At 51.5% G+C, this 57,671-nt stretch carries 51 protein-coding genes and 1 tRNA gene (1 of these 52 only partly in view); 36 read left to right on the top strand and 16 right to left on the bottom strand.

The features are described from left to right. From PsW74_RS03510 to PsW74_RS03470, 9 genes are all read left to right on the top strand, one after another. Positions 1-419 carry the 3' portion of a sugar ABC transporter ATP-binding protein gene (locus tag PsW74_RS03510; RefSeq protein WP_063286314.1) on the top strand. The gene continues 1,102 nt to the left of window position 1, outside the view, so 419 of the gene's 1,521 nt are visible here — the last part of the coding sequence; its start codon lies beyond the left edge, outside the window; the stop codon is at positions 417-419. A gap of 111 nt (positions 420-530) precedes the next feature. Next, positions 531-1,454, top strand: coding sequence for an ABC transporter permease (locus PsW74_RS03505; protein WP_208987823.1), 924 nt, complete (start codon positions 531-533; stop codon positions 1,452-1,454). A 7-nt stretch (positions 1,455-1,461) separates the two neighbouring features. Next, a complete protein-coding gene (locus PsW74_RS03500) occupies positions 1,462-2,442 on the top strand; it encodes a sugar-binding transcriptional regulator (RefSeq protein WP_063286316.1) in 981 nt (326 codons plus the stop codon). Beyond that, positions 2,439-3,452: an aldo/keto reductase gene (locus PsW74_RS03495; protein WP_063286317.1), complete on the top strand. Its 1,014-nt coding sequence runs from the start codon at positions 2,439-2,441 to the stop codon at positions 3,450-3,452. Before PsW74_RS03500 ends, PsW74_RS03495 begins: the two co-directional genes overlap by 4 nt. A gap of 96 nt (positions 3,453-3,548) precedes the next feature. Further along, positions 3,549-5,315 carry a glycerol-3-phosphate dehydrogenase/oxidase gene (locus tag PsW74_RS03490; protein WP_063286318.1) on the top strand — a complete coding sequence of 589 codons (1,767 nt, stop codon included), beginning with the start codon at positions 3,549-3,551 and terminating at the stop codon, positions 5,313-5,315. Next, positions 5,305-6,159, top strand: coding sequence for an aldolase (locus PsW74_RS03485; protein WP_153041641.1), 855 nt, complete (start codon positions 5,305-5,307; stop codon positions 6,157-6,159). The genes PsW74_RS03490 and PsW74_RS03485 overlap by 11 nt, the downstream gene beginning before the upstream one ends. Positions 6,160-6,178: 19 nt before the next feature. After that, on the top strand, positions 6,179-7,687 hold the full coding sequence (locus PsW74_RS03480; RefSeq protein WP_082830465.1) for an FGGY-family carbohydrate kinase: 1,509 nt from the start codon (positions 6,179-6,181) through the stop codon (positions 7,685-7,687). Continuing rightward, on the top strand, positions 7,687-9,294 hold the full coding sequence (locus PsW74_RS03475) for a GMC family oxidoreductase N-terminal domain-containing protein (protein WP_063286319.1): 1,608 nt from the start codon (positions 7,687-7,689) through the stop codon (positions 9,292-9,294). The genes PsW74_RS03480 and PsW74_RS03475 overlap by 1 nt, the downstream gene beginning before the upstream one ends. A gap of 236 nt (positions 9,295-9,530) precedes the next feature. Then, positions 9,531-12,317 carry a bifunctional aconitate hydratase 2/2-methylisocitrate dehydratase gene (locus PsW74_RS03470; protein WP_063286320.1) on the top strand — a complete coding sequence of 929 codons (2,787 nt, stop codon included), beginning with the start codon at positions 9,531-9,533 and terminating at the stop codon, positions 12,315-12,317. Positions 12,318-12,518: 201 nt separating this feature from the next. On the opposite strand, the gene PsW74_RS03465 is transcribed toward PsW74_RS03470, so the two are convergent. The 5 genes from PsW74_RS03465 to PsW74_RS03445 all read right to left on the bottom strand — a co-directional run bounded on the left by PsW74_RS03465 (position 12,519) and on the right by PsW74_RS03445 (position 17,901). Beyond that, a tRNA-Arg gene (locus tag PsW74_RS03465) sits at positions 12,519-12,595 on the bottom strand. Between the two features lie 113 nt (positions 12,596-12,708). Beyond that, positions 12,709-13,872 carry a DUF1513 domain-containing protein gene (locus tag PsW74_RS03460; RefSeq protein ID WP_063286485.1) on the bottom strand — a complete coding sequence of 388 codons (1,164 nt, stop codon included), beginning with the start codon at positions 13,870-13,872 and terminating at the stop codon, positions 12,709-12,711. Further along, positions 13,862-14,959: an imelysin family protein gene (locus PsW74_RS03455; protein WP_063286321.1), complete on the bottom strand. Its 1,098-nt coding sequence runs from the start codon at positions 14,957-14,959 to the stop codon at positions 13,862-13,864. Before PsW74_RS03455 ends, PsW74_RS03460 begins: the two co-directional genes overlap by 11 nt. Beyond that, positions 14,959-16,503, bottom strand: a complete 1,545-nt coding sequence (locus PsW74_RS03450) for a di-heme oxidoredictase family protein (RefSeq protein ID WP_082830464.1) — start codon at positions 16,501-16,503, stop codon at positions 14,959-14,961. The genes PsW74_RS03455 and PsW74_RS03450 overlap by 1 nt, the downstream gene beginning before the upstream one ends. Before the next feature lie 129 nt (positions 16,504-16,632). Continuing rightward, positions 16,633-17,901 carry an imelysin family protein gene (locus tag PsW74_RS03445; protein WP_063286322.1) on the bottom strand — a complete coding sequence of 423 codons (1,269 nt, stop codon included), beginning with the start codon at positions 17,899-17,901 and terminating at the stop codon, positions 16,633-16,635. Positions 17,902-18,336: 435 nt separating this feature from the next. Between PsW74_RS03445 and PsW74_RS03440 the strand changes: the two genes are divergently transcribed. Further along, positions 18,337-20,187: a glycerophosphodiester phosphodiesterase gene (locus tag PsW74_RS03440; protein ID WP_063286323.1), complete on the top strand. Its 1,851-nt coding sequence runs from the start codon at positions 18,337-18,339 to the stop codon at positions 20,185-20,187. A 25-nt stretch (positions 20,188-20,212) separates the two neighbouring features. Then, on the top strand, positions 20,213-20,611 hold the full coding sequence (locus PsW74_RS03435; protein WP_063286324.1) for a hypothetical protein: 399 nt from the start codon (positions 20,213-20,215) through the stop codon (positions 20,609-20,611). A gap of 39 nt (positions 20,612-20,650) precedes the next feature. Here the strand turns inward: PsW74_RS03435 and PsW74_RS03430 are convergent, their stop codons facing one another. The 10 genes from PsW74_RS03430 to mutM all read right to left on the bottom strand — a co-directional run bounded on the left by PsW74_RS03430 (position 20,651) and on the right by mutM (position 30,569). Then, positions 20,651-20,845 (bottom strand): hypothetical protein, encoded by a 195-nt coding sequence (locus tag PsW74_RS03430; RefSeq protein ID WP_063286325.1) that lies wholly within the window; start codon positions 20,843-20,845, stop codon positions 20,651-20,653. An 83-nt stretch (positions 20,846-20,928) separates the two neighbouring features. Next, positions 20,929-21,786 carry a carbohydrate ABC transporter permease gene (locus PsW74_RS03425; protein WP_063286326.1) on the bottom strand — a complete coding sequence of 286 codons (858 nt, stop codon included), beginning with the start codon at positions 21,784-21,786 and terminating at the stop codon, positions 20,929-20,931. Further along, the gene (locus tag PsW74_RS03420) at positions 21,783-22,661 is read right to left on the bottom strand and encodes a sugar ABC transporter permease (protein ID WP_057463099.1); all 879 of its coding nucleotides are present in this window, start codon (positions 22,659-22,661) and stop codon (positions 21,783-21,785) included. The genes PsW74_RS03425 and PsW74_RS03420 overlap by 4 nt, the downstream gene beginning before the upstream one ends. Positions 22,662-22,738: 77 nt before the next feature. Continuing rightward, on the bottom strand, positions 22,739-24,028 hold the full coding sequence (locus PsW74_RS03415; RefSeq protein ID WP_063286327.1) for an ABC transporter substrate-binding protein: 1,290 nt from the start codon (positions 24,026-24,028) through the stop codon (positions 22,739-22,741). A gap of 61 nt (positions 24,029-24,089) precedes the next feature. Then, positions 24,090-25,181, bottom strand: coding sequence for an ABC transporter ATP-binding protein (locus PsW74_RS03410; protein ID WP_063286328.1), 1,092 nt, complete (start codon positions 25,179-25,181; stop codon positions 24,090-24,092). Further along, positions 25,178-25,960 carry a DeoR/GlpR family DNA-binding transcription regulator gene (locus PsW74_RS03405; RefSeq protein ID WP_063286329.1) on the bottom strand — a complete coding sequence of 261 codons (783 nt, stop codon included), beginning with the start codon at positions 25,958-25,960 and terminating at the stop codon, positions 25,178-25,180. Before PsW74_RS03405 ends, PsW74_RS03410 begins: the two co-directional genes overlap by 4 nt. A gap of 201 nt (positions 25,961-26,161) precedes the next feature. Further along, positions 26,162-26,806 (bottom strand): GntR family transcriptional regulator, encoded by a 645-nt coding sequence (locus PsW74_RS03400; RefSeq protein ID WP_057463095.1) that lies wholly within the window; start codon positions 26,804-26,806, stop codon positions 26,162-26,164. 163 nt (positions 26,807-26,969) lie between these two features. Continuing rightward, positions 26,970-28,397 (bottom strand): NADP-dependent phosphogluconate dehydrogenase, encoded by a 1,428-nt coding sequence (gene gndA, locus PsW74_RS03395; protein ID WP_063286330.1) that lies wholly within the window; start codon positions 28,395-28,397, stop codon positions 26,970-26,972. Positions 28,398-28,598: 201 nt separating this feature from the next. Then, on the bottom strand, positions 28,599-29,543 hold the full coding sequence (locus PsW74_RS03390; RefSeq protein ID WP_063286331.1) for an L-lactate dehydrogenase: 945 nt from the start codon (positions 29,541-29,543) through the stop codon (positions 28,599-28,601). A 123-nt stretch (positions 29,544-29,666) separates the two neighbouring features. Then, positions 29,667-30,569, bottom strand: coding sequence for a bifunctional DNA-formamidopyrimidine glycosylase/DNA-(apurinic or apyrimidinic site) lyase (gene mutM, locus PsW74_RS03385; protein ID WP_063286332.1), 903 nt, complete (start codon positions 30,567-30,569; stop codon positions 29,667-29,669). A gap of 108 nt (positions 30,570-30,677) precedes the next feature. Here mutM and ubiE point away from each other — a divergent pair, with 108 nt between their 5' ends. From ubiE to PsW74_RS03370, 3 genes are all read left to right on the top strand, one after another. Further along, complete coding sequence (gene ubiE / locus PsW74_RS03380) at positions 30,678-31,481, top strand: bifunctional demethylmenaquinone methyltransferase/2-methoxy-6-polyprenyl-1,4-benzoquinol methylase UbiE (protein WP_057463091.1); 804 nt, start codon at positions 30,678-30,680, stop codon at positions 31,479-31,481. 6 nt (positions 31,482-31,487) lie between these two features. Beyond that, the gene (ubiB, locus tag PsW74_RS03375; protein WP_063286333.1) at positions 31,488-33,071 is read left to right on the top strand and encodes a 2-polyprenylphenol 6-hydroxylase; all 1,584 of its coding nucleotides are present in this window, start codon (positions 31,488-31,490) and stop codon (positions 33,069-33,071) included. Positions 33,072-33,371: 300 nt separating this feature from the next. Next, positions 33,372-34,034 carry a helix-turn-helix domain-containing protein gene (locus PsW74_RS03370; protein WP_057463089.1) on the top strand — a complete coding sequence of 221 codons (663 nt, stop codon included), beginning with the start codon at positions 33,372-33,374 and terminating at the stop codon, positions 34,032-34,034. Between the two features lie 8 nt (positions 34,035-34,042). On the opposite strand, the gene PsW74_RS03365 is transcribed toward PsW74_RS03370, so the two are convergent. Then, a complete protein-coding gene (locus PsW74_RS03365) occupies positions 34,043-34,663 on the bottom strand; it encodes an alpha-ketoglutarate-dependent dioxygenase AlkB (protein WP_063286334.1) in 621 nt (206 codons plus the stop codon). A 136-nt stretch (positions 34,664-34,799) separates the two neighbouring features. On the opposite strand from PsW74_RS03365, the gene PsW74_RS03360 reads away from it, so the two are divergent. From PsW74_RS03360 to trmB, 22 genes are all read left to right on the top strand, one after another. Next, entirely contained in the window at positions 34,800-36,293 is a 1,494-nt protein-coding gene (locus PsW74_RS03360) for an FMN-binding glutamate synthase family protein (RefSeq protein WP_063286335.1), read from the top strand. 292 nt (positions 36,294-36,585) lie between these two features. Beyond that, positions 36,586-38,502 carry a molecular chaperone DnaK gene (gene dnaK, locus PsW74_RS03355; protein ID WP_063286336.1) on the top strand — a complete coding sequence of 639 codons (1,917 nt, stop codon included), beginning with the start codon at positions 36,586-36,588 and terminating at the stop codon, positions 38,500-38,502. A gap of 353 nt (positions 38,503-38,855) precedes the next feature. Then, positions 38,856-39,983 carry a molecular chaperone DnaJ gene (gene dnaJ, locus PsW74_RS03350; RefSeq protein WP_057463086.1) on the top strand — a complete coding sequence of 376 codons (1,128 nt, stop codon included), beginning with the start codon at positions 38,856-38,858 and terminating at the stop codon, positions 39,981-39,983. 66 nt (positions 39,984-40,049) lie between these two features. Further along, positions 40,050-40,655 (top strand): rRNA adenine N-6-methyltransferase family protein, encoded by a 606-nt coding sequence (locus PsW74_RS03345; protein WP_208987813.1) that lies wholly within the window; start codon positions 40,050-40,052, stop codon positions 40,653-40,655. A gap of 159 nt (positions 40,656-40,814) precedes the next feature. Further along, entirely contained in the window at positions 40,815-41,405 is a 591-nt protein-coding gene (locus tag PsW74_RS03340) for an NAD(P)H-dependent oxidoreductase (RefSeq protein ID WP_057463085.1), read from the top strand. 124 nt (positions 41,406-41,529) lie between these two features. Further along, complete coding sequence (gene hslV / locus PsW74_RS03335; RefSeq protein WP_057463084.1) at positions 41,530-42,078, top strand: ATP-dependent protease subunit HslV; 549 nt, start codon at positions 41,530-41,532, stop codon at positions 42,076-42,078. A gap of 140 nt (positions 42,079-42,218) precedes the next feature. Continuing rightward, positions 42,219-43,280, top strand: coding sequence for a hypothetical protein (locus PsW74_RS03330; RefSeq protein ID WP_063286337.1), 1,062 nt, complete (start codon positions 42,219-42,221; stop codon positions 43,278-43,280). A gap of 11 nt (positions 43,281-43,291) precedes the next feature. Then, the gene (gene hslU, locus PsW74_RS03325; RefSeq protein ID WP_063286338.1) at positions 43,292-44,596 is read left to right on the top strand and encodes an ATP-dependent protease ATPase subunit HslU; all 1,305 of its coding nucleotides are present in this window, start codon (positions 43,292-43,294) and stop codon (positions 44,594-44,596) included. A 93-nt stretch (positions 44,597-44,689) separates the two neighbouring features. Continuing rightward, positions 44,690-45,184: a universal stress protein gene (locus tag PsW74_RS03320; RefSeq protein WP_057463249.1), complete on the top strand. Its 495-nt coding sequence runs from the start codon at positions 44,690-44,692 to the stop codon at positions 45,182-45,184. A gap of 116 nt (positions 45,185-45,300) precedes the next feature. Continuing rightward, on the top strand, positions 45,301-45,861 hold the full coding sequence (locus PsW74_RS03315; protein WP_057463082.1) for a NifU family protein: 561 nt from the start codon (positions 45,301-45,303) through the stop codon (positions 45,859-45,861). A 131-nt stretch (positions 45,862-45,992) separates the two neighbouring features. Then, positions 45,993-46,673 carry a tRNA (adenosine(37)-N6)-threonylcarbamoyltransferase complex dimerization subunit type 1 TsaB gene (gene tsaB / locus PsW74_RS03310; RefSeq protein ID WP_063286339.1) on the top strand — a complete coding sequence of 227 codons (681 nt, stop codon included), beginning with the start codon at positions 45,993-45,995 and terminating at the stop codon, positions 46,671-46,673. Then, positions 46,670-47,155, top strand: coding sequence for a ribosomal protein S18-alanine N-acetyltransferase (gene rimI, locus PsW74_RS03305; protein WP_063286340.1), 486 nt, complete (start codon positions 46,670-46,672; stop codon positions 47,153-47,155). Before tsaB ends, rimI begins: the two co-directional genes overlap by 4 nt. A 149-nt stretch (positions 47,156-47,304) precedes the next feature. Continuing rightward, complete coding sequence (locus tag PsW74_RS03300; protein ID WP_057463079.1) at positions 47,305-47,730, top strand: Fur family transcriptional regulator; 426 nt, start codon at positions 47,305-47,307, stop codon at positions 47,728-47,730. Between the two features lie 9 nt (positions 47,731-47,739). Then, a complete protein-coding gene (locus tag PsW74_RS03295; RefSeq protein WP_063286341.1) occupies positions 47,740-48,555 on the top strand; it encodes a lysophospholipid acyltransferase family protein in 816 nt (271 codons plus the stop codon). Between the two features lie 157 nt (positions 48,556-48,712). Beyond that, the gene (gene miaB, locus PsW74_RS03290) at positions 48,713-50,125 is read left to right on the top strand and encodes a tRNA (N6-isopentenyl adenosine(37)-C2)-methylthiotransferase MiaB (RefSeq protein WP_063286342.1); all 1,413 of its coding nucleotides are present in this window, start codon (positions 48,713-48,715) and stop codon (positions 50,123-50,125) included. A 90-nt stretch (positions 50,126-50,215) separates the two neighbouring features. Further along, the gene (locus tag PsW74_RS03285) at positions 50,216-51,280 is read left to right on the top strand and encodes a PhoH family protein (protein WP_193775895.1); all 1,065 of its coding nucleotides are present in this window, start codon (positions 50,216-50,218) and stop codon (positions 51,278-51,280) included. Next, positions 51,277-51,783: an rRNA maturation RNase YbeY gene (gene ybeY, locus PsW74_RS03280; RefSeq protein ID WP_063286343.1), complete on the top strand. Its 507-nt coding sequence runs from the start codon at positions 51,277-51,279 to the stop codon at positions 51,781-51,783. The genes PsW74_RS03285 and ybeY overlap by 4 nt, the downstream gene beginning before the upstream one ends. Before the next feature lie 42 nt (positions 51,784-51,825). Continuing rightward, entirely contained in the window at positions 51,826-52,977 is a 1,152-nt protein-coding gene (locus tag PsW74_RS03275) for a hemolysin family protein (protein ID WP_082830462.1), read from the top strand. Between the two features lie 44 nt (positions 52,978-53,021). After that, a complete protein-coding gene (gene lnt / locus PsW74_RS03270; RefSeq protein ID WP_063286345.1) occupies positions 53,022-54,632 on the top strand; it encodes an apolipoprotein N-acyltransferase in 1,611 nt (536 codons plus the stop codon). 237 nt (positions 54,633-54,869) lie between these two features. Next, positions 54,870-55,280: a helix-turn-helix domain-containing protein gene (locus tag PsW74_RS03265; protein ID WP_057463247.1), complete on the top strand. Its 411-nt coding sequence runs from the start codon at positions 54,870-54,872 to the stop codon at positions 55,278-55,280. Positions 55,281-55,428: 148 nt separating this feature from the next. After that, entirely contained in the window at positions 55,429-56,613 is a 1,185-nt protein-coding gene (metK, locus tag PsW74_RS03260; protein ID WP_057463073.1) for a methionine adenosyltransferase, read from the top strand. Between the two features lie 66 nt (positions 56,614-56,679). Further along, positions 56,680-57,381: a tRNA (guanosine(46)-N7)-methyltransferase TrmB gene (gene trmB / locus PsW74_RS03255; RefSeq protein WP_063286346.1), complete on the top strand. Its 702-nt coding sequence runs from the start codon at positions 56,680-56,682 to the stop codon at positions 57,379-57,381. The last annotated feature ends 290 nt before the right edge of the window (positions 57,382-57,671 follow it).

The following is a 57,671-nucleotide window of genomic DNA, read 5'->3' as shown; positions in this document are numbered from 1 at the left end:
CAGGCGTTTTGGATCGCAAAGCGGAACTGGAACAAGCAAAAACACTGGGTGAGCGCCTCAATCTCAAACATGGTGGATTGGACCTGCCAGTTTCTTCTCTCAGTGGTGGGAACCAGCAGAAGGTCGCCATCGCTAAAATGCTCTCGGTGAACCCGAAGATCATCCTCATGGACGAACCAACCCGCGGGATTGATGTGGGCGCGAAGGTGGAAATTCACGCCCTGCTCCGCAGACTGGCCGAGGAAGGTATCGGTCTTGTGGTCGTCTCCTCTGAACTTCCTGAGCTGATCGGGCTGTGCGATCGCATCCTTGTCATCTGCGAGGGTGAACTCAGCGGTGAGGTTGGGCCAGATGAGATGACTGAAGAGCGCATCATGGAGCTGGCCTCTGGCCTGAATGCCAGCAAGACAGCCGCCTGATCCCCATTTGCCAGTTAATTGAAAGATTTGAGTATGACAGAGACAACAACAACAGCAGGTGAGCAGCAGGTATTGAAAAGCCCAGCGCTCCGGCTCGGCCATTTCAAGAATATGCGCGAAGCAGGTCTTCTCGCCATTATCATCACCCTTTGCATCGTGATGAGCTTCGCCTCGCCCTACTTCCTCACCTGGGCCAACGTCAAAGCCATGCTGCTGTCCTTTTCTGTAGAAGGAATTGTCGTGGTCGGCATGACCATCCTGCTCATTGTTGGCGGTATTGATCTCTCCGTAGGCTCGGTCGTCTGTTTCGCAATGGTCGTCGGAGGCAAGCTGTTCCTCATGGGCATGGACCCCTGGCTGGCAAGCGGTATTGCTGTTGTCCTCTGTGCAGGCATAGGCATGCTTATGGGCTTGTGTGTGACCAAGATAGGCCTCCACCACTTCATAGCATCACTGGCCTTCATGGTGATCGTACGCGGCATTTGCCTTGTCATCACCCAAGGCACTCCACTGTCACTCTACACGTTGCCAGCCGAGTTCAAGTTCCTCGGGCAGGGTACAATTTCGGGCATGCCTGTGGTGATCCTCATCTTCTTTGCCATCGTACTGGCTTTCGACATCCTGCTCCGCAAGGCAACCCTGTTCCGCAAGGTATTCTACACCGGCTCTAATGAGAAAGCCGCCGCCTACTCTGGTATTCGTACCGACAAGGTCAAATTCTGGGTGACGGTTCTTTGCTCAACATTGGCCGGTGTCGCCGGTGTCATCTACATGGCCCGTTTCGGAGCCGCGACACCCAACTTCGGCGTAGGTATGGAGCTCAACATCATCGCTGCAGCCGTTATCGGTGGTGCCAGCCTCAACGGAGGTTCTGGCACGATCCTCGGCGCAATCCTTGGCGTGGTTCTGCTCTCCGTAGTCTCAAGCTCTCTCATCCTGCTGGACGTATCTGTCTATTGGCAGGACTTGATCCGTGGTTGCATTCTGCTGGTGGCAGTCGCGCTCGATCATATCCTTCATAAGAAGCGCGCGTGAGGTAGCTATGCTGACAAAGATAGATCAGAGCGAATTAGATGCCACGCGGCAAATCTACAAAGTTCTCGTCATGCACTTCATCGAGGGCAAGAGCCAGGCAGACATTGCCAAGCTCATTGGCGTCTCGCACCCTAAGGTCAACCGTATGATCAAACAGGGCCGCACAATGGGCATGGTGGATATCCAAATCCAGTCTCCCTTCCGTTCCCTGTTCGATCTGGAGCACGAAATAGCAGGCCTTGGAGGGTTAGACAGCGCTGTCGTCGCAGCAACCATCTCCGAGCAAGACGACGTGAATTTGGCCTCGGTTGCAGAAGCGGCAGCCAAGCTGTTCCTCGCTAAGCTCAAGGATGGTGATATCGTCACCGTCTCCGGCGGCAAAAGCATGTCCGCCTTCGTGGCCGCGTTGAAACCGGAGAAGGCTTACAACGTAGTCGTCGTTCCAGCCACCGGCTGCTTGCAGGGCAATCACTTCATTGATGTGAACCACGTCACCGCTCAAATGGCAGAATCGCTGGGCGGACGCAGCTACCAGCTCCACGCGCCAATCTTCGCGGAGAGCACGGAACAGCGCGATATGCTTAAGGAAATGCGTCAAAACGAGTTCGTTCTGGAAATGGCGCGTAGAGCAACCATTGCAGTTGTTGGTATTGGCTCAATTCTGACCAAAGACTCCAGCTACTACAGCCTGCACCCGACCAATAAGGCAGATCGCAAAGCTATTTTGCAAAGCGGCGCCACGGGAGAGCTGCTGGCTCACTTGATTGAGAAACACGGACAGGCCTGCGGATATGCGCTGAACAATCAGCTCGTAAGTCTGACATTGGACGAACTCAGAAACATACCTTTCACCATCGGAGTCGCAGCAGGAAAGCAAAAAGTCCTGCCGATCCGCACAATCCTGAAAGGTGATTACATCAACGCTCTGGTGACAGACGAAAACACCTGTCGCACAGTTTTGCAGACAATGAACGAGGCCGACAAATGACCACTTTAACAACACAGAGCAAAATGGAACTGCGTCCAATGGGCAAGTCCGGTATTGATGCCTCCGTCATTGGCCTCGGTACATGGGCCATGGGGGGGTGGATGTGGGGTGGCGGTGATGACAAAGCCTCCATCGACGCAGTCCGTGCTTCGCTGGATGCAGGCGTTAGCTTGATAGATACCGCCCCTGCTTACGGTCTGGGCCGCTCTGAGGAGCTTGTTGGTGAGGCCATCAAAGGCCGCCGCGATGAAGTGGTGTTGGCAACCAAATGTGGGCTCGTCTGGCGCACGGACAAAGGTACTCTTTTTTTTGAGGAAGAAGGCAAGCCCGTTTATCGCTATCTGGGCAAAGACTCCATTATCTATGAGGCAGAGCAAAGCCTGCGCCGTTTGCAGACAGACTACATTGACCTGTTCATCACCCACTGGCAGGACAGCACAACGCCAATAGCAGAAACAATGGATGCCTTGCTCACGTTGAAACAACAAGGCAAGATCCGCGCAATTGGCATCTCTAACGCCTCTCCTGAGGATTTGCAGGGATACGTTGCCGCTGGGCAGTTGGATGCCATTCAGGAATGCTACTCCATGCTTGACAGGGGCATTGAGAAAACACTGCTCCCGCTCTGCAAACAACATGATGTGGCAACGCTCAGCTATTCCTCGCTTGCACTGGGTCTGCTCTCTGGCAAAATCGGCCCGGATCGCGTGTTTGAAGGGGATGACCAGCGCCTCAAAAATCCACGTTTCAGTGTCAACAACCGCCTCAAAATTCAAAACTTCACTAAGGATATCGAGCCGGTCGCAAAAGCCCACGACATCTCAATCGCGCAGACTGTGATTGCATGGACGCTGACGCAACCAGGCATTACCTACGCCCTTTGCGGAGCGCGAAACGTGAAACAGGCAACCGAAAACGCCCATGCGGGCACATTACAGCTGGCGGATGATGAGGTTGCCATGATTTCTCGGGCAATTGACCGCCACCTCACCGGGTTTGATGACAATTAAAACCCGACCGGTTTTCAAGGAATAACAGCGACCTCGGGGCAATGAGGTCAGGCTGGGCCATCGATGAGATGGTCCGGCAACGGGAGTGCTTTGGCTATGGCCCACAATTCGCGGCATATGGAACGGGAACAAATCTGGGAGCGTTTAAAACAAAACACCACGCCAGATGTGCTTGTGATCGGTGCAGGCATCAATGGCATCAGTGTGTTTCGTGAGCTCGGGCTGGCAGGTGCAAACGTCATCCTCGTGGATGCTGCAGATTATTGCAGCGGTGCCAGCGCCGCCTTGTCTCGCATGGTTCATGGTGGTTTGCGGTACTTGGAAAATGGTGAATTCCGTTTGGTGCAGGAATCCCTCATGGAGCGAAATGCTTTGCTCGCCAATGCACCTCACTATGTAAAGCCCTTGCCAACATCGATTCCGATCTCCAGCTACTTCGACGGCATCATCGGCAGTACCCTGCGCTTCTTCCGCTTGAGCCAATCCCAGCCTCGTCGAGGCGCTTTAATGATCAAGGCAGGCCTGACGTTCTACGACCTTTTCACCCGCAGGAACAAAGTCATGCCAAGCCACCAGTTCTTTGGCAAAAAGGCAACCAAACACAAGTTCCCACAATACCGCCCACAAACTCTCTGCAGCGCGACCTACTACGATGCATCCGTCACCCAGCCAGAGCGACTTGGGTTTGAAATCATTGAGCAAACCCTCGCTGAAAATCCTGCCTCACTTGCGCTCAACTACATCCGGGCCACAGGCAAGGGCGATGGCGAGATCCTCCTCAACGATGAGCTGAGCGGCGAGCAAATCACTATAGAGCCCAAGACGATCATCAATGCCACAGGTGCCTGGATCGATTTCACAAATGACGCTCTGACCTACGCCGCAACCTCTGCGAAAAAGCGCTTGATTGGCGGCACCAAAGGCTCGCACTTGATGATCGACAATGAGGAGCTATGCGAAGCGATTGGCGATCACATGGTTTACTTCGAAAATGAAGAAGGCCGCGTCTGCATTCTCTTTAACTATCAAGGTCTGGTCCTCGTCGGGTCGACAGATATCCGTGTCGAAAACCCAAGCGGCATGATTTGCACTCAAGAAGAGCAGGATTACATCCTCAAATCTTTGGAAGGTATCTTCCCAAGTATCAAGATTTTGCCCAATCAGGTTCGCTTTACCTTCGCCGGAGTTCGCCCGCTACCTCACAGCAACTCCGTAATCAACGGCCAGATATCGCGAGACCATTCCTGCGTTGATCTCGGCCCGCTGGCAGGCGGTTCAGCCCCTGTGCGTTGCATGGTCGGCGGCAAGTGGACCACCTTTCGCGCTTTTGGAGAGCAAGTTGCGGATGCAGTTCTGACTGATTTGGGCATGAAGCGAACGCACTCCACACTGGTGACACCAATTGGAGGCGGAACGGCCTATCCGCAATCTGAATCTCAAGAGAAACGCTGGCTTCAAAGCGCCATGACGGAGACCGGCACATCAGAGCAGCGTATGAGGACATTGCTGGAGCGCTACGGCACCAAGGCACGAGAAATCGCATTTGCCTGCTCCAATCTGCAGGACGAGCCTCTGGCAGACGCCGAGAGCTACACACACGCCGAGATCGCGCATCTCGTCGAGGTCGAGCACACCTGCAACATACTCGATCTTGTCCTGCGCCGAACCACTCTCGCTATATCAGGCACGCTCACGACAAACACGCTGGAAGATATCTCCCGTATCTTCGCCCGGCTGCGCGGGTGGGATGAAAGCCTGCGGCAAGACCACACCACTGAAACCCGAAATTACCTCAGTGCCTATCACGGCATGAAGCAACTCATTGAAGATCATATTGAAATGGAGACCTCCCATGTATCTTAGCAAAAAAGTGCGAATGAACCGCCTGTTTTCCGGTGGCAAATGTCTGGACGTCGCCATTGATCATGGTGTCTGCAATGAACCAACCTTCATGGACGGTCTGGAAGACATGGGGCGTGTTGTAAAAGCGCTGGTGGATGCTGGCCCGGACGCCATCCAGATGAACTACGGCCAGTCCGATCTGTTGCAGTCAATCGACGGTAAGAACAAGCCAGCATTAGTAATGCGCGTCGATATGGGCAACCCTTACAACGCAGAACGCCATCGCCATATGTGGGCGCTGATGCAAAATGAGGAAAAGCCAATCCTCACAGCCCTGCGCATGGATGCTGCCTGTGTGGTCGTGAACCTGTTCATGCTGCCCGATGAGCCGGAGCTGTTCAAGCAATGCGTTGAAAACATCTCCCGCCTCACCAATGCCTGCGAAAAATACGGTATGCCGCTGATGATTGAGCCGCTCGTTATGCAGTCAAATAGTGAGCGCGGCGGTTACTTGGTCGATGGCAACGCCGACAAGATCGTCACGCTGGTCCGTCTGGCCCGGGAAATGGGTGCGGATATTGTCAAGGCCGACCCAACTGATGACCCGGACGACTTTCACCGAGTGGTTGAAGCTGCCCGCTGCCCTGTTTTGGTGCGTGGCGGTGGCAAAGAAGACCTGCTGAAGGTCTTTGAAAAGTCGTCCCGTTTGATGCGTCAAGGGGCGTACGGCATGGTGTACGGTCGTAATATTTATCAGCATGACAATCCGCGCGGCGTGGTTCAGGCTCTCATGGCGATGATCCATCAGGATGTCGATGCAGCAGAAGCCTGGGCGATCTATCAGTCAGCCTTCGAAGCTGCATAATTGGGAATTGGGGGAAACCATGGGCTCTTATCTACTCGGACTTGATGCCGGTAATACGGTTATTAAGGCAGTCCTGTTTGATTTAACGGGCAGGATTGTATCTATGGCCGGGCGGGACGGCGTATCCTCTAGCCCAGCGTCCGGTCATGTTCTTCGAGATCTGGAAGAGCTCTGGTCCAACGCTGCCTCTGTTATTTCAAAAATCATTGCTGATGCCGGTATCTCGGCAGACGAGATCATCGGCATCGGCTGTGCAGGTCACGGCAACGGCCTATACCTGTTGGATAAGCAAGAGCAGCCTTTGCTGGCCGTCCAGTCTCTGGACACCAGAGCAATTGAAACGGTGGAGCGCTACGCAGCAGAAGGCAAGGAGGATCGCCTCTACGATATCTGCCTGCAAAAGCCGTGGGTCTCGCAAACCCCAACCCTGCTGCGTTGGCTAAAGGATCATGCCCCTGAAACTTATACCCAAATCGGCACGGTGTTCCTTTGCAAAGATTTCATCGTTCACCAGCTCACTGGTAAACGTGTCAGCGATATCTCCGACATGAGCGGCTGCGGGCTGCTCAACATGCAAACCAATGCGTATGATGCCGAGCTCATGAGCCTCTACGGCCTCTCAGATGCCATGGAGCACTTGCCGGAACTGCTGGCACCGGAAGAATGCGTAGGCAAAGTCTCGGCAAACGCCGCCAAAGCAACCGGCCTTGCAGAAGGCACCTCTGTTGTTGCTGGCCTGTTCGACGTCATCGCCAGTGCATTAGGCTCCGGCGTGGTCAAGCAGGGTGAGGCCTCTATCGTGGCAGGCACCTGGAGCATCAACCAGATCATCACCGAAAAGCCGTTGCACGACCCGCGTGTCTTCATGGCCTCCAGCTTTGGACCAAGCAAAGTCATGGAGATCGAAGCCAGCGCCACCTCAGCGGCAAATCTGGAATGGTATGTCCGCGAGTTCATTGAACACGTAAACCCCGCTCTGGAAGGCGCAGAAGCCTTTGCGTTGTGCAACGAGATGGTCCGAAGCGTCACGCCCTCTGATGACCTGCCTTTCGTCCTGCCGTTCCTTTATGGCTCAGGGCCAGAACCAAGAGCCCGCGCCAGTTTCATCGGCATCGCAGGTTGGCACACCCATGCAGATATGCTCTACGTGCTCTATGAAGGTGTCGCCTTTGAACATCGCCGCCATATCGAGCAGCTCAAAACCGCCGGAGCAAGCTTTGAAACCGCAGTTCTTTCTGGTGGCGGCTCAAGAAGCCAGATCTGGCCGCAGATATTCGCTGATACGCTCAATATTCCGCTGTCGATCTCGGATTGTCAGGAAACCGGAGCGCTGGGCGCTGCCATCGCAGCTGGCGTGGGAGCAGGGGTGTTCTATGAGTTTGAAGCCGGTGTTGAGGCAATGACCCGCCAAACCCGCCACTACACACCACGCAAGGAATTCCGAGAACTGATGGACCGTCGCTACGCCAAGTTCTGCAAATTAAGCCAGCGCTTTAGCCTGCCTTTGGAAGAAGAGGAGCTGGTTTGATGTCCACCCGTCCGTCTCTTGGAACCTACGATTACATCATTGTCGGTGCTGGCTCGGCTGGCTGCGTGCTGGCCAACCGCCTTAGTGCAAACCCCGCCAACAAGGTGCTGTTGTTGGAAGCTGGAGGCTCAGACCTCTATCACTGGATCCATATTCCGGTTGGCTACCTCTATTGCATTGGCAATCCAAGAACGGACTGGTGCTTCAGCACAGTAGCAGAAAAGGGCCTTAACGGCAGATCTCTTGCCTACCCGCGCGGTAAAGTTCTTGGCGGCTGTTCTTCCATCAACGGCATGATTTACATGCGCGGCCAGTCGGCGGACTATGATCATTGGGCACAACTCGGTAATGCAGGTTGGAGTTGGGATGATGTGCTGCCTTACTTCAAGAAATCTGAGGACCACGCCTTCCGTAACAATGCCCTACACCAACAAGGCGGAGAACTGCGTGTTGAAAAACAGCGCTTGAGTTGGGACATCCTCAATGCGGTTCAAGATGCAGCTGCAGAGCTGGGTATTCCCGCCGCGGATGATCTCAACGACGGAAAAAACGAAGGTACATCTTACTTCGAAGTGAACCAAAAAGGAGGCCTCCGCTGGAGTGCCGCTCGCGCTTTCCTCAGTCCAGTCAAAAAACGCAGCAACCTGACCATCGTCACCCATGCGCAGGCTGAAAAACTGTTGCTTGAGGGAACACGCGTTACCGGTTTGAACCTGACTGTCAAAGGCCAGACCATGACAGTGCAGGCAGGCAAAGAGGTTATCCTCTCCGCAGGTGCTATCTGCTCCCCGCAACTGCTCCAGCTCTCAGGTCTCGGCCCGGCTGGCCTTCTCAAGTCTAACGGTATCGAGGTGCTACACGAGCTGCAAGGTGTTGGCGCAAACCTGCAAGACCACCTGCAACTGCGCACCATATTCAAAATAGAAGGCGCCAAAACCCTCAACGAGATGCAACGCACGTTCTGGGGCAAAGCCAAAATCGCAGCCGAATACGCCTTCAAACGTTCTGGCCCAATGGCTATGGCTCCAAGCCAACTCGGCATCTTCACCAAATCCTCAGAGCGCTACGAGACCCCGAATATCGAGTACCACGTCCAACCGCTCAGCTTGGAAAAGTTCGGTGACCCTCTACACCCATTCCCGGCCATAACCGTCTCAGTCTGCAACCTGCGCCCTGAAAGTCGCGGAACAGTCTCAATCTGTTCAACAAACTACCGCGACGCCCCGCTCATCGCACCCAACTACCTGAGCGCACAGGAAGACAAGCAAGTTGCTATTGATTCCATCCGCCATGCCAGAAAACTCATGGCCACCAACACCATGCAGCACTACAAAGCCACTGAAATCAAACCCGGCCTAGCCTATGAAAGTGATGAAGAACTGATCGAAGCAGCAGGCGACGTCGGCACCACAATATTCCACCCCGTCGGCACTGCCAAAATGGGCTCAGACGAGGATGCGGTGGTAGGATCAGACCTCAAAGTCCACGGCCTCCAAGGTCTCCGCATTGCAGATGCTTCCATAATGCCAACCCTAACCTCCGGCAACACCCACGCCCCAGTGGCGATGATCGCAGAAAAAGCAGCAGATATGATTGTGGGGAGTTAGAGGTCTGAAGCATCTCGTGTCGAAATCTTCATTATTGACCTTGTGATCTAGCGATGTTCAATCTGAGCTATCGTAGTGTGGATGTCTCATATTCGTCGGAATAATCTTGCAAGTATGTGTTGTTTGGTATACATCCGCATACAACAAACTTGGGCCGGTTTACCAGAGATGGTTTTGACATAGAGTTCAGGATACACCAAACATAAATCGTCTAACACAAATGCGTCGGAATAATCATGAGCTTGTACACTGACTACTTGAATGAGATTGACACTCGAAAAGCCGAGGGTTTGAACCCCAAGCCGATTGAAGATGGCGCACTTGTGAATGAGATCATTTCGCAGATTAAAGATCTCAGTAACGAACACAGAGACGGTTCCCTTAAATTCTTTATCTACAACACCTTGCCAGGCACAACCAGCGCAGCTGGCGAAAAGGCGAAGTTTTTGAAAGAGATCATTCTTGGCGACTCTGTTGTTGAGGAAATTTCTCAGTCCTTTGCTTTTGAACTGCTGTCTCACATGAAGGGTGGCCCTTCTGTTGAGGTTCTTCTTGACCTGGGGCTTAGCGATGACGCGACTGTTGCGCAACAGGCTGCCGATGTCCTTAAAACCCAGGTGTTCTTGTATGAGGCAGATACCGAGCGTTTGAAGGCAGCTTTTGCAGCAGGTAATGTGATTGCAAAAGACATTTTGGAAAGCTATGCAAAGGCTGAGTTCTTCACGAAACTTCCTGATGTAGACGAAGAAATCAAAGTCATGACCTTCATCGCAGGTGAAGGCGATATCTCAACCGACCTTCTTTCTCCTGGCAATCAGGCACACTCCCGTTCTGACCGTGAACTACACGGCAAGTGCATGATCTCACCTGAAGCACAGGCGGAAATTCAGGAACTGCAGAAAGCAAATCCTGATGCGCGCGTGATGCTGATTGCTGAAAAAGGCACCATGGGCGTTGGCTCCTCCCGTATGTCTGGCGTAAACAACGTTGCGCTTTGGGCTGGTAAACAGGCAAGCCCATATGTTCCTTTCGTGAACATTGCGCCGATTGTTGCTGGCACCAACGGCATTTCTCCAATCTTCCTGACCACTGTTGGCGTGACCGGTGGTATCGGGCTTGATCTGAAAAATTGGGTCAAAAAACAAGATGCTGATGGCAACACCGTTCTGGATGGAAATGGTGATCCTGTTCTTGAGCAGACCTACTCAGTTGAGACTGGTAAGGTGCTCACCATCAACACTAAAACCAAGAAGCTTTATGACAGTGATAAAGAGCTGGTTGATGTTTCTTCCGCGTTCACACCTCAAAAAGTTGAGTTTATGAAAGCTGGCGGCTCCTATGCTGTTGTGTTTGGTAAAAAGCTGCAGACTTTTGCATCTGAAACACTTGGCATTGAACTGAAGTCCGCTTTTGCTCCGGCCAAAGAGATCTCTCATGAAGGTCAGGGCCTGACTGCTGTTGAGAAGATCTTCAACCGCAATGCTGTTGGCGCCACTCCGGGTGCAACTCTGCATGCTGGTTCTGACGTTCGTGTGAAGGTGAATATCGTTGGTTCTCAGGACACCACTGGTCTGATGACCTCACAGGAACTGGAGTCCATGGCGGCAACCGTCATTTCTCCAACTGTTGATGGTGCTTACCAGTCCGGTTGTCACACTGCATCTGTTTGGGATTTGAAAGCGCAGGCTAACATTCCAAAACTCATGAAGTTCATGAACAAGTTTGGCCTGATCACCGCGCGCGATCCAAAAGGCGTCTACCACGCCATGACAGACGTGATCCATAAGGTGCTGAACGACATCACCATTGACGACTGGGCGATCATTATCGGTGGCGACAGCCACACCCGTATGTCTAAGGGCGTTGCGTTTGGTGCAGATTCTGGCACCGTGGCGCTGGCACTGGCAACTGGTGAAGCCACCATGCCGATCCCTGAATCTGTGAAGGTGACTTTCAAAGGCACCATGAAAAATCACATGGATTTCCGTGATGTGGTGCATGCAACACAGTCTCAGATGCTGAAGCAGTTTGGCGATAACGTGTTCCAGGGCCGCATTATTGAGGTTCACATCGGAACCTTGCTTGCTGACCAGGCGTTCACGTTCACCGACTGGACTGCAGAGATGAAGGCAAAAGCTTCCATCTGTATTTCTCAGGATGACACTCTGGTTGAATCACTTGAGATTGCGAAAAGCCGCATTCAGATCATGATCGACAAAGGCATGGAAAATGATGCCAAAGTCCTTCAAGGCCTGATCGATAAGGCAGACAAGCGCATTGCAGAAATCAAGTCTGGCGAGAAAGCTGCGCTGACACCTGATGACAACGCGAAATACTTTGCTGAGGTTGTTGTCGATCTGGATCAGATTGATGAGCCAATGATCGCTGATCCTGACGTAAACAATGATGACGTTTCCAAGCGTTACACCCACGACACCATCCGTCCTGTTTCCTATTACGGTGGCGACAAGAAGGTTGATCTGGGCTTCGTTGGTTCCTGCATGGTGCACAAAGGCGACATGAAGATTGTTGCTCAGATGCTCAAGAATCTTGAGAAAGACGGCGGCAAAGTCGAGTTCAATGCGCCGCTTGTTGTTGCAGCTCCTACTTACAACATCATTGATGAGCTGAAAGCAGAAGGCGACTGGGAGATCTTGCAGAAGTACTCCGGTTTCGAATTCGACGATCTGATGCCAAAAGCAACAGCACGTACCGAATACGAAAACATTATGTACTTGGAGCGTCCTGGCTGTAACCTTTGCATGGGTAACCAGGAGAAGGCTGCTAAGGGTGATACCGTTCTGGCAACCTCTACCCGCCTGTTTCAGGGCCGTGTGGTAGAAGATTCCTCTGAGAAAAAGGGTGAATCCCTGCTGGCGTCCACTCCGGTTGTTGTTCTTTCCGCCATCCTCGGCAGAACTCCAAACATGGATGAGTACAAGGCAGCAGTGGAAGGCATCGACCTCACCAAGTTCGCCCCACCACTCCAGAAGCCTGCTGCTGCGAAGTCAGTTCACTTCTAGGAGCTGACTTCAGCGAAAGCATTTACAAAGCGGGCGGTCTCAAACATCGCCCGCTTTTCTTTTTGCAGAGCAAGGCCATTGAAGATGTAGTGAGTTCTTTGAAATTAATGGCAGCATCAACTTTCAAAAACGCCAAAAAGCGCAAATAAGTCTATCAACTTACTCGCTAAACTTCGGCCACTAAATGTATGAGAAGGTAAATGGTGCACCCGATAGGATTCGAACCTATGGCCTCTGCCTTCGGAGGGCAGCGCTCTATCCAACTGAGCTACGGGTGCCTGTGTCGGGCGTGGGTGCCCTTGAGATGTTGTAGTCTTTACCCGATCCTAAGCCGCGCTGCAATGCGCCAATTACAACAACCCTCGAAAATGTGGAAAGGCGTGGGGAGAGCTTATGCCTCCTGCAAGATACCCAGTGGTGTCAGGTGGTTATCCCAGCTGACGCCAGCGCTCTGGCTGATGGTCCGGGCCACACCATCCTCGGTTCCGCCAAAGCTGATGGCGCCGTTTCCGTCAGTCATCGCAAAGCTTTCCTCGTCCAGCGGGGCCACACCGCAGCCGTCTGCGAGCTGGTGGTAGCCGATGAAGGAGCGCTGTGCCACATCCCAGTAGAGGATTTTGCCGCCGCGTGGGCAGGAGGCTGCGATTACGTCGCCGGAGCGGTTCATCTCTACGCTGCCAATGTAGTTTTGCAGGCCTTTTGTGATCTCCAACGGCATTTCCAGCGCTTTTGCAGGCTTGTCGAGCCCCAGATGCACCATTAGTGGAGGCGTTGCGTCTTTCGCGCCCTGAAACTGTCCGCCGACCCATACATCGCCATTGCCGTCAAAGCTCATGTGGCGCAGGGAGAGCTGGTGCAGGTCTGTGCTCAAAGCCTGTTTGGCAAGCAGATCACCTGTTGCTGTGTTGATGAAAGCGATAGTGGGCTTCATCGTGTCCAGATTCAGCTTTTCGCGGCCCATGTCCGGGTGAGTTTCAATCCCGCCATTGGCAACAACAAGCTGCGAGCCGTCCGGAGACATCAGCAAATCATGCGGACCAACGCCATAGCTCTCGAACTCGCCAATCCGCTTTGGCTGGTCACCGGAAACATCATAAACGCCGATCACACCGCGCACGTTGGCAAAGTCATTTTCCGGCGCATAAGCCAAACGGCCATCGGGGGAGAATACCCCGTGCCCATAGAAATGACGATCTTCTGGTGATGTGAAAACAACCGGCTCTCGCGCACCCGTCAGGTCCGCAAGCACCGCAAAGGTCTCGGGCCGCCGTGCGAAGGACAGCAGGCGCATAGAGTTGCGGTCAAAGGAAATGGCATGCCCGCGATCCGGCAACGCTGTCTGGTACAGCACCTCGCCATCTTCGCTAAACACAGCAAGAGCATAACTGCCCGTTGGTGTACGCAAAGCACTGGCAAACAGTTGCAGGTCTGCGGCCTCAGTAAAAGGCAGGCCATTGGCAAAAGCCAGAGAACTGCTGGCACTTAAGGCAATACCAGAGGCAGCAAGGCCGGTTAAAAACTGCCGTCTGCTCAGAGCAAGGGGCTTAGTCGCCATCAAGCGCATTAAAGCCTCCTGCAAGGCCAACATAGCCAGCAAGGTCTTCTGCCATCACAATCTTGATGCCATCGATAATGGTGATGAGATAACGCAGTTGCTCGCGCACCTCTGGCTCTTTGCCAGTGTCCTGAAGTGGTTTTGGCAAGTTCGCAAGCACACGCTGCGCATTGGTAAATTCAAAGTTCAGCGAGCTTTCTACCCAGTCCTGCTCGTCTTCCAGCACCTTTGCGTAGCCACCTGCATTCAAAGCGCCTTGCAAACCCGCAAGGCTGGCTGAAAGGTAAGTGACAGCATTACCGCTGCGGGCAAATGGAGCTTTCTTCGGATTGGCCTTCTTCTCAGTCTTGCCAAGCACAACAAGCAGATACTGATCTTTGTCGACAATCAGACCCGTGGTGATGGCATTGAACACCATCTCCGCAGCTTCTTTGTGGGTGTGCACCACACCGCCACCTTTGGTTGGCTCCAGAAGCACCTTGGAAAAACCGTCAGGATCAGCCCATTCGGCTTCAAGCTCCAATCCGGCACCAACCAGATTGATGCTGATGCTCTCGGCATAATCGCAAAGGTAAACAGCGTCCTTGCCAGAACCAAGCGTCAAAGTGCCATCACTGGCATAAGAGATGCGTTCAAGAGCAGTCAGCCCTTGCAAGGCAACGCTTTTGACAGAAAGGGAAGCGGGATCGCGAACGGTAGGGTTCTGCTTGGCAACCACCTTGTTGATCTGGCGCCGCACCACACCGCGACTGTCCGGCAAAAAGGCGAGGCGCTGAGCAAGGTTGTCCTGCGCCATTGGCCCATAGCGTAAAAAGTCAACGCCAGCGAGTGCGGCGACGGATTTGCTGAAAGCCTCGTTAAAGGCAGTGGTGCTTTCAGTCGTGGAACTGGTGCACAAATCACCAGTCCGTTTCTCAAGGTCGCTTAGCGCGCTGACAAGCTGTTTGGTCGCCGGGCGAATATACTGCACTACGCTGGAGCGCGGGAACTGAGCATAGTCAGTGGTATCAGCCGCAAAAGAGGGCGTAGAGACAACAATTGCCGAGGCAACGGCCAGGCTGAGAGTGACAGCACGCTTAAACTGCATCAAAGAGACTCCAGGAACCGGATCAGATTAGCTCGATCCTTAGCAGGCATTTCAACTACACGGGTTTTGGCAGCGTCTGCTTCACCGCCGTGCCACAGCACAGCTTCCAGCAGGCCACGTGCACGTCCATCGTGCAGGAAGAACCTGTGATTATTGACAGTTTCTGTCAGTCCAATACCCCAAAGCGGCGGTGTTTTCCATTCATTTCCGCTGGCAGAACCTGTTGGACGACCATCAGACAAACCTTCGCCCATATCGTGCAACAGCAGGTCTGTATAAGGCCAGATCAGCTGGAACTGATGCTCAGGATTTTCAGCTGTGCGGCTGGTGACATATTTGGGCGTATGGCAGCTTGCGCAACCTGTCTCGTAAAATACCTTTTTCCCAGCAAGCACTTGGGCGTCAGTTGCATTACGACGCGCTGGTACGGCAAGGTTTTGAGAATAGAACACCACAAGGTCCAGAACCGGATCTGGCGCCTCTGAAACACCAAGATGCTCCTGCTCACCATGCGCCTGTTCAAAGCACGCCGTCTGGGCTTCAGTGCAATCTCCATAATTGCGCAGGTCATACGGTGTCGAAATGCCGATATCGCCTGCAAAAGCGCCAGCAGATTGAGATTGCACGGTCGCGTTCAGGGCTTTCCAGCCAAAGCGGCCAACCTGCTTGGTGTCAGGGTCAGCAGGGTTCACCCAGCTTACACGGCCAGAAATGCCATCACCGTCAGCATCCTCCGGATCAGCCTGAGAGGTGATGTCGGTGTCTGCAATCGCTTCCAGCAGGCCAAGGCCAATCATTGGCGGTGCAACACGAGCCGAAATCAGCGCATGCTCAGACATCGGTCCATAAGCCAGATTTTCAATAGTGTAGGTTGGCTTGCGTAAAGAGGCGGTCTCACCTTCAGAAAGATCAATCTTGATCTCTTCATAGGTGATCTTCATCTCACCTTCTCCGGGCACGCCAGGCACGCCAAAGTTCTGCAGCTGGCCACCATAGGTCGGCTCGGGAAGGAGAGGCACTTCACCGCTCTCAATCAGAGCCCGCTCTTCCGGCGTGGAAGGGGCAACTGAGAGGCGCATGAAGATGGAAACTGGGCGTTCGTCATCAACCGGCGGGCGCCCGCGCCCTGCTTTCGGGTGACAGCTTTCGCAGGCGCGGGCATTAAACAACGGGCCAAGACCGTCAGAGGCGCGCGTAGAACTCGGGGTCGACACCCAGAATTTCTGGAACAGGCTCTCACCCAGACGGAAGTCCTGATGCTGCTCGAAAGGGAGGTTAGCACTTGGGTAGGTAAAGACAGCGCGATTGAGAGGCTTCCGGGTCGTTGTTTTTCCCGCTTGCATCAACTCAAAATTTTCAGCTTTGGAGAAATCAGTCGGTGCCTTCAAAACCCGGCTGACTTTCGCTTTATCCCCGTCACTGAGATCGGTACGCTGGTTCAGATCAACAGCAGAAGCGGCGGGAATGAGGAAGCTGGTAAAAGCGGTGGTAGTGGCTATCACTCCTGCACGACGGCGAAGTGTGGCTGGAACCATTCCTGGCATAACGGGTGCCTGTATTTACATAGGCCTTCGCAAAAACGCTAAAACACGCAAATGAACGCACATAACAACGCAAACAAAAGGCGAGGGGGATAAGTCCCGCACGAGGTGTCTCGTGCGGGACTGGATATCTTATTCGAATACTGCAGAAGGGTTGTCGAGGCTGTCGGAGCCTTCGAATGCAATATTTTCCAGCTTCAGCACCTGAACAGCGCGCTGAATGGAAGATGTCTGGTCAACCAGGCTATCGATAGCAGCCTGTACCACTGCGTTACCCTCTGTGTTTCCTTCACCAATCATCTGGTCATAGGATTCAGTGGTTTCAGCGCGGGTTTTCATGGCTGTAAAGGTGCCGAGGGAAGCATTCAGCTTGCCTTCCAGCTCAGTTGAAACAGCGGAATCTGCCTTTGCAAGCAAGTCCTTAAGGGAAGCACCCTCAACAACAGAACCGTCAACGCGGGTGTATTTACCCTGGAATACGTTGTTGATGCCAACCACGTCGTTGTAGTGAGACATGTGGGTGTTGTCAGAGAAGCAATCATGCTCTTCTTCAGGATCGTTCAGCATCAGGCCGAGCTTCATGCGCTCACCAGCCAGTTCACCATAAGACAGGGAACCCATGCCGGTCAGGATGGTTGCGATGCCTGCAGCTTCGCCTTTGTCAGCCAGCTCTTTACGTGCTGCGCCGTCGGCTTTCCATGCTGCAACCATCTCTTCCAGATCGGTGATAAGCAGCTTCGTTGCAGCCTGAAGGTAGTCTGCACGGCGCTCACAGTTGCCGCCGGTGCAATTTGCAGTGTCGAAGTCAGAAGCAGGACGGTTGCCAGCACCTTTCCCCGTTCCGTTCAAATCTTGTCCCCACAGCAGAAATTCAATTGCGTGGTAACCGGTCGCAACGTTTGCTTCCACTTCACCAGCTTCCTGAAGCTGTTCAGCAAGCAGCGCAGGGGTGATTTCGGTGGCGTCGATTTCTTCGCCAGCAACAGTCAATTTAGTGTTTGCAATGATGTTCGCTGCGTAAAACGGGTTCTCTTCGGACTCATTGCCGTAAGCACCATCAACGTAGTCGATCAGACCCTCGTCAAGCGGCCAGGCGTTGACCTTGCCTTCCCAGTCATCAACGATCGCGTTACCAAAGCGGTAAACTTCTGTCTGCTGGTATGGGTTACGAGCTGCAATCCATGCGCGGCGTGCGGCCTTCAGGTTGTCTTCAGTTGGCTCTGCGACAAGCGCGTCCACTGCACCCTGAAGGGTCCTCGCAGTTGTCAGAGAGTCTTCAAACGCTGCCTGGGCGATGTCGCCGTAGGTTGCAAGAACGTCAGAAGGAGTTGCAGCGACAGCAACAGTAGAAAGGCTGCCGAGTGCTACAGTGCCGAGCAAAGCGCCACGGATAAAGCTCATTGTAATCCCCTTAAATGTGCAGTGAATTCGCCTCGCGCTGCGAGCGGAAAATCCGGGCTGCACGAATTCAGTTTGCCAAATGTTGTCACGCCCTAAAGCGTGAGAAAACTGCGGCTATTTCATATTCCTGACTATTGTTGTCAAGTTTAAAAACGTGCACTTTCAGTAGTTTAGAGTATTTCTAAATATGAGTTTCAGTTGCAACTTATTGTCATTAAAAGCTTTTCCGCACTTTTGCAGTTGCAAATCATTCGCATAAATAAATGGGATAATATTGGGAAAATACGCGAATCCCCGGCTCAACTGTTACCGTTTGTTTGGCATATCTTGACTTCGCAGCACCTATGCGCTCTTACGGAACCTTCTTCAGGTACATTGCATTTAATTGGCATCAATCAGCCAGTCTGTCTGCACCAACAACGATAAGAACAGGGTATGGCAGCTCGATTAAACACGCTTGCTCAATTGATACTTCGTGGCTGGAAAGCAAACGCATTTCGCTTGCTGCTGGTTCACTATGCCTTCGTTTTTCTCGGTGCAGTTGCAATCACACCTATTGTTGCTGGTATCGGCAACTTCGTTATTGGCCTTTCCGGCAATGCGGTGCTGGCCGATTATGAGATCGCGTCTTTCTTTCTGTCGCCGATTGGGCTGCTCGGTGCGTTCTTCTTTGTCGTCGTCTTCATCGCCATGGCACTGCTTGAGCAGGTCGCTCTGCTCGCGGTGCTGGACAGGCAGGAAAGCGCGTTCCCTGCTGCACGTAATGCTCTGTTCTCAACGCTCAGCATGTTTCCCCGCCTTGGTATGTTTACATGGCGGCTGACACAACGCTTAGTGATGGCAATGATCCCAGGTCTTGTCATTATCGCACTGAGTATACTGATCTTTTTGCAAGAGCATGACTTCAGCTACTACCTCCAGTTTCAACCCGTTGAGTTCTGGATGGCTGCCTTCTTCATCGGAATTGGGGTGGCACTGGTTATCGTTATGCCACTCTACGCGATCCTCGTCTGGGGGCTGTCTTTGCCGCTCGTGGTGCTGAGAGATCATCCTGTTGGCTCCGCCTTTTCGCGGGCCCGGTTCCTCTCGCGTGGCCTCCGTCCTGTCTTTGCAGGTGCCGTCTCGCTGTGGTTGCTTCTGGACATCCTCATCCATGCGTTCTTCCTGATCTCGCTGGAACTGATCGGCTCCTACGCCATTTCGTTTGGGGAGAGCTCCCCCGAGACATTGGCAGCGATCCTGGGCAGCCTCGTCGTGCTTCTGTTGGTGGGCAATACGCTGATCAGTGGCGTGATGTCTGGCACTATGGCGTTGCTTTTCAAGGCAGCTTTGTTCGTTGCCGATGGAAAAGGGCACACGTTTTCCGAGGTGCCGCATACGCCAAAGCTGGAGAGTAAGTGGGCCAACCCACTGACACCTATGCGCCTTGCCGCTCTCATTGGAGTGGTCGGAACCATCGTGGTGCTGACAGGGACGTATTGGGTCTCAGCTGATCTGCCGCAAAAAGATGTCCTGATCATCGCCCACCGCGGGGCCTCCGCGCACGCGCCGGAAAACACCATAGCAGCGCTGGAGCGAGCAATTGAGGACAAAGCCGACTGGATTGAGGTCGATGTTCAGGAAGCCGCGGACGGCTCCGTGGTCATCGCCCACGACAGCGACTTCATGCGCCTGATCAGCAAGCCAGCCAATGTCTGGGACCTGACACTGGAAGAAATCCAGGCTCTCGATGTGGGCGGATGGTTTGGGATGGAGTTCCAGGGTGAACGCGTCCCAACGCTTCGCGAGGCACTTGAGATTGTGAGGGGGAAGGCAGTTCTCCTCATCGAGCTCAAATATTATCCCCGCAGCCGCAACGAACACCTCGAAAACGAGGTCGCCCGCATCATCACGCAGGCTGACATGGAAAACGACATAGCAATCATGTCGTTAGAGCGATCAGCCCTCACAAGAATGCGAAAATTAGAACCAAATTGGAACATCGGCCTTCTTACCGCCACATCTATCGGTAATTTCTCCGAACTCAAAGGAAACTTCGTAGCCGTCTCCTCCGCCTCCGCCTCTTTGAACTTCATTAGAAGAACACAAGAGACCGGTAAGCAGGTTTTCGTCTGGACGGTTAACAATCCGTCTACCATGTTGCGCTACATCTCCATGGGCGTAGATGGAATTATCACGGATGATCCTGCACTGGCGCGTAACACCTTGGAAGAATATAAAGAAATGAACCAGTTCGAGCGGTTATTACTTCATACTTCTGTCCTGTATAATCTGAGCTTGAACTGACACTTAGACCGTAAGAATCTAGTATATGCCGTATCTTCTAGTAGTGTTTATGGGCGCGTTGCTGACTGCCCTCTCGATGACCAATTCTGCGACTTCCAAGCCGCCAGTATTGCTGCTGGGAGACCGCGACACTGTCAATGCGATTGTTGCCGAGGTTAACCTCCCTGACGACCGCCGTGGCCTCGTGCATGTCATTTTGGAAGATGCTCGTGTCAAAGCAGAGCGCCTGGATAGCCCAATTCTGCCGATTTCTGCCAGTGCAGAACCTCTCGTGGAGCTTCCTGCTGACAAGTTTTCACTTGAGCAACTGGATGTCGAAACGCGCAGTGAGCTCGTTGAAGTTCTCGATGAAGATCAAATGTCCGAGTTACATCGCGCAATAGAAGTGGTTTTGGCGAGTACTGATACCGTTAGCGTAGATTAATCTGAAATACTACGCTATCTACCTGAAGTAACAGGCCTATTACTCATCATCTTCGTTATCGTCCGGAATAGCAAGATCCACCGCTCCTCCTACGACACTTGTTCCAACCTTTGCAGTTGTTGTTACTGCAGTTGTAGCAACAGAGACCGCAGCTCCCCCGACTGAAACCACGGCACACCCAGAAATTCCGAGTAATACTGTAAAGATACTGGCTGTTATCGCGGTAAGTTTCATTCATTCCCCTCAAAAAACTGTCGTGAACCTCCTTAAAGGTCACCTATTTCACTTAAATTTGAGGGGTAAGAATTACGATTTCCCTACTTAATCCCTGCGCGCATGAAGCTCTGCACAAATTGTCTCTGAAACAGCAGGAAAGCGATCAACAGCGGACCTGATGTCATGAGCGTTGCTGCGTTGATAACGCTCCACTCCACACCTCCATCAACCGCGGCAAAGATAGAAAGCCCAACAGTGACGGGACGCGTCTCTACCGAGTTGGTGATAATCAGAGGCCAGAGGAAATTGTTCCAGTGGTGGCTGACTGAAACAAGCCCGTAAGCGAGGTAGGTCGGAATTGCCAGCGGCACGTAAACCTTCCAGAGCACTATTAAAGGTCCGGCGCCCTCAACGCGTGCGGCTTCATCTAACTCTCGCGGAATAGTCTTAAATGTCTGTCGCAGAAGAAAGATTCCGAACCCAGATGCCATATAGGGCAAGCCAATTGCTACGATGGTGTCTATCAGGCCAAGGTTTCGGATCATCTTGTAATTCTCGACAATCAGGATATCCGGCATCACAAGCAGCTGTAAAAGCACCAGAGTGAATAGGATATTTGAGCCGGGAAACTCAAAGCGTGCAAAGGCATAAGCTGCCAGAGTGCCCAAAACAAACTGCGCTATCAAAATGATCGTCACCAGCATGGCCGTGTTCAGGAAGTACTGAGCAAATGGAGCTGCTGACCAGGCTTTAGTGAAGTTCTCCAAAGTGAGCGGTGCAAACAACTCGAAGTTGGCTTCATAAGCTGCTGGATGGAATGCAGTCCAGATCGCATAGAGCAGAGGCAGGGCCCATAAGATCGCCAGTGTCCATGCTCCGAACGTGTTGAGAGCACGGTCAAAATCGAACTGGCGTGGACGTGTTGCTTCAACAGTGTTGGAAAGAGATAAGTCGCTCATCTGTAGTGCACCCGACGATCCATGAAGAAGAATTGGCCGATCGCAATGATCGAAAGAAGCGCCAGCATCACGACAGTCAGCGTGGCGGCATAAGAGGTTTGCCAGTACTTGAAGGCGACCTCGTAAATATAAAAGAGCAGCAAAGACGATGCGTTATCTGGCCCTCCGCCTGTCATGGTGAAGATGTGATCCACCAGACGGAAAGAATTGATAACAGCGTTGATAGATACGAACAAAGTTGTTGGCATAAGCAAAGGCCATGTGATTTTCCAGAAGAAGGTCCAACGACTTGCCCCTTCAATATCAGCAGCTTCTTTGTAGGAGGGTGGAATAGCTTGTAGTGCTGCCAGATAGAAGATCATGAAGAACCCGGCTTCTTTCCAGATAGTCACAACCATCATGCAAATCAGCACTGTTTCCTGCTGGCCCAGCCATGAGTTCTCGGGAAGCCCGAAGACGCCCATGCGGATCTGGTCGATCAACCCAAAGCCCGGTGTATAAAAGAACAGCCAGATATTTGCGACCGCGATCAAAGGCAACACGGTCGGCGCAAAGAACGACATGCGTACAAGGCTACGTCCCTTGAGCTTGTCATTCACCCAGATGGCCATCAGCAGGGAGATGCCGATAGAAGCTGGAATGGTTGCCATCGCATACCAAAGGTTATTGACCAGCACTTTCCAGAAGGTTGGGTCCGCCATCAACTCCTCATAGTTCTGCAATCCAACAAACTTAGCTGGCCTGCGCCCACGCGGAGTGGAGAAGAAGCTATTGATGATAGTGGTGATGGCCGGGAAGTGGGTAAACGCGAACAACATCACCATTGCTGGAGTGAGCAAAAGCCACGCGTAAATCCACTGCATACGTCTGGTCATCGGGCAACCTCTTGGAAAATGCTGGAGCGAGGCATAGAACGGCTGCGCCTCGCTGGGTCATGCGAAATCAATGTGGTTTAGCGGTACTCAGAAAGAATACGGTCCGCTTCTGCTTGGGCACTTTTCAGGGCTTCTTCCGGTGTTTTCTTACCGGTGATTGCAGCGTGCAGGGCGTCGTTGAAGACACGGGTCACGCGCTGGTTCTGGTACGTGGAGAGTTCTGCAACGGCGTGCTTCAGCTGCTCACGAGCAACGAGTGCTGGCGGGAAGTCAGCTGCATAAGCCTTCATCTCGTCAGTCTCCCAAGCAGCTGGAGACGGCGCAACGTAGCCAGTCGCCATAGACCACTTCGCAGCCTGTTTCGGAGCAGTGATCCACTTCACGAAGTCTACAGATGCCTTTTTCTGCTCATCGCTGGAATCTTTGAAGATGTAGAAGTTACCACCACCGGTCGGTGCGCCGCGACGCTTGTTGGCTGGCAACATAGCAACGCCGAAATCGAACGGAGCGTTGTTGCGCACGTTGGTCAGGTTACCAGTGGAGGTCCACATCATAGCGGTATTGCCTTCAAAGAAGGCCTTTGGAGTAGCACCCCATTCGATGATGCCTGGAGCCATCACACCATGCTTGCCAGAAAGGTCGACAAGGTACTGCAGAGCTTCAACAACCTTTGGATCGTCAAAGTTGGTCTTGTTCCCTTCAGCGTTCGCCAGAATAGCGTCATTCTCGGTGGTCAGGCCCTGGAACAGCCAGTATGGGAAACCAGAGGAAGGAATGCGCACGCCCCACTGGGTGACGTTGCCGGAAGTGTCTTTCTTGATCAGCTTCTGGCTCATGGAAACCATTTCTTTCCATGTTGCAGGTGCTTTTTCAGGATCCAGACCCGCCGCTTTAAAGGCTTCCTTGTTCCAGTAGAGAACTGGAGTGGAACGCTGGAATGGAATACCGTAAGTCTTCCCGCCAGTCTGCGAGTTTTCCATGAAGGCAGGATAGAAGCTGTTCAGCCACTTCTTGTCTTCGTCAGAGTTTGCCACATCATCAAACGCAATGATCACGTCTTCATCGATCAGAGTGAACATGTCGACTGACAGGATTACAGAGAGCTGCGGAGGGTTGCCGCCACGCGCTGCGGTCAGTGCTTTGGATACAGTATCCTGATAAGAACCGGCATAAACAGCGTGGATATTCACATCAGGATGAGCAGCCGCATATTCTGCTGTCAGTTCTTCAATTGTTGTCGCAGCTGTACCGCCAACAGCCACAGGAAAATAGAATTGCAGATCAACCGCATGAGCGCTGATCGCAGTACCAAGGGATAGAGCAGCAACAGAAGCTGCCAGACCTAAAGACTTGAAAATGGATTTCATAGGTTTATATCCTCAAATTGCCCTAGTAATTGGGGCACTCCAATGCGCTGATGCGCGTTTTTCAAGCCGGCTCGAATTGCACCTCGACCGGCTTGAATTCTTCCCGGCGCTTGCCGGTATCTCTCTGAAAACTTGCAGGAATTTTATTATCCCAGGCCAGGCCAATGTTCTGCCCCGGGCTCAATTCGGTGCTGCCTTTCACGCGAACAAGCAGCTTTTCACCGCCAACAGAACAATTAGCCAGCGTATCTGCCCCCATGTATTCAAGGCTTATCACCTGGGCCGGAACGCCGTTTTCACCAGTTAATCTGATGTCCTCCGGGCGCAGGCCCAGCAAACATCCTTTTGGTGCATCAGGCAGCAGGGATTGAGCCGTGACAGGGGTGACAGAACGAACCTTATCCAGCTCCACAATGTTCATCGGCGGAGTACCAATGAAGCGCGCTGTAAACACGCTGGCAGGGCGCTCATAGATCACTTTTGGTGTTGCAACCTGCTCAACCTCACCTTTGTTCATCAGCACCACCTGATCGGCCATGGTGATGGCTTCTGTCTGGTCATGAGTCACATAAACCATTGTCAGCCCAAGCTGCTGCTGTAGTGCTCTCAGCTCTACGCGCATCTCCTGACGAAGCTTGGCATCAAGGTTGGAGAGGGGCTCATCCATCAGGCAAACAGGCTTTTGTGAAACGATGGCGCGGCCTAGAGCAACCCGCTGTTGCTGCCCTCCAGAGAGCTGGGATGGCTTCCGGTCCAACAACTGAGAAATCCCGAGAAGATCAGCTGCAGTCTTCAGCCGCTCATCCCGCTCCGCTCTGCCTACTTTGCGCACTTTGAGCCCAAACAGAATGTTTTCAGCCACAGAGATATGCGGAAAGAGCGCATAGTTTTGGAACACCATAGAGATATCGCGCTGGGCGGGGGAATGATAAGTCACATCTCTCCCGCCTATTGTAATTTGCCCGGAAGTCGCTTCTTCCAGCCCGGCAATCAAGCGCAATGTCGTGGATTTGCCGCATCCACTAGGCCCCAACAAAACCGTAAAACTTCCACCATTCACGGACAGGTTGACATTGTTGACTGCTGTTGAGTCTCCCCAGGACTTGGTCAGGTTTGAGAGTTCTAGGCGAGCTGGATGGTTCAGGTTGCTCATAGAGTAGGCTCCTGTTTGCAGATTACGAGCTCTGCAGATGACTTCTCAATTATTGAAAGGATTGAAGCTGGCGGAGTTTCTTCGCAAAAGATCTTCGAAACATCAGTCAGAAAGCCAGCGCGAACATGGGCGAGGCGACCGAACTTGGAATGGTCCAGAACAAGAAATGATTGACGACAGTTCGCCAAAATGGCCTGACGGGCAGTGGCTTCATCCTCGTTGAAGTCGAGGAGGGTGCCATCGCTATCCACGCCAGCAACGCCGAAGATGCCGACGTCGAACTTGTAGTTTTTGAAGAAACCTTCCGCGCTTGAACCAAGAACGTCTAGGTCGCCATGACGCAATCGGCCTCCTGCAATCGTAACTTCGCTGGAAGTGTTCCGTAGTGCTGCAATGGCTACGTTCATGTTGTTCGTGAAGATCTTCAACCCCTCATGGGTATCAAGTGCTTCTGCAACAATCTCGGGCGTCGTGCCGATGGAAAAAGCAAGTGTTGCACCATCGTCGATGTACTCTGCAACAGAGTTCCCAATCGCGTTCTTTGCTTCAAAATTGAGGATCTTTCGGGCTTTGTAGGTGATGTTGCCCCGGTTTGCCGGAACCTCTACGCCACCATGAACCCGTCTCAAAAGCCCCAGTTCGCTCAAGCGGTTTATGTCTCGACGGATCGTCTGGGTGGTAACCGCAAACTGCTCCGACAACGAGTCTACGCTCGCGAAACCATTGGACCGCACGAGAGAGATGATCTCTGATTGTCTTGTACTGAGCGCTGTTTCCATCACAAAAGTCTGCTTCAATCTGCAAATATGCTGTTCATATGAACGTCTACTATGTTCATATGAAACTTATGTGATATCTCAGACTAATAAAAGTGAAGCTTGTTTTGGCTAGTTTTCTAGGTACTTATACCGACTCACTTAAACAAAAAAGCGCGTCCTGTTAGCAGAACGCGCCCCAAATCATCCAGATTTTGATAAGACTCAGGTGAGTTGAGTGAAGAATTTTAAGCGAGCCTTATGGGCTTCTGCGATGTGGTGACGTGCAGCTTTGTCTGCACGGTCACAATCTCGCTTGGAAATTGCATCCACAATCTCAGCATGTTCCTCAATCGCTAGACGACGACGGTCATCATCCGTCAGGGTAGTGCCCGCGAGCAGCAGCAAAGATAGGCGCATATGATCAATCTGCTCAACCAGATAACGGTTGTGGGAAGCGAGATAGAAGCGGCGATGGAACTCACGGTTGGTCTTGATCAGGCGCTCCGCATCCGCAAGGTTCTGCATGTCGGACTCGACCATTTCCTGCAGAATTTCGATCTCAGCGCTTGAGGCGTGCTGCGCAGCTAGGCGACCAGCAGTTCCTTCCAGCACTTCTCGCAGATAGTACAGTTCGCTGATCTGGTTATGGTCCAGACTAGGAATGACCATGCCGCGGTTCGGTTCATGAACAGCAAGCCCTTGTGCCTCAAGGCGCTTCAGGCCTTCCCGGATAGGTGTGCGGCTGACACCGAATTTCTCTGCCAGTTCAGCTTCTCTCAAGCGACTGCCGGGTTTCAGCTCACGGCTCTCAATCGCTTTAATGAGACGGCGGTAAATCTCAGCTCCATTGGGTGAATTGGCAGTCACATCTTATTCCCGGGATTAGTAAAGGCTTAGTTTGTAGCTTCTACATGCCAGCCTTCTTAAAGACGGGCAGGGCCACATAGGGGTCCTGCCAGTTTCTGTATCAAATTTCAATCAGGCATAGCACAGCCTAGTTAATAACTAGCATGCCTAAGTTGTATCTGGCTTACGCGCCACCAGCAGGCCAAGGGCCGTGGAAGCCGGAGCCTTCTTTGTCCGTGCGTTCAAAGCCATGCTGACCGAAGAAGTCGCGCTGACCTTGAATCACATAGGCAGCAGTCCGCTTCTGACGGATCATGTCAAACGAACCAAGCGCTGCTGAAAGAGCAGGCGTAGGCACGCCGTTGGTGATGCTCAAGCTCAGCATATCGCGCAGACCAGGAACAGCATCTTTCATACGTTCAGCAATAGCAGGAGCCAGGTAGAGAGATTTCAGGTCAGGATTTTCATCATATGCCTGCGCAATTTCATCCAGGAAGCGTGAGCGGATAATGCAACCCTGACGCCAGATGCGAGCGATGTCACCCATTGGCAGATCCCAGCCGTTTTCCTTGCCGCCAGCAGCCAGCACAGCAAAGCCTTCAGCGTAGGCTGCAATTTTACCTGCAATCAGAGCGCGTTCACAGGCATCAATGCCTTCCTGCTTGAGTTCCCAAGTCAGCACTGCATCAGACTGCGGGTATAGTTCTGCAACTTCCTGACGGAGTGCGCGACTTGCAGACATGCAACGCGCTGCAACAGCTGCATCAATACCAGTTGCCGGAACGCCAAGCAGATGCGCTTCGACAGCGGACCAGCGACCAGTGCCTTTTTGACCAGCAGTATCCAGAATAACATCCAGAATTGGCTTGCCGCTCTCCTCATCAATCACACCCATAACGTTTGCGGTGATCTCAATGAGGTAAGACGCCAGCGGGCCTTCATTCCATTTGGAGAAGATCTCTGCTTGCTCCTGAATGCTCAGGTGAAGGGTCTCGGTGAGCACTTCGTGCACTTCAGCAATCATCTGCATGTCAGCGTATTCAATGCCGTTGTGCAAAGTCTTCACAAAGTGGCCAGCGCCTTCAGGACCCATCAAAGCAACACAAGGTTCGTCATTGTGCTTTGCTGAGATCGCTTTCAGGATAGGTTCGATACGCCCGTAAGCGGCTTCAGAAGCACCAACCATGATGGATGGACCAAAGCGAGCGCCTTCCGCGCCACCAGAAACGCCCATGCCAACAAAGGTGAATGGCGTGTCGGCCAGTTCTTTGTAGCGGCGATTACTGTCGTGGAAGTCGCTGTTGCCTGCATCAATCAGAATGTCACCGTCTTTCAGATGGTCTTTCAGAACAGAAATCTGCTGATCAACTGGCTCGCCTGCGGGAACCATCAAAATGATAGGACGAGGGGCTTTGATGTTCGCTACCAGCTCTTCTGTGCTGTAGCAGGGAATAAACATGTCTTTGAGGTGTCCAGCCTTCTCCATGAAAGCTTGGGTTCCCTCTGCAGTACGGTTGAACACCGCTACTTTATAGCCATTGTCTGCGATATTAAGAGCCAGATTGGCTCCCATGACGCCTAGTCCAACAAGGCCGATATCCGCCTGTGTCATCAATACTCTCCGCGCTGCAAGTGGTGCACAGACGCGCGCAACAAACCTAATCCAATAGCTAACTTGGCGATTGTATGCGCTTGTGCATCAGAAACTAGGTCTGTGGCATAGGTGAAAAACAGGTTTTTGCCAAGGTGAGAATAAGGAAATTCCGCAAAAGCCTAATAAAACTGCCGAAATAAAGCTTTTGCGGGATCAGCACTATTTCAGGTGTTTGGAAAGCACTTCTTTTGCTGCCGTTTCCAACGCCACTGCGGACGCTTGCAGCTGACTGCGTTCCAACTCATCCATACTAGGGAAGAGGGTCGCTTCAATACCATCAGCACCCAGCACTCGCGGCACTGAAAGGGCCGTGTCCCTCACGCCAACAATCTCTTCATTGACGATGGAAAGGCTGATGACAGCATGTTCATTTGTCGCAATAGCCTTCACGATGCGGGAGAGCCCTGCGCCAATGCCGTAGTTGGTTGCACCCTTGCCTTCGATGATCGAATAGGCAGCGTAACGAACACCATGGTCAATGCGGTCACGAACATCTTGAGTGATTGGCTTGTTGATCTGCTCGGCAAAGGTAAACAATGGCGTATTACCAGCTTTGGCGCCAGACCAGACAAGCACTTCACTGTCGCCGTGCTCACCAAGCACGTCCGCGTGAACAGAAGTTGGCGTAATTCCCAGATGTTTACCCAATAAAGTACGGAACCGTGCAGTATCCAGAATTGTCCCTGAGCCGATAACGCGATTGCGCGGCAGACCAGAAATCTCGGTCGCAACCTGAGTCATGATATCAACCGGATTGGTTGCGATGATCAGGATTGCATTTGGTGCATACTTCAGCACCTCAGGAATGACTTTTGCAAACACACCAGCATTGCGTGCCAACAGCTCAATCCGAGTTTCACCCGGTTGCTGGTTAACACCAGCCGCAATCACAACAACGGCAGCGTCTTTCAAGTCACTGTAATCGCCGCCAATAACACTCATCGGGCGTGCAAACGGGGTCGCGTGAAGAATATCTTCAGCTTGAGCAATAGCGAGTTTTGGATTGTAATCGACGAGCACAATTTCGTTGCCCACACCGTTCATGGCCATGGCGTAGGCTGCAGTACTTCCAACAGCGCCAACACCAACTACACCGATTTTCATAGGGCCATCCTTTTCTCGCCGTTTGCAGGGCATCCTGCTGGCTTTTATAATATTATGCCTGTCTCCTAGACAGTTGCTCTAGGGAATGCAATTCCCTCAAGCGTGACATATCAGCTCGCATGCTTACTTCTGGCATTTCGGACAAAAGAATGTTGAGCGCCCATTCTGGACCTTCCGTTCAATGACGCCAGCACACTTGGGAGTTCGGCAAGCTTCCCCCTCGCGATCATAGACAGAGAAGTTGTGCTGGAAGTATCCGAGAGAACCATCCGCTTGCCGGTGATCCTTCAAGGAAGAACCGCCGGATTTTATCGCTTCCTGCAAGACTTCCCGAATATGCTTGGAAAGCTCGTCGGCCTTTTTGAGCGGCTTGCCGGATTTGCCCGCAAGTGTGGATGCGCTGTTGAAAGGACTTAACCCCGTTCTCCAGAGTGCTTCACACACATAAATGTTACCCAGTCCTGCGACGAACTTCTGATTGAGCAAAGCTGCTTTAAGAGAGGTCTTCCGGTTCTCAAACAGCTTGGCGAGGTAGGCTCCATCCAGCTCATTGCCAAGTGGTTCGATCCCCATATCGACAAACATCGGGTGTGTCGCCAGCTCGCTGCGAGGAATGAGCACCATAAATCCAAAGCGCCGCGGATCATTATAAATGATCTTTACGATCGTCTCCTGATCAGCTGGGCGAACATGGAAAATCACATGGTCATGCTGAGGATGTTTGCCTTTTGCATGATACATTTCAACGGTTTGTGTTGGTTCTTGGTCAGCAGTCTCGATCCAGCGGAACGAACCCGACATGCCAAGGTGCATCACCAAAACATCACCGCTGTCCAGATCAAGCAATAGATATTTCGCACGGCGGCTGAAGGAAACAACTCTGCGATTTTCCAGGCGATCTACGAAATCATCGCCAAAAGGAAAACGAAGATCAGGTCGACGTTGTTCAACTCTGCAAATTGTTGCATTGTCAAAAAAAGGTGCTAGTCCACGACGGACTGTTTCAACCTCCGGTAATTCAGGCATAAGATATCCGTTGGTACAGTGGTTTGCTGCTGGGCAAAGATTACGTTCAACAATAGCGCTTTGTAACAAGCTGTACTATGTTCGCCCGCGAAATGGAGTGATTTGATTATGGCGCGTGAGTTCTCAACCCCTGAGCAGGCATCCGTAACAGACCCGACTGAAATGGCAACTAGCTTCGGGTTTCGCACAGTTCGCGAAGGTGAAAAGCAGGATCTGGTGGATGATGTTTTCCACAAAGTGGCGTCCCGCTATGACCTGATGAACGACCTCATGTCTGGTGGAATGCATCGTCTCTGGAAAGATGCGATGGTGTCCAGCATGAACCCACCAAAGAATGGCGCCCGTGAATGGCGACATCTGGACGTGGCTGGTGGGACTGGAGACATCGCAACTCGCGTTGTTGAGCGTTCTAACCGGACAATCAAATCAACCGTTTGCGATATCAACGGATCAATGCTGGGTGTCGGCAAAGACCGTGCAAGCGCTGCTGGCCTTTCAGAAAACATCGAGTTCATTCAGGGGAACGCAGAAGAGCTGCCTTTCCCGGACAAGCACTTCGATGCCTACACCATCGCATTCGGTATCCGTAACGTCCCACAAATCGAAAAAGCACTGCAAGAGGCTCACCGTGTGCTTAAACGCGGCGGTCGCTTCATGTGCCTTGAGTTCTCACAGGTAGACGTGCCAGCACTTGATAAGGTCTATGATCTGTTTTCCTTCCACGCCATTCCAAAAATCGGGCAGGCGGTGACAGGTGACGGAGACCCATACAGCTATCTTGTAGAATCTATCCGCAAGTTTCCAAATCAGGAACGTTTTGCGCAGATGATACGTGATGCAGGTTTTGAGCGTGTCACCTATCGAAACTACACTGGCGGTATCGCTGCACTTCACTCCGGTTGGAAAATCTAACCAGTTATGATCGCAAATATTGTGCCATTTATGCGTCTGGTTTTCGCGGGTTATGTTATGGCCCGCGAAGGTGTGTTCGGACTCGTTTCTCTGCCAGATCTCCCTCCCGGACCGCGCCTGGCTATTGGCGTCGCACGTATGCTTGAGCGTCGTGGCATTGAGAAAAAAGATGCTGCAGCACGCCTGACAGATGCGCTGAACCGCCTTGGTCCCTCCTACATTAAGTTGGGGCAGTTTCTTGCGACACGCCCGGATGTGGTTGGCAAGGAAGCGGCAAAGGAACTGTCTGCACTTCAGGACAATGTTCCGCCATTTCTGACGCAGTACGCACGCAAAACAGTCGAAGAACAGCTTGGCAAAACAGTCGAAGATCACTTTGAAGAGTTTGGTGAACCAGTCGCAGCTGCGTCGATTGCACAAGTACACCCTGCGTACTTCCGAAATCGCGACGGTGAACTGGAAAAAGTAGCTGTTAAAGTCCTGCGCCCGGGTGTTGAGCGTGGGTTTAAGCGCGACTTGAAGAGCTTTTACCTTGCAGCGCGCCTTGCTGAACGCTTTAGTCCGGCAAGCCGCCGCCTTCGTCCGCTTATGATGGTTGAGACCTATGAGCACGCTGTCATTTTGGAAATGGACCTGCGTATGGAAGCCGCAGCTCTTTCTGAAATGGGTGAAAACAGCAAGGACGACAAAGATTTTCGCGTTCCCAGTGTGGACTGGCCCCGCACCTCTCGTTCCGTGCTCACCATGGAATGGATTGACGGTGTAAAGCTTTCCAATCTCGAAGGTATCGAAGAAGCTGGACATGACCTGGCTGAACTAGGCAATAAAGTGATCCAGACTTTCTTGCGCCATGCCGTACGTGACGGTTTTTTCCACGCGGACATGCATCAGGGCAATCTCTTCATTGAACCGGATGGAACTCTGGTAGCAGTCGATTTAGGGATCACAGGGCGTTTGGGGTTGTCTGAGCGCCGCTTCCTGGCAGAAATTCTCTATGGCTTCATAACTCGCAATTACCTGCGAGTTGCCGAAGTTCATTTTGAAGCTGGGTATGTGCCTGCAGATCAGGACGTGAATATATTCGCGCAAGCAATTCGGGCGATTGGTGAGCCGATCCACGGGCATGATGCCAGTGAAATCTCAATGGCACGTTTGCTGACTCAGCTGTTTGAAGTGACTGAGATGTTCAACATGCACACTCAGCCTCAGTTGATCTTGCTACAGAAAAACATGGTTCTGGCAGAAGGTGTCGCCCGCTCGCTGAACCCGCATCTGGATATGTGGAACACGGCTGATCCTGTTGTAACCGGTTGGATTCAGAGAAACCTTGGCCCTATGGGACGCATCACAGACCTAGCAACAGGCGTGGCTGTTTTGGGTCGTCTGGCAAGTGATTTGCCGATTATTGCTGACCGTGCGAGCAAGTTTTCCAATCAACTGGAGTCGATGGCAAACAACGGCCTGAGATTCGATGAGGCAACCACAGATGCGATTGGCAGATCGGAAGCGAAGCATAGCCGGTCTGGACGTGTCGCACTTTGGGTCATTGCAATCGCTCTTTCAGCAATTGCTTACGGCATCCACCTCTAAGACATTCTGAGTTGAAACTATGAAAAACGGGAGTTGTTACGCTCCCGTTTTTTATTGGTTAGCCGGCTATATGCGAAAAAATCTAGAAATAATTGGATCATACTAAGTTACTGCATAAATTTATCTAAGTTTTATATAGTCATTGCAATTGATGATATGAATTGTAGGCGGGTTGTTGCTCAATAAAACGTGCTAAAAGCAAGATAGCTTAAGAGAAGTATTTGAGATTTCTAAGGGTCTACTCAAAACCTTCAGAGAGTTCTCGAAACAATTGTAAACTATCTTCCTGGAGGTGCCGCTGTGCCAGACAGTTCTGAATTGGGGACCCGTGAACGGTTACTTGATGCCGCAGAACGCTTGCTCGCTGAACATGGTCTTGCGGAAACTTCTGTAAGAATGATCACCGAAAAAGCCGATGCCAATGTTGCTGCAGTCAACTACCACTTTGGCAGCAAAGATGATCTCGTCAGGGCAGTCTTTATGCGCCGCCTTCGCGAAATTGACGATATGCGCATGCAGCGTCTGGATGCGCTGGAAGTTGGCGGGCGCGAACCCGATCTAGAAGAGATAACCCGAGCATTTATGGAGCCCTTGATTGTACAAGGGATCTCAAGAGACACCGGAAAGCTAGTGCCGTTTGTTGTTCTCATTCGTCAGGTCTTCTCTGATCCGGAGTCCGGCCAGAAGATCATGCACTCATGGGAGCCCCCGAGGATTATCCTTCGCATCACAAAGGCTCTGGCAAAAGCCACCAAGAGCGACATCCCAACAGGCCCTCGTGCTCAGTTGCTGATGATGCTCATGCACAGCGCAACGTTAGAGGCGCTTTACGTTGTGACCGGAGCGTCCAAAGGCCCTTACGATGAAGAAATGGATCAGGACGAGATAGTCGAAGGCACCATTCGTTTCGTGTCCAGCGGCATTCGTGCCTTCTTTATGGCTGGTGCGCTCGAAGAGGCCTGATGCTCTGGCTAAAATGGCGAGATGCGGCGGAGAGTCAGATTTAATCTGCCTCCGTCCTTAAGGAGGCTTGAGCTCCCACCCTGGATACGGTCAATGCCGTGGTAGCACAGTCGCGCTTCCCCTCCGAGTACAACAATGTCTCCTGAATTAAGCTTGAGTGATTGTGTCGGGCCCCCGCGCTTCACACCACCGAGCCGGAAAATTGCTGTGTCTCCGAGGCTGACCGAAACAACAGGGGCTTCAAATGTTTTTTCATCTCTGTCTTGATGCATGCCCATTTTTGCTGTTGCAGCATAATAATTCACGAGGCAGGCTTCTGGCGCTGCCGGGCAGTTGCCAACCTTGTTCCAAAGAGCCTGCAGGACCTCAGGGATAACAGGCCAGGGTTGACCGGTCTCAGGATGTTGAGATTGGTAGCGATAACCACTCCTGTCAGACACCCAACCCAATGTTCCAAGATTGGTCATCCGAACAGAAAATGGCTTTCCTGTTCGTGGCATCACGGGAGTGAACAATGGAGCTTCTTTGACGAGATATCTGAGTGTATCGACAAATTCCTTTTGCTCTTCCGAAGAGAAATATCCGGGCAGGTATTTGAAACCTTTAGGAAAGTCATCGCTCAATCGCATCTCGATATCTCTTTTAAGCCGGGCATATCTGCTGAAAAGACCGCTTATAAAAACGGAAAACTTGGAGAGATTTGCCGAAAGTGAATTTAACCCATATTCCTCAAAATAGTGGTTTCCCGGTTAAGGAGAACCACAAATGCACCTTCTACCTCCACTGCTTTCGGCTGTACTAAATATTTTTGCAGCATTTGTTTCACTCCTAATTCTGCTGGCGGTCATTGTAGCCATCGTTCTTTATGTAGTTGATCGCCGCCAACACAAAGACGCGATTCGGCATAATTACCCTGTTGTGGGCCGCTTCCGATCACTCTTCGCGTATTTAGGTGAATTCTTTCGCCAGTACTTCTTTGCAATGGATAGAGAGGAAATGCCGTTCAATCGTGCCGAACGCACTTGGATAGATCGCGCATCTAAGGCTGAAGGCAACACAATGGCATTCGGGTCCACAAAAAACCTCAACTTGCCGGGAACAGCGCTGTTTGTGAATGCTCCTTTTGCAAAACTGGAGAAGGAGATCGACGAACCAGAACCGCTTCTCATTGGTCCCTATGTCGAAAATCCATATGTGCCACCCAGTTATTTTAATATCTCTGGCATGAGTTACGGTGCAATTTCCCGTCCTGCGGTTCTCGCCCTTTCGCGAGGTGCAAAGATGGCAAAGTGCTGGATGAACACCGGAGAAGGCGGCTTGTCTCCCTACCATTTAGAAGGTGGCGCCGACATCGTCTTTCAAATCGGAACGGCAAAAAATGGTTGTCGGAATGATGACTCCACTCTCAATGAAGACAAGCTGAAAAAAATAACGGACAACGCTCAGGTCAAGATGGTCGAGATCAAACTCGCTCAAGGCGCCAAGCCCGGAAAAGGTGGTCTCTTGCCTGGCGGAAAGGTGACACCTGAGATCGCAGAAATTCGGGGTCTCAAAGTCGGGCAACCCTCGCATGCCCCAAATCGTCACCCTGAAATCAGCAATACGGGTGAGCTCTTAGATTTCATCAGTCGCGTTCGCAGCATCGCCAAGAAGCCTGTTGGCTTCAAGACCGTGATTGGATCGAGCCTTTGGGTGGAAGAGCTTTGTCGTGAAATCAATCACCGTGGAATCGAGCATGCACCTGATTTTATCACCATCGATTCGGCAGATGGTGGTACTGGTGCTGCGCCAATGCCCCTCATGGACAACGTAGGCCTAAGGATCTCAGAGGCCCTTCCAATCGTGGACCATGTCCTGCGAAAGCATGATCTGCGTGATCGTATTCGTATCATTGTTTCTGGAAAGCGAATTACGCCCTCAGCCGTTGCTTTGTCACTGTGTGAAGGTGCCGATTTTACGGTTACAGCTCGCGGCTTCATGTTCGCGTTGGGCTGCATTCAGGCTATGCGATGCAACAAGAACACATGCCCAACGGGTATCACCACGCACAATGAAGCACTTCAGGCCGGCCTTGATCCAACAGAGAAGAGCCACCGTGTTGCTGCCTATTGCCATAGTGTGCGGATGGAAGTCGATATGATTGCCCATGCTTGCGGCGTCGACGCGGCAAGGCAGCTTTCACGGGAGCACGTGCGCATCGTCCAAGAAAGTGGGCACTCTGTCTCTCTTGAAGAGCTCTATCCACAAACACCCTCTTAGAAATGGGGGTAACGTAGAAAACCGGGATGCAATAGAGGTGTTTTCTGTGGTTTTCCAAAGAAAAGTTCATTTTCTTAACTCAGAAAATGGCTTCGGGTAGATCTTGTGTCGATATATCGGGTCCTGTCCCTTGCAGGGGCAAGGGACCCCTCTTATATAGCCAATTGAAGTTTTCTTGCGTGTTTGCGACAACTCACGCAAGTGCAATGTATTGGGGACCGGTCGGATGCTGATCCGACATTATCCGAAGGCCTTTGGGGTTCGGGCGGTCTGCCGAAAGGAGAGTGAAAACATGGCAAAGGTCATCGGTATCGACCTCGGCACGACAAATTCGTGCGTATCTGTAATGGACGGCAAGGACGCCAAAGTAATCGAGAACGCAGAAGGTGCGCGTACTACCCCTTCTATGGTTGCGTTTTCTGACGATGGTGAGAAGCTTGTAGGTCAGCCAGCGAAACGCCAGGCTGTAACCAACCCAACAGACACCTTGTTTGCTGTTAAGCGTCTCATCGGTCGCCGTTTTGATGATCCGACCGTTGCAAAAGACAAAAAGCTCGTCCCATACGAAATCGTAAAAGCCGACAACGGCGACGCATGGGTTGAAGCTGAGGGTGAGAAGTACTCCCCATCCCAGGTTTCTGCTTTCATCCTGCAGAAGATGAAAGAAACCGCTGAAAGTTTCCTTGGTGAAAACGTCACCCAGGCCGTTATCACCGTTCCTGCATACTTCAACGATGCTCAGCGTCAGGCAACCAAAGATGCCGGTAAGATCGCTGGCCTTGAAGTTCTGCGTATCATCAACGAACCAACTGCAGCTGCCCTTGCATACGGCATGGACAAAAACGATGGTAAGACCATCGCAGTTTACGATCTTGGTGGTGGTACTTTCGACGTTTCCGTATTGGAAATCGGCGATGGCGTATTTGAAGTGAAGTCCACCAACGGTGACACCTTCCTCGGTGGTGAAGACTTTGACATGCGTCTGGTTGACTACCTTGCGGGTGAGTTCAAAAAAGAGCAGGGCATCGATCTTAAGAACGACAAGCTCGCATTGCAGCGCTTGAAAGAAGCTGCTGAAAAAGCAAAGATTGAGCTGTCCTCTTCTTCTCAGACTGAAATCAACCTGCCGTTCATCACAGCAGATGCTTCTGGTCCTAAGCACCTTACCCTTAAACTGACCCGCGCTAAGTTTGAGCAGCTCGTTGACGATCTGGTTCAGCGTACTGTTGCTCCAATGAAAGCGGCTCTTAAAGACGCAGGCCTTGCAGCTGGTGAACTCGATGAGGTTGTTCTCGTCGGTGGCATGACTCGCATGCCTAAGGTTCAGGAAATTGTTAAGCAGTTCTTCGGCAAAGAACCTCATAAGGGCGTAAACCCTGATGAAGTTGTTGCAATGGGTGCGGCAATTCAGGCTGGCGTTCTGCAGGGTGATGTTAAAGACGTTCTGCTTCTCGACGTTACTCCGCTGTCCCTCGGCATCGAAACTCTTGGTGGCGTGTTCACACGTCTGATCGACCGCAACACCACAATCCCTACCAAGAAGGGCCAGGTGTTCTCTACAGCTGAAGACAATCAGACTGCAGTGACCATCCGCGTCTTCCAGGGCGAGCGTGAAATGGCTGCGGACAACAAGATCCTCGGTCAGTTCGATCTGGTTGGCATCCCACCAGCACCTCGCGGCGTCCCACAGGTTGAAGTAGCCTTTGATATTGATGCCAACGGTATCGTGAACGTGTCTGCAACCGATAAAGGCACAGGTAAAGAGCAGCAGATCCGTATTCAGGCATCTGGTGGTCTGTCCGACGCTGACATTGAGCAGATGGTGAAAGACGCAGAATCTCACGCTGAAGACGATAAGAAGCGTAAGGATCTGGTTGAAGCCAAAAACCAGGGTGAAGCACTTCACCATTCAACAGAGAAATCCGTCAAAGAGTACGGCGATAAGGTTTCAGACGAAGACAAGTCTGCAATCGAAGGTGCTTTGGCTGCATTGAAGGAGTCTCTGGAAGGTGAAGATCTGGAAGATATCACTGCGAAAACCCAGTCTCTTGCAGAAGTTTCCATGAAACTTGGCGAAGCTATGTACAAGGACGCTCAGGCAGAAGAAGCCGGAGAGGGTGCTGAAGACGATGGTGAACCAAAGCCAGTTGACGATGTGGTTGACGCAGACTTCGAAGAAGTTCGCGACGACGACAAAAAATCCAGCTAACTAATACTTTTACCTCGCAAGCTCCTATGGGCTTGCGAGGTAAACTTTATTCAAGTATTTCCCGACTGTATGGAAGAATTTAGTCGAAGAGAACCTTTTGGGTGCAATTGCATTTGAGAGAGCTGCTTCCTACATATGGGTAGTCGGTAATGTGTGCGCTGCGCTTAAAGCTGCACCTCAATCACCGACTGAACAGTAAACAGTTTTGTTTTGAAGATGAGTGCAGTTCACGAGTGAGTTCGTTGCGAAGCAAGAATTAAACTCGACTGCCCACAGTGACCTCAGACTGAGCTGATGTTCTCCTGAGGCTTCAAAACGCAAATAGACATCACGTCTTTGGAGCTTATTTCATAATGTCTAAACGCGACTACTATGAGGTGCTGGGGGTAGCACGGGAGGTCGACGAAAAGGCACTTAAGAGCGCTTATCGCAAACTCGCGATGAAATTCCATCCTGACCGAAACCCTGGTAATGATGAAGCGGAAGCAAACTTTAAGGAAGTAAGCGAAGCTTACGAAACCCTGAAAGACCCGCAAAAGCGCGCTGCCTACGATCGATTTGGCCATGCAGCCTTTGAAAACGGCGGCTTTGGTGGTGGCGGCGGAGCAGGTCCGGGCGACTTTGCTTCCTCCATGGCAGACATCTTCGATGAGTTCTTTGGTGGCGGTGGTGGCCGTCGTGGTTCTGGTCGTGAACGCGGCGCAGATCTGCGCTACAACTTGGAAGTCTCTCTTGAAGAAGCTTACGAAGGTAAGTCCGTCGAGATCGAGGTTCCAACCTCAGTAACATGTGAGCCGTGTAGTGGCTCCGGCGCAAAGTCCGGAACCCGTCCGTCCACCTGTCCAACCTGTGGCGGTGCTGGGCGTGTCAGGGCGGCTCAGGGCTTCTTCACCATGGAACGCACCTGTCCGACCTGTCAGGGTCGTGGTGAGATCATTACAGATCCATGTGACAGCTGTGGCGGTACTGGCCGGACAACGAAAGAGCGTACGCTCTCCGTGAATATTCCGTCAGGCATCGAAGACGGCACGCGTATTCGCCTGTCAGGCGAAGGTGAAGCTGGTGCTCGCGGTGGTCCCGCAGGTGATCTTTACATCTTCCTGTCCATTCGTCCGCATGAGTTCTTCCAGCGTGATGGTGCTGATATCTTTTGCCGCGTGCCAATTTCAATGACAACTGCTGCTCTGGGTGGTCAGTTCGAAGTTCCGGCATTGGATGGCAATACAGCGCGCGTGAAAGTTCCTGAGAGCACTCAGACCGGAAAGCAGTTCAGACTGCGCGGTAAAGGCATGCCGATTATGCGGTCTAGCCAGAAGGGCGACATGTATATTCAGGTTGCCGTGGAGACACCAGCAAACCTTACGAAGAGGCAGAAAGAGCTTCTTTCAGAATTTGAAGGTGAATCCTCTGGAGAAAATCATCCGGAATCTACTGGCTTTTTTGCAAAGGCAAAAGATTTTTTGGAGAATTTCAAGGCATAGCTCTTTAAATTGCCACCAATCAGTAATATCTCAGTAGTACCCTTTGTTGATGCTACGGAGAGTTGAATGTTTCACGAAACGAGGTCACGGGCAGAAAATGCCTTGAACAAATTTCGTGAGCCTTCCAAATTTCTTCGGGCGTGGGTGGAAGCACCGCTCACGACCGGAGCGGTTGCCCCGTCAGGCCCTGTTCTCGCCCAGAGAATGGCAGAATTCGTTCCCGTTGAGTCAAATAATCCGGTTTTAGAGTTGGGACCTGGCACTGGCCCGGTCACAAAAGCTATTCTGGAAGCAGGCATCTCTAAAGACCGTCTTACCTGCTTGGAGTACAGCACAGACTTCTGCGAACATCTCAGTGACAAGTTTGAAGGATTGAACGTGGTTCAAGGTGACGCTTACAACATGCGTCCCAGCCTTGAGCATATCGCGCCAAACTCACTGTGTGCTGTGGTTTCAAGCTTGCCGCTTGTGTCCAGACCGATGGAGTTTCGTTTGAAGTGCATTCGTGATGCCTTCGCTCTTATGAGGCCCGGTGCTCCCTTCATCCAGTTCTCTTATTCCTTCGCATCTCCGGTAACACTGAAATCCAAATTGTTCAGCTGGTCGAAAACCGGCTGGATCGTGAAGAATATTCCGCCAGCTCGTGTCTGGATTTTCCGAAAGCCCTTTTGATTTCTCAAAGGCAGGCGTTTAGCGGTCAATCACCTAAAAACACACATCTTCCATAAACCTTACGCTTGGGTAGTATAGGGTACTCTTCGTGCCGACTTTACCAGAGATCATGCAGCTCTTGAACAAGAGGTTGCAGAGCCATGTCGTGAGGATAGCCCTATGAAGCCAAAGATACTCGTTTTTTCAGGTTCAACCCGCAAAGGGTCCTACAACAAAATGCTGGCAGAGCTGATGGCGAAACACCTGACGATCGCCAATGCAGAAGTAACCACAATCAGCCTCGCCGACTATCCTCTGCCTATTTACGATGGTGACCTGGAAGATGATACGGGTATCCCTGAAAATACATTCAAGCTCAGAAAGCTCATTGAGACCCATCATGGGATCTTCATAGCCAGCCCGGAATACAACTCCTCAATCACCCCATTGCTGAAGAATACACTGGACTGGATCAGTCGCATCCAGTTGCCAGAGGAAGAACCGCTTCAGCTCTTCCACAAGTCGATCTATGCTGTCGGCGGGGCTTCTCCCGGTGCGCATGGCTCTTTGAGAGGCCTCATGCACCTGAGAACGATCATGGAAGTGTCTTTAGGGTGCCTTGTCCTGCCAGAAATGGTCTCTATTAATTTTGCGGGCAAGTCCTTTGATGAAAATGGCGACCTCACAAAAGACCACCAGATCAAGCGATTGCATAAGCTTGTTGACCGCTTCGTCAGTGAGGCAAGTCACGTAAAGCTACAGGATAACTGAGTTTTTTTGGCTTGCCGCATTGGCAATGCGGCAAGGACTACATACATAATACCGCAGACACAAATTTGAAATTGAGTTGCGCGGGAGTTTGCTCCGTTGCCGATAGAACTCTGGAGAAAAATGAATGAGTGAACCTGAACAGTGGCACGGCACAACCATCTTGACCGTGCGCAAGGGCGGCAAAGTCGTAATTGCTGGAGATGGTCAGGTGTCTCTTGGATCAACGGTCATCAAAGGCACTGCACGTAAGGTCCGCCCACTGGCTGGCGGTAAGGTTATTGCCGGCTTTGCAGGTGCGACTGCTGATGCGTTCACGCTGTTTGAGCGCCTTGAAGCCAAGCTCGAGCAATATCCCGACCAGTTGATGCGTGCATGCGTTGAAATGGCGAAAGACTGGCGCACAGATCGCTACCTTCGCCGTCTGGAAGCCATGATGCTAGTTGCCGACAAAAAGCATTCTCTGGTGCTGACAGGTACCGGCGACGTGCTTGAGCCAGAAAATGGCGTCATGGGTATCGGTTCCGGTGGCAACTTCGCGCTGTCCGCAGCTCGTGCGCTGGTTGATATGGACCTGACCGCAGAAGAGGTTTGTCGCAAGTCCATGACAATCGCAGCAGACATCTGCGTCTACACAAACAGCAACGTTACCGTCGAAGTGCTCGACGAAGAGTAACTCTAACGACAAGATACGACTGGAGATCAATAATTTTCGATCTCCAGTTCTGCGTTCAAGATACTTTTAGATCAGCTTAATTTGCTAAGCCAAGGATACTTGAAGCTTTTATTGTTCCATTTGGATTTGACGAGGAACTGATGATATCAAGAGCATCTCTTACCGGAGCCATCTCCGCAGGAATTATCAGCGCAGATCAAGCTGATAAGCTCGTCTCCTATTTATCTCTTCAAGCAGAAAACATTCAGAACCAACAAGCATCTGAATGCCTCCATGATCCGGAAGAAGTTCGGTTTACACGCGGCTTTCATGATATTTTCATTAGCCTTGGTATCCTAATTCTTTTTGCTGGCTACGGTATTGGGTTTGGCGACTCGCTCACTCAAGGCGGTCTTCCTACAGCTGCTGTTGCTGGCGCTGCTGCCATCATCACATGGGTGCTGGCCGAGTGGTTCACCAAGATCAAGAAGCTCGCGCTTCCTTCAATTTTACTGACAGGATTGTTTGGAGGTTCAATTGCGCTTGTTGGATTTGGCCTGTTCACACCTGATGTTCTGAACAACGACTCCGAAGCCATTCAGGTCATTCTGAGTTCCATCTTCGCTTTAGTAGGCGCTTCGTTGTTTTACTGGCGCTTTAAGGTGCCAATAACACTGACCGTCATTGTTGCGGGGATCATGGGCTTGATCGTAGGCGCATTGACATTGGTGACTGACACGAAAATTCTTGACTATCTGTCCTGGGTTTCGCTGGTCTGCGGTCTGTTTGCATTCGGTTGCGCGATGTATTTTGACACCAAAGACACCAAGCGGGAAACACTCAACACAGACAAGGCCTTTTGGCTTCACCTGCTTGCTGCCCCGCTTATCGTTCATTCCATCTTGAGTGGAATGTACTTTGAACAGCAGACAGAAGCTTATGCCTTGGTCTCCATTGCTGTTGTCCTGGCATTTGGTGCGGTCGCTCTCATCATCGACCGTCGTGCAATGCTGGTTGCAGCGCTGAGTTACCTTGGCTTCGCATTAGCCTATTTGCTGGAGTCTGCCGACTTTTCTGCATCGCAGCTAACTGCTATCTCCCTTGTATTACTTGGGAGTTTTGTTTTGCTACTCGGTTCAGGCTGGAACGTGGCGCGACGGATCGTTATGCGCCCTCTTGCAGGAACCACACTCACTACATATCTGCCACCTATCCGGAACTAGAAAGTAAGAAAATGACAAATTTCTCTCCTCGGGAAATCGTTAGTGAACTCGATCGCTACATCATCGGCCAGCATGACGCGAAACGCGCAGTGGCAATTGCACTGCGCAACAGATGGCGTCGTCAGCAGTTGGATGAAGAGCTGCGCGAAGAAGTTCAGCCAAAGAACATTCTCATGATTGGCCCAACCGGTGTTGGTAAAACTGAGATCTCTCGTCGCCTTGCTAAGCTTGCGAATGCTCCTTTCACAAAAGTTGAAGCAACCAAGTTTACCGAGGTGGGGTACGTTGGCCGTGATGTAGAGCAGATCGTGCGTGATCTGGTCGAATCCAGCATCGCCCTTGTACGCGAGCAAAGCCGCAAAGAAGTCGAAGCAAAAGCACATGTTCTTGCTGAAGAGCGTGTTCTGGATGCATTGGTCGGCAACAATGCAAGCCCGGCCACCCGAGATACATTCCGCAAGAAGCTGCGTGAAGGCGACCTCGACGACAAAGAAATTGAAGTTGAAGTGCGTGCCAACCCACAGATGCCAAGCTTCGATATTCCTGGCATGCCAGGGGGCAGCGTCGGTGTCATGAATATCTCTGACATGCTGGGTAAGGCATTTGGTGGTCAGACCAAGCCGAAGCGCACAAACGTCAAAGATAGCCACAAGCTTCTTCTGGCAGAGGAGTCCGACAAGCTTCTCGATGAAGAGAAGGTTGTTCAAGAGGCAATTGAGCTGGTTGAAAACTCCGGCATCGTTTTCCTCGATGAGATCGACAAAATCTGCGGGAAAGATGGCCGTAATGGTGGCGATGTTTCCCGCGAAGGCGTTCAACGTGACTTGCTGCCACTGATCGAGGGCACTGTTGTTTCAACAAAACATGGCCCGGTGAAAACAGACCACATTCTGTTCATCGCATCTGGTGCATTCCACGTCTCAAAACCATCAGACCTTCTGCCTGAACTTCAGGGTCGTCTTCCGATCCGTGTTGAGCTGAAAGCGCTGACGAAAGAAGATTTTGTCAAGATCCTGACAGAAACTGAAGCCAGCCTGATCAAGCAGTATGTTGCATTGATGGCGACGGAAAGCGTGAGCATCGAATTTACCGAGGACGCAATCGACGAGATTGCGACAGTTGCTGTTGATTTGAATGCGACGGTCGAAAACATTGGGGCTCGCCGCTTGCAGACTGTGATGGAGCGTGTGCTGGATGAGATTTCCTTCGTCGCACCAGACAAGTCTGGTGAGCAAGTCACAATTGATGCAGCCTACGTGAAGTCGAATGTGAGTGAACTGGCCAAGAATGTCGATTTGTCTCAGTTCATCCTCTAACTGACGAAAAAATCAGTCGGAAAAAGAAAACCTAACGGTATGTGGCAAGGAAAAATACTTGCCGCATACCACCTCAAGTGGCAGCATGCCGACATGGTAGCTATTCGCAAAAGTAATGAAGAAGGTCACGACCGAAAGTTTCTGGTTGTAGTCGATGACACTCCAGAATGTGGTCGAGCCATCGTTTATGCCTCAAAGCGTGCGGCTCGTACCGGCGGTGTCGTTCTCTTACTCTTTGTCATTGCACCCGGAAACTTCCAGCATTGGCTAGGGGTTGAGGATATTATGCGCCAGGAAGCGCGTGATAATGCAGACACCATTTTGGCCAAAGCTGCCGAAAAGGTGAGAGCTGCTGCACGGACAGAGCCAGAGCTGGTTGTGCGCGAAGGTCACCAGTCAGATGAGATCATTGACCTGATTGAAGAAGATGCAGACATTGCGATTCTTGTATTGGCAGCAGGAACCAGCAAAGAAGGCCCAGGGCCTCTTGTTTCATCCATTGCGGGCAAATCGGCAGGAACATTCCCGATTCCGACGACCATCGTACCAGGTAATTTGGACGATGATGCACTAGATGCTCTTGCCTGATCAGGTTTACCTATCATATAGAACTTGAAAACAGTCATTGCTGAAGCGTTAAGTAGTGTAAACTGTGCTGTGACTGCTTGCGAAAGCTCTTTGGCATAAAAATCGGAAACAAAACCATGTTCATTCAGACCGAAGCGACACCAAATCCGGCAACTCTCAAGTTTTTGCCTGGCCGCGTAGTCTTGTCGGAAGGCACACGCGATTTTCGCTCGGCAGGAGAAGCCACAATATCGCCGCTGGCGGAGAAGCTTTTTACTATTCCAGGCGTTGTTGGCATCTTCTTTGGTCATGACTTTATCACCGTAACCAAGGATGAGACTGATTGGCAGCACATGCGCCCGGCTATTCTTGGTGCGATCATGGAAAACTTCATGGCCAACACCCCGATCCTGAAAGGTGAGGAAGCTGGTGATGGCGATACAGGAGAAGAGTTCTTCGACGCAGAAGACGAAGAAACCGTAACCATGATCAAAGAGCTGCTCGAAACCCGCGTACGCCCTGCAGTTGCTCAAGATGGTGGTGACATAACATTCAGGGGATATCGTGAGGGTATCGTTTATTTGAGCATGCGCGGCGCCTGTGCAGGTTGCCCATCCTCAACAGCGACACTGAGCCATGGCATTCAGAACCTGATGCGGCATTTCATCCCAGAAGTTCAAGAAGTTAGACAGATGTAGTTTCTGCTAATGTAAATCTTCTGAAACAGGGCAGCACCAGCTGCCCTTTTTGCTGCAAGGCCAAAAAATACTCCGGGTGTTAAACGAATTGGTTGCTCGACAACCAGCTGCCCTAACGATAAGCCGAACTTATGAAGTTGCTTGCTATTGATACCGCACTAAGTACCTGTGCTGCCGCCGTTTTAACCGATGAAGGCGGTACGCCGGATATTGTCTCCCAATGCGAAGATCTCGGACGAGGTCATGCCGAACGCATTATGGGCATGGTTGCGAGTGTCATGACAGACTCCTCGACAACGTTTAACTCACTGGACCGCATTGTTGTAAATGTTGGTCCGGGTAGTTTTACAGGTCTGCGTGTCGGTCTTTCCATTGCGCGTGGGTTTGGTCTCGTTCTCGAAAAGCCTGTTGTTTCGGTCACAACATTGGCTGCAATCGCACACGAGTCTTTGGACGCAGCTCCCGTCAGAAAACCAATTCTGGTGGTTCTCGATGCGCGTCGTAATGAAGTCTACTGCCAAAAGTTTGATGAAACTGGTGCTCCGATTGGAGAGGCCCGCGTTTCAACCGTTAAGGACCTGGCACACAGTCTCGATGCTGAGACCATTCTGGCAGGCTCTGCTGCACAGGCTGTCGCCAATGCTGCAGGCGTAGATAAATCTCGCGTTTGCAATGATGCCGCTGCTGCATCGATTGACTACATCGCAAAGCTCGGTAAAGGTGCAAAGCGTCAGGATAAAGCTCCGATGCCACTCTACCTTCGGGCTCCTGATGCTATTCCGGGTGAGAAAGGAAAGGTTCGTCGTCAATGAAGTCCTGGTGGACATCAGAAAAGCCGCCGGTTATCGAGCGTGCTGAGAAAGACGACCTGCCTAAACTGGCGAAACTTCATGCCGAGTGCTTCAAGCAGAATTGGGGTACAGCGGAACTTGCCGCAATCTTTGAGCAAAGAGGCGTTTTCTTCCTGTCTGCACGCACATCTGGTGTGACTGGAAAAGCCGATCTGGGCTTTGTCGTGATCCGTTCGATTGCAGGTGAGGCCGAAGTTTTGACTATTGCAGTCTCCCCGAAGCATCAAAAAAAGGGGATAGGGCGGAAACTTATGGAAGCCGCCATCTTCCAGCTTTACTCTGATCGTACCGAAGCACTGTTCTTGGAAGTGGATGATACGAACAGCTCCGCACTGAAGCTTTATAAAAACTTGGGCTTCAAGCAGGTTGGAGAAAGAAAAGCGTATTATGCGGCTAGCGAAGGCAGTGGAACAGCGCTTGTTATGCGTTGCGATCTCGTTTAAGCGACACTACGCATGTGAGATGAGGCTTTTAGCTCACGCTCAAACCGCGTAACAGTGAAACTGGTTCTTTTCTCTCACAGTTTTGAGGGCTAGGATACCAACGCAGACTGGAACTGTGGTGCCTGTGTGATTTTGAGGAATTGGGGCAAATGACGGCAGAAGAAAAAATGACGCTGATTGAAATGTGTGCTCATAAGGGTATGCGGATGACAGAACAGCGCCGCGTGATTGCTGATGTAATTCAGTCTGCTGAAGACCACCCAGATGTGGAAGAGCTTTACAGAAGAGCCTCCAAGATTGATCCGAAGATCTCTATCTCAACTGTTTACCGCACAGTGAAGCTTTTCGAAGACTCCGGTATCATTGAACGTCACGATTTCCGCGATGGCCGCTCCAGATACGAAACTGTTTCTGATGAACACCACGATCACCTGATTGATTTGCGCACGGGCGACGTGATTGAGTTCCGCAGCGAAGAAATCGAAAAAATGCAGGAAGAAGTCGCGCGTAAGCTGGGCTTCAAACTGGTTGATCATCGCCTGGAGCTCTACGGTATTCCGTTAGACGAAAAATAGGGGCCGTGCATGGCAACTGTCAGAGCAATTTGCATACTTGCCGCACTAACACTCTTAACGCTAACCCTCGTTCCCCCTCAGTGGGTCGCAATGAAGTTAGGTTGGCCCATTCAGCGGCAAATTCCTCTGCTTTGGCACAAAATCGCGTCTCGTCTGATTGGACTGCATATCCAGCAGCATGGGGAAATGGCGTTGGAACGCCCTCTTCTTGTAGCGTCCAATCATTGCTCCTGGCTGGATATTGTCGTTATCGGATGCACCAAGCCACTGAGCTTTATCGCTAAGTCTGAAGTTGCTGGATGGCCGATATTTGGTCAGTTTGCTAAGCTCCAACGGACAGTCTTTGTCAATCGACAGCGCAGAACTGATACCGGGCGTGTCGCCAAGGAAGTCGCTCAACGTATGGCTCAAGGCGATGCGATGGTGTTGTTTGCCGAAGGCACATCCAGCAATGGCAATGAAGTACTGCCATTCAGATCTGCACTGGTTGGTGCCGTTCATCACGCAATGAATGTCGGTGAAAAAGATGTTGCTTATGTGCAGCCTCTCTCAATTGCTTATACGCGCCTGCAAGGCATGCCAATGGGACGTTTCTGGCGCGCTCATGTTGCCTGGTACGGCGACATGGAACTTGCTGGCCATCTCTGGTCTGTCATTAAAGAAGGCGGATTAGATGTTGATTTGACATGGGGAACTCCAGTTCCTATCGAAAAAGCAACTAATCGCAAACGCTTAACGCGCGATTTGGAAGAGCAGGTCAGAGGGATGACCATAGAAGCATTGCAGGGAAATGGTCCCAAACAAGAAGAGCAGGCTCAAACCTGATCAAGACAAGGCTTCTCTTTCGGCGTAAAACAGAGTAAAGCTCTCCGAAATTCTGAAAATGACGAGCTGGCGTTGCTGATGAAACAGGCAGGTGCGCTCGGATTGCTGGGCATTAGAAAAAGAAGATACTCCGGCAGCAGATCCACTTGAGGATTTAATGGATAACCTAGTAGAAAACGAAAACCTGAGCCAATCCGAAAACACTGCGGAGGCGCTCGACAAAACCGAAGCGACCCGTAAGGTTTTCATCAAGACCTATGGCTGTCAGATGAACGTCTACGACTCCGATCGTATGAACGACGCGCTGAGCAACGATGGTTACGTTAAAACAGAAAATCCGGATGATGCGGATCTGGTTATCCTGAACACCTGCCACATTCGCGAGAAGGCGGCAGAAAAGGTCTACTCTGAACTTGGCCGTATCCGTAAGTTGAAAGAAGCGAAAGCTAAAGACGGCAAGCAGATGATGGTGTCTGTCGCTGGCTGTGTCGCTCAGGCTGAAGGTGCGGAGATTTCCCGCCGAGCGCCTATTGTTGACCTTGTTGTTGGCCCTCAGTCATACCATCGCCTTCCAGAGTTGCTGAACCGTGCATCCAACGGGTCAAAGGTCGTTGAGACAGAGTTTGATATTCAGGAAAAATTCAAGCACCTCGCAACACCTTCCAAGGAAGCAGTCCGCAAGCGTGGTGTCACAGCATTTGTGACCGTTCAGGAAGGCTGCGATAAGTTCTGTACCTTCTGTGTGGTGCCATACACTCGCGGTGCTGAAGTCTCCCGTAAGGTAGAGCAGATTGTCATGGAAACCGAGCGCTTGGCAGCTGCTGGTGTCCGTGAAGTGACCTTGCTTGGTCAGAACGTCAACGCATGGCACGGTGAAGGTCCAGATGGCCGTGAATGGGGCCTTGGTGAACTTCTGTTCCGCTTGGCAAAGATCGACGGCATTGAGCGCCTGCGCTACACCACGTCTCACCCAAGGGATATGGAAGACAGCCTGATTGCAGCTCATCGCGATCTTGATATTCTGATGCCTTATCTGCATTTGCCAGTTCAGTCTGGATCTGATGCGATCCTGAAGGCAATGAACCGCAAACACACCCGTGATGACTACTTCCGTCTGATCGACCGCATTCGTGAAGCCCGTGATGATATCGCACTCTCCGGCGACTTTATCGTTGGTTTCCCGGGCGAGACTGATCAGGATCACAAAGACACTCTGGATCTGATCCGCCGCGTCACCTATGGCTCTGCATTCTCCTTCAAATACAGCCCGCGTCCGGGTACTCCTGGTGCAACACTGGAAGAGCAGATCGACGAGCAAGTGAAGTCCGAGCGTCTGGCTGAGTTGCAAGATCTGCTCAGCACCCAGCAAAAAGACTTCAATGCGTCATTGATTGGCAAAACAATTGATGTACTGTTTGAGAAGGAAGGCCGCAGAGAAGGTCAACTTGCAGGTCGTTCACCTTGGCTCCAGCCAGTTCATGTAAATGCGCCGTTGGACCTGTATGGTGAAATCAGATCAGTAGAAATTGTCGCTGCCAGCGCAAATAGTCTGGAAGGCCGCCTTGTTTAGGTGCATGATGCTCCCAGATTCTCGCGTAAAAGCGAACGGAGGCATTATTTGAAGGGCAGAGCCCAGACAACGTCCGCTTCAAGGACGGCCATGCGCCCCATTGCGGCATCAGATATGATGCATGTGGTATTGGCATTCGAAGACAATAGGCTTGTGAGCGATCTGTTCGGTCAGTTCGACCAGAATCTTGCGCTGATTGAACAGCGGTTGGGGGTTGAGGCAGTTGCACACGGCAATCAGGTCACCATTCGAGGCAATAAAACGTCAACAGAGCAGGCTAAGCTTGCTCTGGAGTCGCTTTATACGCGTCTTCAGGGTGGTCACGACATCACACCTGGCGATGTTGATGGCGCAATCCGTCTGGCAGAAGTCGCTGAAGCGCAGCTTTCTCTGCCAACGATGGAACCCAAGTCTCGTATGGCATTTGCGCAGATCGCCACGCGCCGCAAAACATTGGTCGCCAGAACAGCCGCTCAGGATGCTTATGTCCGGGCAATGGACCGTTCTGACCTTACCTTTGGCGTTGGCCCTGCTGGTACAGGTAAAACCTTCCTTGCGGTTGCATACGCAGCTGCATTGCTGGAGCGTGGTGAGATTGATCGGATGATCCTGTCCCGCCCAGCTGTTGAAGCTGGCGAACGTCTCGGTTTCTTGCCGGGCGACATGAAGGATAAGGTAGATCCGTATCTGCGCCCGCTTTACGATGGCCTCAACGAGATGATGGCACCGGAAAAGCTGGAACGCGGCTTGGAAAGCGGCATGATTGAAGTCGCCCCCCTCGCATTCATGCGTGGTCGTACGCTCTCCAACGCTATCGTTATTCTCGATGAAGCCCAGAATACGACGACGATGCAGATGAAGATGTTCCTGACGCGCTTGGGTGAAAACTCCAAGATGATCGTGACAGGAGATCCGAGCCAGGTTGACTTGCCTCCGGGCCAGATGTCCGGCTTACGTGAAGCCTTGAAAATTCTGAGTGGCGTCGAAGGTATTTCTCGCGTGGATTTCACAGAGAGCGATGTTGTTCGTCATGAGCTGGTGGCACGTATCGTAGGCGCTTACGACAATGATAGTCGCCGCCGGTTGGAAGCCAAAGAACGTAGGCAAGCTGAAGAGGCTGCCAAGGCAAATGAAGAGCAAGGCTCCCAGGAATGAACACAGCTTGCCCGGTACACATCGACCTGCTGATTGAAGCAGGCGATTGGGAGAGTGAAGAACTATTGGAAGCGATTGCTGAAAAAGCAATCGCCGCCGCTTTTGAAACAAGTGAGCTGAGTGTAATAGAAAACACAGAAGTTTCTCTTGTCTTCACCGATGATGCCCATATTCAGGAACTGAATAAGATGTGGCGCGAGAAGGACAAGCCAACTAACGTCTTGTCTTTTCCGGGAGACGATAGCGAAGAGCCGCCATTCGGCCCGCTATTAGGTGATATTATTATTGCAAAAGAGACGCTAAAGCGCGAAGCTATAGAGCTTGAAATTCCATTTGAACACCATCTGATTCATCTTATTGTTCATGGAACCCTTCATCTTTTTGGATATGATCACCAGATAGATGAGGAAGCGGAAGAAATGGAAGCGGAAGAACGCCTGATTTTGGCGAGCCTACAAATCCCCGATCCATACAAAGATGCGCCATTATCGGCAGATAAATAACCCCTGGTATTCACGGTGAGTACAGGGAACAACGAGAGAGAGATGAGCCCGGAACCTCGAAGTACAGAAGGTGCAAGCACCTCCGCTCAGGCCGAAACTGCAGAGCCTGCAAGTAGTACCGGCACAGCTGTTGCCGAAGATACCTCTGAGCCACAAGCGATGAAGCCTGGTGTCCTGACCAGGCTGAAATCAAAACTGAACCCGTTTAGAGGTTTCCGAAGAAGCGCGGCTGTTTCATTGCGCGAAGATTTGGAAGATGAACTCGCCCGCGATAGTGAAGGTGCTGATGCTGCTTTCACGAAGGAAGAGCGCGAGTTGCTGACAAACATCCTCCAAATGCGTGAATCTCGAGTTGAAGATGTCATGATCCCACGGGCCGATATTGAGGCCGTGGAAGATACAACGACAATCGGCCAGGTGATGGCCTTGTTCAGGGCGTCTGGCCACTCTCGTATGCCTGTTTATCACGACAATCTGGATGATCCGCGAGGCATGGTCCACATCAAGGACTTGATGTCCTACTTCGTCGAGTTGGCTGTAAAAGCCAAGAAGACCGATGTGCCTTTGACTTTGGTGAAACCAGAAAAGAACTCCTCCGAGAAGTCGACAGAAGAAAAGTCTCTGCTCGATCTGTCTTGTGTTGATCTCTCAACGCCATTGAACGCGACAGGCCTGATCCGGCCTCTGCACTTTGTGCCTCCATCCATGTCTTCCTCTGACTTGATGAAGAAGATGCAGGTAACCCGTGTGCAGATGGCGCTTGTGATTGATGAATACGGCGGAACCGATGGCCTCGTGTCACTTGAGGACATCGTTGAAACTGTGGTTGGCGACATTGAAGATGAGCATGATAAGGACGAAGAAGAACTTATCATGAATGTCAGCCCGGGTGTTTGGGTAGTTGACCCTCGAATTGATCTGGAAGACCTTCAGAAAGAGCTCGGAGCGGATTTCAAGCTCGTCGAAGAGCAGACGGAAGAAGTAGACACGCTTGGTGGTCTGCTGTTCTCTATTCTGGACAGGGTTCCGGTTCGCGGTGAGTTGATCATAGATAAGACCTTGCCAGCTTTCGAGTTCGAAGTAATTGATGCTGACTTGCGCCGCATTAAACGCCTTCGTATTTCCAAGCGTCGGGTTGATCAACGCGCGGCAGTTCAGAGAATACGCCCACGCAGGCCGGAAGCTGCAGAATAAGCAGCGTAAATTTGAATTTTACCTATGACATTCGGGAGTGGGGAATGGTCTCTGCCATTGATAAGTCTCGAACTCTGATAAGCAGTCTTCGGGAATTATCAGGGTGGAGACGTGGACTTCTTGCTTTTGCAGGGGGAATAGCATCTGCCTTTGCGTTCCCTCCCTACGGTGCCTTTCCCATCCTTTGGGTGACGCTGCCACTACTGATCCTTCTTCTTGATGGGGCAAGGGATCAAACCGCAGCTCGACGTAAAACCCGTTTTTTTGCGTTCTTTCGTGTTTCCTGGGCGTTTTTCTTCGGGTTCTTCCTGATCGGATTGTTCTGGATTGCCGAAGCGTTTCTCGTCGACGCTAAGAGCTACGCTTGGATGATCCCTTTCGCGCTGGTCATACTGCCCGGTGGTCTTGCATTGATCCCGTCATTGGTGCTGAGCGGGGCTTCCTTATTCTGGACGCATGGGGTCTCTCGTATTCTGCTTTTTGTGGTTGCTTTGGCTCTTTCCAACTGGCTGCGTGGACACATACTCACAGGCTTTCCATGGAATGTGTGGGGCTATGCTTTTGCCGAAAACCTGACGCTGATGCAAAGCTTCTCTGCCTTGGGAATTTACGGTGTCGGTTTTCTTGTGTTGTTCCTGTTTTCGATGCCTGTTGTGCTGATTGACCAGAGGCGTAAGGCTGCTGCTGCCTATATCTCCGCGTGTGTGCTGGTATGGGCCGGCGTGGTTGCATACGGAACGAATAGGTTGCAGGCTCCTCAACAGACGGTTGAAGGGCTTCAGGTGCTGGTAATACAACCCAATGTACCTCAAGCGGACAAGTGGAAGCCCGAGAACAGACAAAGACTTCTACCGCTCTATCTTCAGCAAACACAGCAGGCGCTTTCCGAGCTGAAACTGGATACCGAGACCCTCATCTTCTGGCCTGAATCAGCTTTTCCATTCCTGCTGGATGAGGAACCAGGGGCTCTAGAGGCTATCGGAGCCACGCTTCCCCAAAATACTATGTTGATTACAGGTGGTATTCGCCGCGAACTGTCCGAGAACGGGAATCTCTTTTTTAACAGTACTTTTGTTGTGTCGGACGAAGGTGCACTCATAGATATCTATGACAAAGTGCGGCTGGTTCCGTTCGGGGAATATTTGCCAAAGCGCTGGCTTCTACAATCCATTGGTGTGGAGCGTCTCGTTCCGGCTCCAGCAGATTTTACTGCAGGGACGCGGCACAAAAAAATAGATTTAAAAAATTCACTTAGTTTCCAGCCCCTGATTTGTTATGAGGCAATCTTCCCGCAAACTGTTCTGCCTGTATCTGAGCGACCTAACTTGCTCGTAAATCTAACGAATGACGGATGGTTTGGCGAAACAGCAGGTCCATACCAACATTTGGCACAGGCAAGAGTTAGAGCAGTTGAACAAGGCGTGCCGTTGGTGCGAGCTGCAAATACTGGTATTTCCAGTCTAGTAGATTCCAATGGTAGAATACTCGCAGAAGTTGTTCTAAATAAAAAAGGTAGTTTCAATAGTGAATTGCCTAAAATACTAAGACCCACGCCTTACGTGAGGGTGGGTGATTCAATTTTTTGGGGAATTATTCTAGTAGTTGTTAGTATCCTATTGGTGATGGAGAAATTATTACCTACCCGTAGAGATTGACGAATGCACGCAAATGTCGTCATCTAATACACGTAAAGGTTTTCGTCTGGATCGTCAGATTTGGCCTCAAAAAAACCTTATGGGCCTGCCACCGATGCCTCTGTCAGAGGTTGTTTTGGCAATAGTCGAAATGCAGGTTTGATGAATTGCGTTCTTGCGAGAGTTGCTGAAATGCGCTCTCGTTTAAATAAAAACCCACGGTAAGGCACCGTAAAAAACCAAAGAAGAGGGCCTTTGATAATGCCCAGCAAAAAAGCACCAAACCCTATCGATATTCATGTCGGCAGCCGTGTACGTTTGCGCCGCATGATGCTTGGCATGAGTCAGGAAAAACTTGGCGAAAGCCTTGGTATTACATTCCAGCAAATCCAGAAGTATGAAAAAGGGACCAACCGGATTGGTGCAAGCCGCTTGCAGCACATTGCGACCATTCTGAAAGTGCCTGTCGCCTTTTTCTTCGAAGATGCTCCGGGAACCCCGGATGAGACGCCTGGTGTTGGTGATAATCCACAAACCACATACGTCGTCGACTTTTTGTCATCTTCTGATGGTTTAGCTCTCAATAAGGCTTTCGTTCGCATAGAAAACCCGAAAGTTCGCAAAAAGGTTGTAGAGCTCGTCAAGAGTCTTGCTGGGGATGAAGATTAAGTTTGTGATCCGTAAAATTTCGCAATTCTCCGGCAATTTTGATCTAAATCTCTTGACGTAATCGACATTCCTTGTTTGATGTAACACCAGAAGCGACGGATATGCCGTCGCTTCAATTATATTTTTCTTCCCAGAAGGACGTTTGCCAATGGCTCGTCAGAACTACGTGTTCACGTCGGAATCGGTTTCAGAAGGCCATCCCGACAAAGTCTGCGATCGCGTTTCAGATACGATCGTAGACGCATTTCTAAAGGAAATGCCAGAAGCCCGTGTAGCGTGTGAAACGCTTGCAACAACAAATAAGCTTGTTATTGCAGGTGAGACCCGCGGCCCGGCCTCTCTCACAAAAGAATATTTGGCTCACATTGCTCGCCTTGCTGTAAAGGATATCGGGTATGAGCAAGCCGGCTTTAATTGGAAAGACCTGGATGTTCAGGTTCTTTTGCATGGCCAGTCCGCTGATATTGCTCAGGGCGTAGACGCTGCTGACAATAAGGACGAAGGCGCCGGCGATCAGGGCATTATGTTTGGTTACGCATGTCGCGAAACTGAAGAGCTGATGCCTGCTCCAATCTTATACTCCCATAAGATCCTGCGTTTGCTGGCAGATGCTCGCAAATCTGGCAACGAGCCGATGCTTGGTCCAGATGCGAAAAGCCAGGTTTCCATTCGCTATGAGGATGGTAAGCCGGTAGAGGCAACATCCATCGTGCTGTCCACTCAGCATCTGGATGAAACCATGACCTCTGACGATGTGCGTGCTGTAGTCGAACCTTACATCCGCGCAGCATTGCCGGGTGACTGGGTGACCAGCAACACTATCTGGCACATCAACCCAACCGGCAAGTTCGTTATCGGTGGTCCTGATGGCGATTGTGGTCTCACAGGTCGTAAGATCATCGTGGATACATACGGCGGCGCAGCTCCACACGGTGGCGGTGCGTTCTCGGGTAAAGATCCAACCAAGGTTGACCGCTCTGCCGCATATGCTGCTCGCTATCTCGCGAAAAACGTTGTGGCGGCTGATTTAGCAGACAAGTGCACCATTCAGCTGGCTTATGCGATTGGTATCGCTGAACCGCAATCTGTCTTCGTCAACCTGCATGGTACGGGCCGTGTTGAAGGCGAGCGCGTTGAAGCTGCAATCCGTGAAGTCATGAGCTTGACCCCACGCGGCATTCGCGAGCACCTCAATTTGAACAAGCCAATCTACGCACGTACAGCAGCCTACGGCCACTTTGGCCGCGAAGCTGAAGGTGATGGTGGTTTCTCTTGGGAGAAAATCGACCTTGTCCATAACCTACGTGATGCTGTAGAGAAAGCCTACGCTTAACCTCTAACGCTAGAGAATGAACAGCTGGCCGGGGCAACCTCTGGCCAGCTTGTGTTTATGAGAACGATGGTAGATCACTACAAAGGCTCTTTTTTCGGCCGCCGCGTCGGAAAACCAGCAAGTCCGCGACAATCGCAGTTGCTTCAGGATGTTATGCCACAAGTGGCGTTGGACCTGACACAAACACCTCCAGAAAATCTGGCAGAGTTATTCCCCGTCCCAGTAAAGAGCGTTTGTCTTGAAATTGGCTTTGGGGGATCTGAGCACCTAATTCATCGCGCCAGAGAAAATCCTGAAATCGGTTTTATTGGGTGTGAGCCATTTAGCTCTGGCATTATCAAGGCTGTCTCCAGCATTGAAGAACATGGTCTCAAGAATATCCGCTTGTTTGATGATGACGCGGGTAAGTTGCTCGACTGGCTTCCGGCTGCATCATTGGATATGGCTTATCAGCTTTACCCCGATCCATGGCCAAAGAAGAAGCACTGGAAGCGTCGCTTTGTGAACCAGATCAATCTGACGCGCATTGCACGTGCTCTGAAGCCGGGCAGTGAATATCGATTTGCCAGCGATATCGACACCTATGTGGATTGGACGCTGTCCCATTGTCGCAGGCATCCGGCTTTTGAGTGGAGTGCCGAATGTGCTTCTGACTGGCGTACACCATGGAACAATTGGCCAGGTACGCGGTACGAACGCAAGGCACACCGTGAAGGTAGAATTGGCCGTTACCTGACATTTTTACGGGTTCAAGAGACGAAAACCTAAAGGGGACTCGCTTTTGTCTGCGTTCATCTTTGATTTTCTGTTGCATACAGTGGTCAAATGACTATATTGCAGAGCAAGAGTTCTCTATCGGCTCAGTTAAGAGCATTGAGGAGTGGGCCCCGAAAGGACCCGCTCTTTTTTATTAGCTAAGTCGGTAGTGATGCCTGACTGTCGAAATTCAGGTATCCGAAATAACTGCCAAAGACACTAAGCATGTCTTTGCATTAAGACGATAGGTACCAAGTGGACGAAACCGATCCCCGGATTATAAAGGAAAAGGGCCTAGAAGC

Origin of the sequence: Pseudovibrio sp. W74, from assembly GCF_001623085.1 — a bacterium.
Taxonomy (GTDB): Bacteria; Pseudomonadota; Alphaproteobacteria; order Rhizobiales; family Stappiaceae; genus Pseudovibrio.
This window is presented reverse-complemented; position numbering and strand designations above follow the sequence as displayed.

Coding starts and splice junctions, on each gene's coding strand:
- PsW74_RS03505 (WP_208987823.1), top strand. CDS start 531: ATGCGCGAAGCAGGTCTTCTCGCCATTATCATCACCCTTTGCATCGTG.
- PsW74_RS03500 (WP_063286316.1), top strand. CDS start 1,462: ATGCTGACAAAGATAGATCAGAGCGAATTAGATGCCACGCGGCAAATC.
- PsW74_RS03495 (WP_063286317.1), top strand. CDS start 2,439: ATGACCACTTTAACAACACAGAGCAAAATGGAACTGCGTCCAATGGGC.
- PsW74_RS03490 (WP_063286318.1), top strand. CDS start 3,549: ATGGCCCACAATTCGCGGCATATGGAACGGGAACAAATCTGGGAGCGT.
- PsW74_RS03485 (WP_153041641.1), top strand. CDS start 5,305: ATGTATCTTAGCAAAAAAGTGCGAATGAACCGCCTGTTTTCCGGTGGC.
- PsW74_RS03480 (WP_082830465.1), top strand. CDS start 6,179: ATGGGCTCTTATCTACTCGGACTTGATGCCGGTAATACGGTTATTAAG.
- PsW74_RS03475 (WP_063286319.1), top strand. CDS start 7,687: ATGTCCACCCGTCCGTCTCTTGGAACCTACGATTACATCATTGTCGGT.
- PsW74_RS03470 (WP_063286320.1), top strand. CDS start 9,531: ATGAGCTTGTACACTGACTACTTGAATGAGATTGACACTCGAAAAGCC.
- PsW74_RS03460 (WP_063286485.1), bottom strand. CDS start 13,872: ATGGCGACTAAGCCCCTTGCTCTGAGCAGACGGCAGTTTTTAACCGGC.
- PsW74_RS03455 (WP_063286321.1), bottom strand. CDS start 14,959: ATGCAGTTTAAGCGTGCTGTCACTCTCAGCCTGGCCGTTGCCTCGGCA.
- PsW74_RS03450 (WP_082830464.1), bottom strand. CDS start 16,503: ATGCCAGGAATGGTTCCAGCCACACTTCGCCGTCGTGCAGGAGTGATA.
- PsW74_RS03445 (WP_063286322.1), bottom strand. CDS start 17,901: ATGAGCTTTATCCGTGGCGCTTTGCTCGGCACTGTAGCACTCGGCAGC.
- PsW74_RS03440 (WP_063286323.1), top strand. CDS start 18,337: ATGGCAGCTCGATTAAACACGCTTGCTCAATTGATACTTCGTGGCTGG.
- PsW74_RS03435 (WP_063286324.1), top strand. CDS start 20,213: ATGCCGTATCTTCTAGTAGTGTTTATGGGCGCGTTGCTGACTGCCCTC.
- PsW74_RS03430 (WP_063286325.1), bottom strand. CDS start 20,845: ATGAAACTTACCGCGATAACAGCCAGTATCTTTACAGTATTACTCGGA.
- PsW74_RS03425 (WP_063286326.1), bottom strand. CDS start 21,786: ATGAGCGACTTATCTCTTTCCAACACTGTTGAAGCAACACGTCCACGC.
- PsW74_RS03420 (WP_057463099.1), bottom strand. CDS start 22,661: ATGACCAGACGTATGCAGTGGATTTACGCGTGGCTTTTGCTCACTCCA.
- PsW74_RS03415 (WP_063286327.1), bottom strand. CDS start 24,028: ATGAAATCCATTTTCAAGTCTTTAGGTCTGGCAGCTTCTGTTGCTGCT.
- PsW74_RS03410 (WP_063286328.1), bottom strand. CDS start 25,181: ATGAGCAACCTGAACCATCCAGCTCGCCTAGAACTCTCAAACCTGACC.
- PsW74_RS03405 (WP_063286329.1), bottom strand. CDS start 25,960: ATGGAAACAGCGCTCAGTACAAGACAATCAGAGATCATCTCTCTCGTG.
- gndA (WP_063286330.1), bottom strand. CDS start 28,397: ATGACACAGGCGGATATCGGCCTTGTTGGACTAGGCGTCATGGGAGCC.
- PsW74_RS03390 (WP_063286331.1), bottom strand. CDS start 29,543: ATGAAAATCGGTGTAGTTGGTGTTGGCGCTGTTGGAAGTACTGCAGCC.
- mutM (WP_063286332.1), bottom strand. CDS start 30,569: ATGCCTGAATTACCGGAGGTTGAAACAGTCCGTCGTGGACTAGCACCT.
- ubiE (WP_057463091.1), top strand. CDS start 30,678: ATGGCGCGTGAGTTCTCAACCCCTGAGCAGGCATCCGTAACAGACCCG.
- ubiB (WP_063286333.1), top strand. CDS start 31,488: ATGATCGCAAATATTGTGCCATTTATGCGTCTGGTTTTCGCGGGTTAT.
- PsW74_RS03365 (WP_063286334.1), bottom strand. CDS start 34,663: ATGCGATTGAGCGATGACTTTCCTAAAGGTTTCAAATACCTGCCCGGA.
- PsW74_RS03360 (WP_063286335.1), top strand. CDS start 34,800: ATGCACCTTCTACCTCCACTGCTTTCGGCTGTACTAAATATTTTTGCA.
- dnaK (WP_063286336.1), top strand. CDS start 36,586: ATGGCAAAGGTCATCGGTATCGACCTCGGCACGACAAATTCGTGCGTA.
- dnaJ (WP_057463086.1), top strand. CDS start 38,856: ATGTCTAAACGCGACTACTATGAGGTGCTGGGGGTAGCACGGGAGGTC.
- PsW74_RS03345 (WP_208987813.1), top strand. CDS start 40,050: ATGTTTCACGAAACGAGGTCACGGGCAGAAAATGCCTTGAACAAATTT.
- PsW74_RS03340 (WP_057463085.1), top strand. CDS start 40,815: ATGAAGCCAAAGATACTCGTTTTTTCAGGTTCAACCCGCAAAGGGTCC.
- hslV (WP_057463084.1), top strand. CDS start 41,530: ATGAGTGAACCTGAACAGTGGCACGGCACAACCATCTTGACCGTGCGC.
- PsW74_RS03330 (WP_063286337.1), top strand. CDS start 42,219: ATGATATCAAGAGCATCTCTTACCGGAGCCATCTCCGCAGGAATTATC.
- hslU (WP_063286338.1), top strand. CDS start 43,292: ATGACAAATTTCTCTCCTCGGGAAATCGTTAGTGAACTCGATCGCTAC.
- PsW74_RS03320 (WP_057463249.1), top strand. CDS start 44,690: ATGGTAGCTATTCGCAAAAGTAATGAAGAAGGTCACGACCGAAAGTTT.
- PsW74_RS03315 (WP_057463082.1), top strand. CDS start 45,301: ATGTTCATTCAGACCGAAGCGACACCAAATCCGGCAACTCTCAAGTTT.
- tsaB (WP_063286339.1), top strand. CDS start 45,993: ATGAAGTTGCTTGCTATTGATACCGCACTAAGTACCTGTGCTGCCGCC.
- rimI (WP_063286340.1), top strand. CDS start 46,670: ATGAAGTCCTGGTGGACATCAGAAAAGCCGCCGGTTATCGAGCGTGCT.
- PsW74_RS03300 (WP_057463079.1), top strand. CDS start 47,305: ATGACGGCAGAAGAAAAAATGACGCTGATTGAAATGTGTGCTCATAAG.
- PsW74_RS03295 (WP_063286341.1), top strand. CDS start 47,740: ATGGCAACTGTCAGAGCAATTTGCATACTTGCCGCACTAACACTCTTA.
- miaB (WP_063286342.1), top strand. CDS start 48,713: ATGGATAACCTAGTAGAAAACGAAAACCTGAGCCAATCCGAAAACACT.
- PsW74_RS03285 (WP_193775895.1), top strand. CDS start 50,216: ATGCGCCCCATTGCGGCATCAGATATGATGCATGTGGTATTGGCATTC.
- ybeY (WP_063286343.1), top strand. CDS start 51,277: ATGAACACAGCTTGCCCGGTACACATCGACCTGCTGATTGAAGCAGGC.
- PsW74_RS03275 (WP_082830462.1), top strand. CDS start 51,826: ATGAGCCCGGAACCTCGAAGTACAGAAGGTGCAAGCACCTCCGCTCAG.
- lnt (WP_063286345.1), top strand. CDS start 53,022: ATGGTCTCTGCCATTGATAAGTCTCGAACTCTGATAAGCAGTCTTCGG.
- metK (WP_057463073.1), top strand. CDS start 55,429: ATGGCTCGTCAGAACTACGTGTTCACGTCGGAATCGGTTTCAGAAGGC.
- trmB (WP_063286346.1), top strand. CDS start 56,680: ATGGTAGATCACTACAAAGGCTCTTTTTTCGGCCGCCGCGTCGGAAAA.